The organism is Paenibacillus sp. SRL342, assembly GCF_984798905.1.
The window spans coordinates 4,958,061-5,015,731 of the sequence record NZ_OZ481790.1 but is presented as its reverse complement, the minus strand read 5'-3'; the positions used below and the strand labels follow the sequence as shown (position 1 = coordinate 5,015,731).

Annotated in this window: 50 protein-coding genes (1 of these 50 only partly in view); 45 read left to right on the top strand and 5 right to left on the bottom strand. The window is 47.7% G+C overall.

The genetic code is table 11. The annotated features are described in order from the left end of the window. Positions 1-225: 225 nt before the first annotated feature. Positions 226-1,242: a DNA polymerase III subunit delta gene (gene holA / locus AC4E8D_RS22110; protein ID WP_221821959.1), complete on the top strand. Its 1,017-nt coding sequence runs from the start codon at positions 226-228 to the stop codon at positions 1,240-1,242. Between the two features lie 189 nt (positions 1,243-1,431). Here holA and rpsT read toward each other — a convergent pair whose 3' ends face one another. Then, positions 1,432-1,704 carry a 30S ribosomal protein S20 gene (gene rpsT, locus AC4E8D_RS22105; RefSeq protein WP_024628504.1) on the bottom strand — a complete coding sequence of 91 codons (273 nt, stop codon included), beginning with the start codon at positions 1,702-1,704 and terminating at the stop codon, positions 1,432-1,434. 175 nt (positions 1,705-1,879) lie between these two features. On the opposite strand from rpsT, the gene gpr reads away from it, so the two are divergent. From gpr to AC4E8D_RS22015, 18 genes are all read left to right on the top strand, one after another. Beyond that, positions 1,880-2,881 carry a GPR endopeptidase gene (gene gpr / locus AC4E8D_RS22100; protein WP_221821961.1) on the top strand — a complete coding sequence of 334 codons (1,002 nt, stop codon included), beginning with the start codon at positions 1,880-1,882 and terminating at the stop codon, positions 2,879-2,881. 145 nt (positions 2,882-3,026) lie between these two features. Beyond that, positions 3,027-4,322, top strand: coding sequence for a stage II sporulation protein P (locus AC4E8D_RS22095; RefSeq protein ID WP_076211676.1), 1,296 nt, complete (start codon positions 3,027-3,029; stop codon positions 4,320-4,322). Between the two features lie 53 nt (positions 4,323-4,375). Continuing rightward, on the top strand, positions 4,376-4,735 hold the full coding sequence (locus AC4E8D_RS22090; RefSeq protein WP_076211674.1) for a hypothetical protein: 360 nt from the start codon (positions 4,376-4,378) through the stop codon (positions 4,733-4,735). Positions 4,736-4,880: 145 nt separating this feature from the next. Next, positions 4,881-6,695: a translation elongation factor 4 gene (lepA, locus tag AC4E8D_RS22085; RefSeq protein WP_036615097.1), complete on the top strand. Its 1,815-nt coding sequence runs from the start codon at positions 4,881-4,883 to the stop codon at positions 6,693-6,695. Between the two features lie 206 nt (positions 6,696-6,901). Continuing rightward, entirely contained in the window at positions 6,902-8,086 is a 1,185-nt protein-coding gene (gene hemW / locus AC4E8D_RS22080; protein ID WP_036668565.1) for a radical SAM family heme chaperone HemW, read from the top strand. A 118-nt stretch (positions 8,087-8,204) separates the two neighbouring features. Next, positions 8,205-8,675, top strand: coding sequence for an N-acetyltransferase (locus AC4E8D_RS22075; RefSeq protein WP_017687214.1), 471 nt, complete (start codon positions 8,205-8,207; stop codon positions 8,673-8,675). A 255-nt stretch (positions 8,676-8,930) separates the two neighbouring features. Continuing rightward, positions 8,931-9,962: a heat-inducible transcriptional repressor HrcA gene (gene hrcA / locus AC4E8D_RS22070; RefSeq protein WP_076211670.1), complete on the top strand. Its 1,032-nt coding sequence runs from the start codon at positions 8,931-8,933 to the stop codon at positions 9,960-9,962. A 44-nt stretch (positions 9,963-10,006) separates the two neighbouring features. Further along, a complete protein-coding gene (gene grpE, locus AC4E8D_RS22065) occupies positions 10,007-10,570 on the top strand; it encodes a nucleotide exchange factor GrpE (RefSeq protein ID WP_221821963.1) in 564 nt (187 codons plus the stop codon). Between the two features lie 160 nt (positions 10,571-10,730). Then, entirely contained in the window at positions 10,731-12,575 is a 1,845-nt protein-coding gene (dnaK, locus tag AC4E8D_RS22060) for a molecular chaperone DnaK (protein ID WP_221821964.1), read from the top strand. A 129-nt stretch (positions 12,576-12,704) separates the two neighbouring features. Then, positions 12,705-13,829, top strand: coding sequence for a molecular chaperone DnaJ (gene dnaJ, locus AC4E8D_RS22055; protein WP_062835521.1), 1,125 nt, complete (start codon positions 12,705-12,707; stop codon positions 13,827-13,829). A 239-nt stretch (positions 13,830-14,068) separates the two neighbouring features. Then, positions 14,069-14,437 (top strand): hypothetical protein, encoded by a 369-nt coding sequence (locus tag AC4E8D_RS22050; protein ID WP_017687219.1) that lies wholly within the window; start codon positions 14,069-14,071, stop codon positions 14,435-14,437. A 222-nt stretch (positions 14,438-14,659) separates the two neighbouring features. Beyond that, positions 14,660-14,839 (top strand): YfhD family protein, encoded by a 180-nt coding sequence (locus tag AC4E8D_RS22045; protein ID WP_339178079.1) that lies wholly within the window; start codon positions 14,660-14,662, stop codon positions 14,837-14,839. Then, positions 14,832-15,224, top strand: coding sequence for a hypothetical protein (locus AC4E8D_RS22040; protein ID WP_221821967.1), 393 nt, complete (start codon positions 14,832-14,834; stop codon positions 15,222-15,224). Before AC4E8D_RS22045 ends, AC4E8D_RS22040 begins: the two co-directional genes overlap by 8 nt. A gap of 190 nt (positions 15,225-15,414) precedes the next feature. Continuing rightward, the gene (prmA, locus tag AC4E8D_RS22035; protein WP_221821968.1) at positions 15,415-16,380 is read left to right on the top strand and encodes a 50S ribosomal protein L11 methyltransferase; all 966 of its coding nucleotides are present in this window, start codon (positions 15,415-15,417) and stop codon (positions 16,378-16,380) included. Between the two features lie 3 nt (positions 16,381-16,383). Further along, entirely contained in the window at positions 16,384-17,064 is a 681-nt protein-coding gene (locus AC4E8D_RS22030) for a site-2 protease family protein (RefSeq protein WP_074095894.1), read from the top strand. 138 nt (positions 17,065-17,202) lie between these two features. Further along, positions 17,203-17,967: a 16S rRNA (uracil(1498)-N(3))-methyltransferase gene (locus AC4E8D_RS22025; protein ID WP_221821969.1), complete on the top strand. Its 765-nt coding sequence runs from the start codon at positions 17,203-17,205 to the stop codon at positions 17,965-17,967. 2 nt (positions 17,968-17,969) lie between these two features. Beyond that, positions 17,970-19,316 (top strand): tRNA (N(6)-L-threonylcarbamoyladenosine(37)-C(2))-methylthiotransferase MtaB, encoded by a 1,347-nt coding sequence (mtaB, locus tag AC4E8D_RS22020; protein WP_221821971.1) that lies wholly within the window; start codon positions 17,970-17,972, stop codon positions 19,314-19,316. 113 nt (positions 19,317-19,429) lie between these two features. Continuing rightward, complete coding sequence (locus tag AC4E8D_RS22015; RefSeq protein WP_221821973.1) at positions 19,430-19,864, top strand: NUDIX hydrolase; 435 nt, start codon at positions 19,430-19,432, stop codon at positions 19,862-19,864. Positions 19,865-19,927: 63 nt separating this feature from the next. Here the strand turns inward: AC4E8D_RS22015 and AC4E8D_RS22010 are convergent, their stop codons facing one another. Further along, positions 19,928-20,929 (bottom strand): Na/Pi cotransporter family protein, encoded by a 1,002-nt coding sequence (locus AC4E8D_RS22010; RefSeq protein WP_017687227.1) that lies wholly within the window; start codon positions 20,927-20,929, stop codon positions 19,928-19,930. A 336-nt stretch (positions 20,930-21,265) separates the two neighbouring features. On the opposite strand from AC4E8D_RS22010, the gene AC4E8D_RS22005 reads away from it, so the two are divergent. The 6 genes from AC4E8D_RS22005 to AC4E8D_RS21980 all read left to right on the top strand — a co-directional run bounded on the left by AC4E8D_RS22005 (position 21,266) and on the right by AC4E8D_RS21980 (position 36,287). Next, positions 21,266-22,642: a class I SAM-dependent rRNA methyltransferase gene (locus AC4E8D_RS22005; RefSeq protein ID WP_490205215.1), complete on the top strand. Its 1,377-nt coding sequence runs from the start codon at positions 21,266-21,268 to the stop codon at positions 22,640-22,642. A 232-nt stretch (positions 22,643-22,874) separates the two neighbouring features. Further along, positions 22,875-26,378 carry a helicase-exonuclease AddAB subunit AddB gene (gene addB / locus AC4E8D_RS22000; RefSeq protein WP_490205214.1) on the top strand — a complete coding sequence of 1,168 codons (3,504 nt, stop codon included), beginning with the start codon at positions 22,875-22,877 and terminating at the stop codon, positions 26,376-26,378. Continuing rightward, entirely contained in the window at positions 26,375-30,802 is a 4,428-nt protein-coding gene (addA, locus tag AC4E8D_RS21995) for a helicase-exonuclease AddAB subunit AddA (protein WP_490205213.1), read from the top strand. Before addB ends, addA begins: the two co-directional genes overlap by 4 nt. Before the next feature lie 59 nt (positions 30,803-30,861). Beyond that, complete coding sequence (locus AC4E8D_RS21990) at positions 30,862-32,046, top strand: exonuclease SbcCD subunit D (RefSeq protein ID WP_307416704.1); 1,185 nt, start codon at positions 30,862-30,864, stop codon at positions 32,044-32,046. Further along, a complete protein-coding gene (locus tag AC4E8D_RS21985) occupies positions 32,043-35,462 on the top strand; it encodes an AAA family ATPase (RefSeq protein WP_490205212.1) in 3,420 nt (1,139 codons plus the stop codon). The genes AC4E8D_RS21990 and AC4E8D_RS21985 overlap by 4 nt, the downstream gene beginning before the upstream one ends. Positions 35,463-35,942: 480 nt before the next feature. Next, on the top strand, positions 35,943-36,287 hold the full coding sequence (locus tag AC4E8D_RS21980; RefSeq protein WP_036674796.1) for a hypothetical protein: 345 nt from the start codon (positions 35,943-35,945) through the stop codon (positions 36,285-36,287). 340 nt (positions 36,288-36,627) lie between these two features. On the opposite strand, the gene AC4E8D_RS21975 is transcribed toward AC4E8D_RS21980, so the two are convergent. From AC4E8D_RS21975 to AC4E8D_RS21965, 3 genes are all read right to left on the bottom strand, one after another. After that, the gene (locus tag AC4E8D_RS21975) at positions 36,628-36,837 is read right to left on the bottom strand and encodes a hypothetical protein (RefSeq protein ID WP_490205211.1); all 210 of its coding nucleotides are present in this window, start codon (positions 36,835-36,837) and stop codon (positions 36,628-36,630) included. 228 nt (positions 36,838-37,065) lie between these two features. After that, positions 37,066-38,199, bottom strand: a complete 1,134-nt coding sequence (locus AC4E8D_RS21970) for a bifunctional cystathionine gamma-lyase/homocysteine desulfhydrase (protein WP_221821979.1) — start codon at positions 38,197-38,199, stop codon at positions 37,066-37,068. Position 38,200: 1 nt separating this feature from the next. Then, positions 38,201-39,151, bottom strand: a complete 951-nt coding sequence (locus tag AC4E8D_RS21965) for a PLP-dependent cysteine synthase family protein (RefSeq protein WP_490205210.1) — start codon at positions 39,149-39,151, stop codon at positions 38,201-38,203. 220 nt (positions 39,152-39,371) lie between these two features. Here AC4E8D_RS21965 and AC4E8D_RS21960 point away from each other — a divergent pair, with 220 nt between their 5' ends. The 20 genes from AC4E8D_RS21960 to dnaG all read left to right on the top strand — a co-directional run. Further along, positions 39,372-39,731: a histidine triad nucleotide-binding protein gene (locus AC4E8D_RS21960; RefSeq protein ID WP_024628477.1), complete on the top strand. Its 360-nt coding sequence runs from the start codon at positions 39,372-39,374 to the stop codon at positions 39,729-39,731. Positions 39,732-39,963: 232 nt separating this feature from the next. Next, positions 39,964-40,137 (top strand): 30S ribosomal protein S21, encoded by a 174-nt coding sequence (gene rpsU, locus AC4E8D_RS21955; protein ID WP_005547957.1) that lies wholly within the window; start codon positions 39,964-39,966, stop codon positions 40,135-40,137. A 15-nt stretch (positions 40,138-40,152) separates the two neighbouring features. Beyond that, entirely contained in the window at positions 40,153-40,596 is a 444-nt protein-coding gene (locus AC4E8D_RS21950) for a GatB/YqeY domain-containing protein (protein WP_017687237.1), read from the top strand. A gap of 282 nt (positions 40,597-40,878) precedes the next feature. Further along, positions 40,879-42,201: an NfeD family protein gene (locus tag AC4E8D_RS21945; protein ID WP_221822063.1), complete on the top strand. Its 1,323-nt coding sequence runs from the start codon at positions 40,879-40,881 to the stop codon at positions 42,199-42,201. A gap of 160 nt (positions 42,202-42,361) precedes the next feature. After that, the gene (gene floA, locus AC4E8D_RS21940) at positions 42,362-43,372 is read left to right on the top strand and encodes a flotillin-like protein FloA (RefSeq protein ID WP_221821983.1); all 1,011 of its coding nucleotides are present in this window, start codon (positions 42,362-42,364) and stop codon (positions 43,370-43,372) included. Between the two features lie 13 nt (positions 43,373-43,385). After that, a complete protein-coding gene (locus AC4E8D_RS21935; protein ID WP_221821985.1) occupies positions 43,386-43,985 on the top strand; it encodes a YqfB family membrane protein in 600 nt (199 codons plus the stop codon). 181 nt (positions 43,986-44,166) lie between these two features. Then, the gene (yqfC, locus tag AC4E8D_RS21930) at positions 44,167-44,460 is read left to right on the top strand and encodes a sporulation protein YqfC (RefSeq protein ID WP_017687241.1); all 294 of its coding nucleotides are present in this window, start codon (positions 44,167-44,169) and stop codon (positions 44,458-44,460) included. After that, entirely contained in the window at positions 44,457-45,650 is a 1,194-nt protein-coding gene (yqfD, locus tag AC4E8D_RS21925) for a sporulation protein YqfD (RefSeq protein WP_221821987.1), read from the top strand. Before yqfC ends, yqfD begins: the two co-directional genes overlap by 4 nt. Before the next feature lie 6 nt (positions 45,651-45,656). After that, a complete protein-coding gene (locus AC4E8D_RS21920; RefSeq protein WP_017687243.1) occupies positions 45,657-46,628 on the top strand; it encodes a PhoH family protein in 972 nt (323 codons plus the stop codon). Positions 46,629-46,644: 16 nt separating this feature from the next. Further along, positions 46,645-48,894 carry an HD family phosphohydrolase gene (locus AC4E8D_RS21915; protein WP_036674803.1) on the top strand — a complete coding sequence of 750 codons (2,250 nt, stop codon included), beginning with the start codon at positions 46,645-46,647 and terminating at the stop codon, positions 48,892-48,894. Positions 48,895-49,008: 114 nt separating this feature from the next. Continuing rightward, positions 49,009-49,506, top strand: coding sequence for an rRNA maturation RNase YbeY (ybeY, locus tag AC4E8D_RS21910; protein ID WP_036674804.1), 498 nt, complete (start codon positions 49,009-49,011; stop codon positions 49,504-49,506). Further along, positions 49,506-49,877, top strand: coding sequence for a diacylglycerol kinase family protein (locus AC4E8D_RS21905; RefSeq protein WP_017687246.1), 372 nt, complete (start codon positions 49,506-49,508; stop codon positions 49,875-49,877). The genes ybeY and AC4E8D_RS21905 overlap by 1 nt, the downstream gene beginning before the upstream one ends. 294 nt (positions 49,878-50,171) lie before the next feature. After that, on the top strand, positions 50,172-50,585 hold the full coding sequence (locus AC4E8D_RS21900; protein WP_017687247.1) for a cytidine deaminase: 414 nt from the start codon (positions 50,172-50,174) through the stop codon (positions 50,583-50,585). A gap of 37 nt (positions 50,586-50,622) precedes the next feature. Then, the gene (gene era, locus AC4E8D_RS21895; RefSeq protein ID WP_047843779.1) at positions 50,623-51,522 is read left to right on the top strand and encodes a GTPase Era; all 900 of its coding nucleotides are present in this window, start codon (positions 50,623-50,625) and stop codon (positions 51,520-51,522) included. A 104-nt stretch (positions 51,523-51,626) separates the two neighbouring features. Beyond that, the gene (locus AC4E8D_RS21890) at positions 51,627-51,767 is read left to right on the top strand and encodes a YqzL family protein (RefSeq protein WP_091013993.1); all 141 of its coding nucleotides are present in this window, start codon (positions 51,627-51,629) and stop codon (positions 51,765-51,767) included. A gap of 33 nt (positions 51,768-51,800) precedes the next feature. Then, positions 51,801-52,553, top strand: coding sequence for a DNA repair protein RecO (gene recO, locus AC4E8D_RS21885; protein ID WP_047843778.1), 753 nt, complete (start codon positions 51,801-51,803; stop codon positions 52,551-52,553). A gap of 410 nt (positions 52,554-52,963) precedes the next feature. Then, a complete protein-coding gene (gene glyQ / locus AC4E8D_RS21880) occupies positions 52,964-53,851 on the top strand; it encodes a glycine--tRNA ligase subunit alpha (protein ID WP_145323243.1) in 888 nt (295 codons plus the stop codon). Further along, positions 53,844-55,919: a glycine--tRNA ligase subunit beta gene (gene glyS / locus AC4E8D_RS21875; protein ID WP_221821989.1), complete on the top strand. Its 2,076-nt coding sequence runs from the start codon at positions 53,844-53,846 to the stop codon at positions 55,917-55,919. The genes glyQ and glyS overlap by 8 nt, the downstream gene beginning before the upstream one ends. A 229-nt stretch (positions 55,920-56,148) precedes the next feature. After that, positions 56,149-56,616 carry a YaiI/YqxD family protein gene (locus AC4E8D_RS21870; RefSeq protein ID WP_017687254.1) on the top strand — a complete coding sequence of 156 codons (468 nt, stop codon included), beginning with the start codon at positions 56,149-56,151 and terminating at the stop codon, positions 56,614-56,616. Positions 56,617-56,663: 47 nt separating this feature from the next. Then, positions 56,664-57,671, top strand: the 5' portion of a protein-coding gene (gene dnaG, locus AC4E8D_RS21865) for a DNA primase (RefSeq protein WP_221821991.1). The gene runs 813 nt beyond the window's last position; 1,008 of the gene's 1,821 nt are visible here — the first part of the coding sequence; its start codon is at positions 56,664-56,666; its stop codon lies beyond the right edge, outside the window.

The window sequence follows — 57,671 nt, the reverse complement described above, 5'->3', positions numbered from 1 at the left end:
AAGAACAATTTCAGCATGACAAGCATATAGTGGAAGTAACAAAACGTCCTATATCAGTTCAAACAACTGACGTCGTATGACCGCGCACCGGCTTTTTCTAGAACTGCTGGTGTCAGCGTTTATATAGATGTAGGACAGGGGACCTTCATCCATAACTGGATGTAAGGTCCCTTTGTTGTCTTGCGTTTTTTCTGGTAGGATAAGAGGGATAAGGAGGCGCCGTGAATGGATGTAAAAAGTGCAACAAAGGCAATACGTAATGGAGAAACGGCACCGATATATGTGCTGTACGGAACGGAGAAGTACCAGATACAGCAATTTACGGATATGTTAAAAGAACAGGTTATCGAAGAAGAACATCGTGATTTTGCGATTATTCCATATGATTTGTCTGAAACGGCTGTGGAGGTCGTCATTGAAGAAGCAGAGACTGTACCTTTTCTGGTTCCGCGCAAATTGATTATTGTAAGGGACGCGAGCCTGTTCACTGCAGGTAAAGAATCCAAGATTGAACATCAGGTTGATCGTCTGCTTACATATATGGAGAATCCGGCAGATTACAGTACGATTGTTTTTCTGGCCCAAGGGGATAAGCTGGATGAGCGTAAGAAACTGGTGAAAGCTGTCAAGAAACAGGCAGTAGTTCTTGCTTTTGCTCCACTCAGTGGAGAAGAGTTATTGAATTGGATAGTGAAACTTGCGAAGCAGCGGGATGTTTCCCTGGAGGCGGGAGCGGCGGAAACGTTGATCAGCTATGCAGGAACAGGTCTTCAGACCCTGTCTGCTGAAGTAGACAAATTATGTTTGTTTGCGGGTAATGGGGGGACAATCAAGCGTGCTGACATCGAGTCACTGGTTGCCCGTAGTACGGAGCAAAATGTATTTTCGCTGGTAGAAGAACTCGCTAATTTGCGACTGGAGAAAGCGTTGGCTCTTTTCTATGAGTTGCTGAAGCAGCGGGAAGAACCGATTAAAATTGCGGCTTTAATCGCACGCCAGTTTCGGATCATGATCCAGGTGAAAGAGTTGGGGCAACAAAGTTACTCCCAGCAGCAGATTGCCAGTCAGCTTGGGCTGCATCCTTATGCTGTTAAGATTGCGGGTGAGCAAGCCCGTAAATTTCAGCCGGAACGTCTGAGAATGATTCTGAGTCACCTCAGCGAATTGGATTACCAGATGAAAACAGGAGCGGTGGATAAAGTGCTTGGTCTGGAGCTGTTCTTATTGAGACTTGGTGCGTGAATGAATACGTAAACGTAATAGATTACTAGTGTGAATAACAAACAAAGCGACCTTTGCTCCATGATGGTTAAATCATCGGAATAAAGGTCGCTTTTGTTTGTGTCTTATACTTATCGAATCAGATACTAAAAAATCCTGAAAGCCTATGCTATTCAGGATTTTTCCATTGGATCGTATAAGTAACGCTTCTTACGCTTGTGCGGAAAGAGCGTTCAGTTTTTTCGCCAAGCGAGACTTTTTGCGTGCTGCAGCATTTTTATGAACCAGACCTTTAGTTACAGCCTTGTCCAGCTTTTTGGAAGCAGCTTGAATCGCAGCTTTTGCAGTATCAACTTCGTTACTTACCAGAGCAGCATCAGCAGCTTTAACAGCTGTACGGAGTGCAGACTTCTGGGAAGCGTTGAGTGCGCGGCGCTTGTCGCTCGTTTTTACGCGTTTAACAGCGGATTTGATGTTTGGCATTACATTCACCTCCTGTAAGGCATTTGCATGAATACAAACGTTTCACAACTTAAAATATTCTATCACGCTAGCATGTAAAATGCAACAGATATTCCTACGATGTTCGACATGCTGTATAAAGAAACTCTTTTTCCCACACAATATGCTCAAATGCGGTAAGGGAGGCAGGGACAGAATGACACTGGATTTGCAAAACTATACAGTTCGTACCGATTTGGCAATCGACTCCAAGGAAATGGCGCAAGGTGGACAGAAACAGACGATTCCCGGACTACGGGAAGATGTAGAGAAAAAAGAGGGTATTACGATTACACGTATTGATGTCCTGAATGAAGAAGCAGCCAAAGCGATTGGACGGGTGAAAGGTCACTATGTCACCTTGGAAGTACCTTCACTACGGAATGGTGATACCGAGTTACAGGAGCGAGTTGCTGCCGAGTTCACCCGTGAAATGGAAGATTTTATGGTTAAGGCCGGAATCAACAAAACATCCAAGGTCTTGATTGTTGGCCTGGGTAACTTAAATGTCACCCCGGATTCACTCGGACCACTTGTTGTGGAAAATCTGATGGTAACCCGTCAGTATTTCGAATTGGTGCCAGATCAAGTTGCGCCAGGGTATCGGGAAGTCAGCGCGATTGCTCCCGGTGTATTAGGTACAACAGGCATTGAATCCAGTGACATCGTACAGGGGATTGTAGACCGGACCAAGCCGGATGCCATTATTGCGATTGATGCGCTGGCCTCCCGTTCCTTGGAACGTGTAAATACAACGATTCAGGTCGCGGACATTGGTATTCACCCGGGTTCCGGTATTGGAAACAAACGGCGTGGCCTGACTCGTGAGATATTAGGTGTGCCTTGCATCGCCATCGGAGTACCAACCGTATGTTATGCGTCCACCATCGTGAATAATGTGATTGAGATGATGAGCTCACACTTTCGCCAGGAAACGGATCAGACCAAACAGATCATGGGCATGCTGGACGACATCGGTGAACAAGATCGCTTGAGTCTGGTGAAAGAGGTACTGGAGCCACTAGGTCATGACCTCATTGTGACCCCAAAGGAAATCGATGAGTTTATTGAGGGAATTGCCAATGTTATCGCTTCAGGACTTAACGCCGCGCTCCATGATGCCGTGAATCCAGATAACGTAGCCGCTTATACACATTAAAACTTAAAACTGCTGAGAAGAAGGTCCGAATCTATCGGACTTTCTTTTTTTGTTTCTGGAATCTTTCATTTTCCTGTTCTATCAAATTGGACCGGCTCATAGAGTTGAAGTATAAGAGTTGTCCAGCAGGGAAGGAGACAGCAGAATGAACAAGATATTGGCCTGGAATATTGGGAAATGGAAAAAAAGATGTCTGCACGTGCTGGCCATGGGCCGTACGTTGTTGTTGCTTATGATCATATCTGCCTTGTTTTTTGTCGTACTGGGTCTGGGGGGCATGGCAGAGAAACGCTTGAATAATTCACCCGTTTCTTCCATGAAAGGATTTGCAAGTGCCGTATCAAGCCGCTTTTTCGTCGATATGCTCGGTATGGAGATGCCTCATCTCACCCAGAAGGAACAGACCTCTGCCATATCTGGTGAGAATCTCACCTCTTTTGTTTTCCAATTACTAACAAATGTAAATCCACAAGATCCGAAGAGCCTGATTGCGAGAGAAATGCCGGGCATGGGTTCCAACCAACCTGTTCTGCTCCGTCCTGGATCTGGTAACGAAAAAGCCGAGGCTCCCGAAGATTATCAGCCCGGTCCCGGTCTTACTGATACAGCTTCCGCAGGTGGAGGGAAACCTGGGAGTGAGCTGCATGTTCCACCAGGCCAGGACAATACGGATCCACCTGAGTCGACTGAGCCTGGAGATGGAGAAGGTAAAGAAGATCCCCCAGCGAAGAATGGCGAGAAAGACAATTCAGGCTCACCGACAACAGGCAAAAAGTCAATTCTTATCTATCATTCCCATCCACGGGAAGGCTATAATCCACTGCTTGGTACGAAAAGTGATAATCCATCATCGGGCAAATCAACAGGTAATGTGTTTCAAGTGGGAACCTACCTCTCAGACAGTCTGGAGAAGCTGGGAATCGGCGTAGAACACGCCAAGGATGATTACCCCACCAAAGTAAAGGACTATAACTGGAACTATTCCTATAAATACTCCCGTCAAACGGTAAAAGCGGCACTCGCCCAAAATGATGATCTGACGTATCTCATAGACATTCATCGCGATTCACAGCGTCATGGCAAAACAACAACAACTATTAATGACTTGGGCTACGCCAAAGTATATTTCATTATTGGACATGAAAATCCAAATTGGCGGCAGAATGAAGCCTTTGCAGCGAAAATTCATAAGAAACTGGAAGCCAAGTATCCTGGGGTATCCCGTGGTGTGTGGGGCAAGGATGGCGGAGGAGCCAACAATGGAGAGTATAACCAAACCCTCTCACCTAACAGCATTTTGATTGAGATTGGTGGTATCGACAATACAGGAGCTGAGCTCCAACGGACATCAAAGATTCTCGCAGACATGATTTCTCAAGTGTATTGGGAAGATCAGAAGGTGGACAAAGCCAGTGTGGAAACCTCGTCGCAGGGTGGGTAGAAACCATATATGTTAGAAGGAAAAATAGTAGAGAGTGACAGGAGGCAATGCACATGTCCAGATTCGGTAAAAGACTGTTATCCATCGCTGTATTAATGTTGCTGGGTGTTCTGTTTGGAATGCAGCTGGCTGGCAGCAACTTTCATATGGGCAATCCCTCAGGAGGCACGTCAACCGTTGTGACAACTGAGCCAACTTCATCGGTGACCGAATCTGTTCCGACTGCTCCTGTCCAAAAGGAAATTAAAGAACCACCATTTGTACCTGTTCAGTCACCAAGCCAAGTGCTTGGGGCAGATCAAAATAAGGCTCCGGTTGATGTGTTGGCAGACAAAACGGCTGGACTATTGCAAAATCTCTCACACAGTGGAATCAAGTGGGTGGTCTCTCTTTTTAGCGGCGTCGCTGAATAAAATACCATAATTTTAAGGTACAATATAACCTCCGGGAGTGCATGATGACACTTTATTATAAAGTTGAGACATCACGGGATTGATGCACTGTGCTTCAACTGTTATAATGAAGTGATTGACACTAGGCTGTTTCTGGGGGTAAGGAATGACTGACATTCGGGCAAGACAACGTAAAATTCGTAACTTTTCTATTATTGCACATATAGATCACGGCAAATCAACACTTGCGGACCGGATCTTGGAGCACACAGGTGCGCTCACTTCACGTGAAATGCAGGAACAAGTTCTGGATAAGATGGACCTTGAACGTGAACGTGGAATAACGATCAAGCTACAAGCAGTAGCCTTGACTTACAAAGCGGATGATGGTGAAGAGTATTTATTGAATCTGATTGATACACCGGGACACGTAGACTTCACGTATGAAGTATCACGCAGTCTTGCTGCATGTGAAGGTGCTCTGCTGGTTGTGGATGCGGCTCAGGGAATTGAAGCCCAAACACTTGCCAACGTGTATCTGGCATTGGATAACAATCTTGAAATTTTACCGGTTATCAACAAAATTGACCTTCCGAGCGCTGATCCTGAACGGGTGAAGCAGGAAGTGGAAGATGTTATTGGTTTGGACACAAGTAATGCGGTTTTGGCTTCGGCCAAATCAGGAATCGGAATCAAAGAAATTTTGGAGCAAGTGGTGAAAAGTGTTCCGGCACCAACTGGTGATCCTGACCAGCCTTTGAAAGCGCTGATTTTTGACTCGCACTACGACCCGTACAAAGGTGTAATCGTATATGTGCGTGTTGTTGACGGCAAAATCAAATCCGGTTCCAAAATCAAAATGATGGCAACAGGTAAATCATTTGAAGTCATTGAAGTTGGAGCGTTCAAACCTCGCATGACCATCGTGGACGAGCTGAACGTCGGGGATGTTGGATTTATCGTTGCAGGTATCCGGCATGTTGGCGATACACAAGTCGGGGATACGGTAACGGATGCCAAAAATCCAACACCGGAACCTTTGCCGGGTTATCGTAAAATTAACCCAATGGTGTATTGTGGTCTCTATCCGATCGAAACATCGGACTATGTTGATCTGCGTGAAGCGTTGGAGAAATTGCAGTTGAACGATGCGTCTCTGAGCTTTGAACCGGAGACATCCAGTGCACTCGGTTTTGGATTCCGTTGCGGATTCCTTGGACTGCTTCACATGGACGTTATCCAGGAGCGGATCGAGCGGGAGTTTAACATTCCGTTGATCACAACGGCACCAAGTGTAATCTATCACGTCACCTTAACCAATGGTGAAGTGATGAAAATCGACAACCCATCCAACTATCCTGAGGTGGGCCGGATTGATTACGTCGAGGAACCATACGTCAAGGCAGATATTATCGTACCGAATGATTATGTAGGTACCATTATGGAGCTGTGTCAGACAAAACGCGGTGAATATGTAAATATGGAATATCTGGACACAACCCGGGTTACCATTACCTATGAGATTCCGCTGTCCGAGATTGTATATGACTTCTTCGACCAGTTGAAATCCGGTACCAAAGGATATGCATCCCTGGATTATGAGTTGTCCGGTTACCGTCAGTCCAATCTGGCGAAAATGGATATTGTACTCAATGGCGAACAGGTGGATGCTCTGTCCTTCATCGTTCACCGTGACCGTGCCTATAACCGCGGACGCATTGTCTGTGAGAAACTGCGCGAGCTGATTCCACGGCAAATGTTCGAGGTGCCAATCCAGGCATCTGTAGGTACCAAAGTCGTTGCTCGTGAAACGGTAAAAGCAATGCGTAAAAACGTACTTGCCAAGTGTTATGGTGGTGACATCTCGCGGAAACGGAAACTGCTTGAGAAGCAGAAGGAAGGTAAGAAGCGGATGAAGCAGGTTGGTAACGTTGAGGTGCCACAAGAGGCATTCATGGCGGTACTGAAAATTGATGATTAAACAATCTATTTTGAGGTACAACACAGATGTGTGTATTCAAATTAGATTAAGGAGAATTCAATTTCGGGTACATCACATAATGTGTGTATCGAAATTGAATTGTAGGACGTTTGCTTGCAAACGTGGGTACAACACAGAATATTAAATAACTAAGCTGAAAGGGAAGCCGGATGGCTTTCCTTTTTTCAAATAGAGGGGGACTTGCCATGACATTGGCAGCACACAGCCGGAAGACAGGTGCGCCCCAAGCGGTGTATCTTCACATTCCCTTTTGTACGAATAAATGTTTTTATTGCGACTTTAACTCCTACGTTCTGAAAGATCAGCCCGTGATGCAATATCTAGAAGCGCTGGAACGGGAGATGGAACATACAGTTAAGGCCAATCCACCGGGTGAGATCAAGACCATATTTGTAGGTGGGGGTACGCCAACAGCTCTGAAACCGGATGAGATGGCGGTATTTCTTCGTTCCGTGAAGACGTATTTCCCAAATTGGGCGGACGATATTGAATTCTCGATGGAAGCCAACCCGGGAACAACGGATGCGGAGAAACTCGCTGCGATGAAAGAAGGCGGCGTCAACCGTGTCAGCTTTGGCGTGCAGGCGTTTCAGAATGATCTGCTGACTGGTATTGGCCGTATTCATAATACGGATGATGTATATCGCAGTTTGGAGAATGCTCGTAAAGCAGGCTTGAATAACCTGTCCATTGACCTGATGTTTGGGTTGCCGAACCAGACCGTAGAGATGTTGAATGAGAGTATCGACAAAGCGCTGGAACTGGATCTGCCGCATTACTCCATCTACAGCCTGAAAGTGGAAGAGAATACACTTTTCCATACACTGTATCAAAAGAACCAGTTACCACTTCCTCATGAAGATGATGAGTTGGAGATGTATCTTCTATTAATGAGACGTATGAAAGAAGCAGGTTATGGACAATACGAGATCAGTAACTTTGCCAAGCCGGGCTTTGAGAGTCGTCACAATATTACCTACTGGCGTAATGAGGACTACTATGGTCTGGGTGCAGGTGCACATGGATATGTGGGCCGCGAACGGCATATGAATATTAAAGGTATAAATCCTTATGTTGAAGCTTCACGAGCAGGGCTGCCTCGTCTGGATCATTTTGAGATTGCTCGCCCGGAAGCCATGGAAGATTATCTGATGGTTGGACTGCGAATGTTGGAGGGAGCTTCGGCCTCACGCTTTAGCGAACAGTTCGGAGAGTCCATGGAAGAAGTGTTTGCGAAGCCTTTGGGCAAAATGTTGAACGCAGGGTTGCTTGAGCGGACGGCAGACGGCTTCCGACTGAGCGAGCAGGGTATCCTGTTCGGAAATGACGTTTTTGCGGAGTTTATCGGGTCCATATCGCTGAATTCATAGCTTGAAATTCTATACGCTCTGTTGTATATTTATTCATATTGATTTTACAGAGCGTGTTAATTTAACAACTACGAAGTCAGCTTTCCTCTGGAAAGCTTGGTAATAGGAGGAGAGCAGGATGTCGGTAATATGCAGAAAAGCCGTGCCGGAAGATGTTGAACCACTGTATGAAATGATTAAGGGCTATGCAGAGCGTGGGATCATGCTTCCGCGATCACGGGAAATACTGCACCGACAGCTGGAGCACTTTGTTGTAGCCGAAGTTGATGGTGAAGTGGTGGGTTGCGGATCGCTTTGTCGTCTGGGGAACGATTTGGTGGAAGTCAGATCACTCGGTATCTCGGAAGGGCACAAAGGGCTCGGTATTGGCTCCCGATTGCTGGACCGACTGGTAGAAGAAGCGGAGAAACAACAGATTCCTAAGGTTATGGCGTTGACATATGAAGTATCCTTCTTCCTCAAAAATGGCTTTGCCGTAGTGGAAAAAGAGATTTTCCCTGAGAAAGTATGGACCGACTGTGTTCATTGCAGCAAGCAGGATTGTTGTGATGAGATCGCTGTATTAAAAGAGCTTAACGTTTCAGCCTAACAACTAAATGGACTGCATGGATCGAGCCGAGTCAGCCTCTGCCCTACATGCAGTCCTTTTTTACTTCAAAGTATGTTCAATAAAGTTGTTAGGACTTGTCGACATTGGTCTATACTATAAATAGATGAGCCCACTCATCAAACTCACTTGACAATGTTCACGTCAGTTTGGTATTTTTGTATTACCGCTTAGCACTCATCTAACTGGAGTGCTAACGACATGGGACAGTACAGTCAGAAGGAGGGAATACTCACCATGTTAACTGAGCGTCAACGAATGATTCTGAACGCTATAGTGGATGACTATATCCGTTCAGCTGAGCCCGTAGGGTCCCGGAGCATTTCCAAAAGGGGAGATGTTGGATATAGTCCGGCGACGATCCGTAATGAAATGGCGGACCTTGAAGATATGGGTTTCCTGGAACAGCCGCATACATCGGCAGGACGCATTCCTTCTCATAAAGGCTATCGATATTACGTCGATCATTTGGTTCCCTGGAATCAGGTGGAGCCTCAGGAATTGGACGATCTGAAGTCGTTCTTCGCCGAAAAGCTCAATGTCATGGAACAAGTTATTCAACATGCATCCAATATTTTGTCACATATGACGAATTATACTTCGATCCTGCTTGGACCGGAAGTATTCCATACGTCCCTTCGTCACTTCCAATTGCTTCCGCTGAACGAAAGTGAAGCTGTGGCAATCATTGTGACCAATACCGGTCAGGTGGAGAACAAGACGGTCCAGATTCCTCCAGAAATCTCGGTAGCCGAGATGGAGAAAGTGGTTCGACTGTTGAACACCAAGCTGGTTGGTGTGCCAATTTACAAATTGAAATCCCGTCTCTATACTGAACTTGGGCAAGAGATGGAACGGCATATTACACGTTACGAGGAAGTTATGCAGGTGCTGAACAGTGCCTTTGACAACGAACATGATAATCGTCTGTTCCTCAGTGGTGCCACCAATATGTTGACTCAACCGGAGTTTAAAGATATCGAAAAGGTAAAAGATATTCTTGACCTGCTGGAAGAGACACCAACACTCATGAAATTGATGATGCCCGTGCCGGGTGGATCTGGTATTCAAGTGCGAATCGGCACTGAGAATGATCATGAAGCCTTTGCCAACTGCAGCCTGATTACAGCCTCCTATTCCTTGGACGGTGAGGCTTTGGGTTCGATCGGTATTCTAGGACCCACGCGGATGGATTATGCACGTGTCATTCATATTCTAAATACACTATCCCGTGACTTGACGGCGATGCTAACACATCGTTTCAAATAAGATTCGGGAATGAACCATTTCATTCGTATAAGGAGGTGAACATCTTGAAAGAGGAGCAATCATTTACAGAAGAACAAGAGGTAACAGCAACTGAGCAGGAGCCTATTAATGAAGCTGGCGCTGCAGAAGCACAAGCTGAAGAGATGGCTGATCAGGAGCAGGATGAGCTTGCACGTCTGAAGGCAGAAGCTGAGGAGCAACAGCAGCGTTATGTCCGTGCACAGGCTGATTTTGATAACTTCCGTCGTCGTACTCAGAAGGAAAAAGAAGAATTGGCTAAATACGCTTCGATGAAGCTGGTCACCGAACTGGTACCGGTTATTGATAACTTCGAGCGCGCCATGGCTACTGTACCGGAAGGAGCAGAGGTCGAATCTTTCTCCAAGGGCATCCAAATGATTTTCCGTCAATTGGAAACCGTAATGAATAACGAAGGCCTGACGGCAATGGAATCGGTAGGACAACCGTTCAATCCTGAATTCCACCAAGCAATTATGCAAGTGGAGAGCGACGAGTACGAAGAAGGTATCGTTGTTGAGGAAGTCCAAAAAGGCTACATGCTGAAAGATAAAGTGCTTCGTCCAGCTATGGTTAAAGTCAGCTCATAATTCCTTATAGGAAGGAATGAGTCGGCTCCATAGTTGAACAATGTGGGCGAAGTTTAATATAAAGGTTTGTACACATAGAGCACGATTAGCAACATGAACATCTAAATAAGGGTCAGATCAGACCCATTCATTTTAATTTGTTGAGGGAGGAAATTTTCGGATGAGCAAAGTAATTGGTATTGACTTAGGAACAACAAACTCATGCGTAGCAGTAATGGAAGGCGGCGAGGCTGTCGTAATTCCAAATCCGGAGGGCGCACGTACAACTCCATCCGTAGTTGGTTTCAAAAAAGATGGAGAGCGCGTTGTTGGTGAAACTGCAAAACGTCAAGCGATCACCAATCCGGATCGTACCATCATGTCGATCAAACGTCACATGGGTACTTCCCACAAGGAAACAATTGATGGCAAAGACTACTCTGCACAAGAGATCTCTGCAATCATCCTGCAAAAATTGAAAACTGATGCTGAAGCTTATCTGGGTCAAACGGTAACTCAAGCTGTTATCACTGTACCAGCTTACTTCAATGACAGTCAGCGTCAAGCGACTAAAGATGCGGGTAAAATTGCAGGTTTGGAAGTTCTGCGTATCGTCAACGAGCCTACAGCAGCAGCTTTGGCATACGGTATGGAGAAATCCGAAGACCAAACGATTCTCGTATATGACCTGGGTGGCGGTACGTTCGACGTATCCATTCTTGAACTGGGTGACGGCTTCTTCGAAGTTAAAGCAACTAGCGGGGACAATAAATTGGGCGGGGATGACTTCGACCAAGTAATCATTGATTATCTCGTAAGTGAATTCAAAAAAGATCAAGGCATTGACTTGAGTAAAGATAAAGCAGCTGTTCAACGTTTGAAAGATGCAGCGGAAAAAGCGAAAAAAGAACTTTCCGGTGTATTGACTACAACAATCTCCTTGCCGTTCATCACGGTTGCTGATGGCGTTCCACAGCATTTGGAGTTGAACCTGAGCCGTGCGAAATTTGAAGAAATCTCTGCAGGTCTGGTTGAGCGTACGCTTGAACCAACTCGTCGTGCATTGAGTGATGCGGGTATGACAGCTAACGATATCGACAAGATCGTATTGGTTGGTGGTTCCACACGTATTCCTGCAGTACAAGAAGCAATCAAAAAACTGACGGGTAAAGATCCACACAAAGGCGTTAACCCCGATGAAGTTGTAGCTTTGGGTGCTGCTGTACAAGCGGGCGTACTGACAGGTGATGTGAAAGACGTTGTATTGCTTGACGTAACTCCATTGTCCCTGGGTATCGAAACTGCGGGTGGCGTATTCACAAAAATGATCGAGCGTAACACAACGATCCCTACAAGCAAATCTCAAGTATTCTCCACATATGCAGACAATCAACCAAGCGTTGAGATTCATGTTCTGCAAGGTGAGCGTGAGATGGCAGCAGGTAACAAATCGCTTGGACGTTTCATGTTGGGTGATATTCCACCAGCTCCACGTGGCGTTCCACAGATCGAAGTTAGCTTCGATATTGATGCCAACGGTATCGTTAACGTATCTGCAACAGATAAAGGTACTAACAAAACTCAAAAAATCACAATCACTTCTTCCAGCGGTTTGAGCGATGCTGAAGTTGAGCAAATGATGAAAGATGCTGAGTTGCACGCTGAAGAAGATAAAAAACGTAGAGAACTCGTTGAAGCGAAAAACAGTGCAGATCAATTGATCTACTCTGTTGACAAAACGATCAAAGATCTTGGCGAAAAAGCAGATGCTGGCGAAGTTGAAAAAGCAAATGCTGCCAAAGAAAAATTGCAAGGCGTTCTGGCTTCCGACAACCTGGAAGACATTAAAGCAGCTACAGAAGAGCTGACAGAGATCGTTCAACAACTGTCCGTGAAACTGTATGAGCAAGCTCAGGCGCAAGAGCAAGAAGCACAAGGTGCTGAAGAGCAACAAGGTTCCGCTAAACGTGATAACGTCGTAGACGCTGATTACGAAGTTGTGGATGAAGATAAAAAACAAAACTAATTCGTAGTTCTACGCGAATTAAACATCGGTGACGTTCGAATTAGAGGGAAAGTCATAGCCGGGGCTCCCGCGCTTTGGCTTTCCTTTTGTCACGATGTGCGATAAGGTGAATGATATGGGGGTGGAAGAGTGGCTGAAAAGCGTGATTATTATGAGGTGCTTGGCGTTAGTAAAACGGCTAACGACGATGAGATTAAAAAGGCTTACCGTAAGCTTGCCCGTCAGTATCACCCTGACGTAAACAAGGCTGCTGATGCGGAAGCTAAATTTAAAGAAGTTAAAGAAGCTTACGACGTAGTGAGTGACGGTCAGAAGCGTGCACAATATGATCAATATGGTCATGTCGATCCGAATCAAGGTGGATTCGGTGGTGGCGGTGATTTTGGCGGCGGCGGATTTGGCGACATCTTCGACATGTTCTTTGGCGGCGGTGGCGGTGGACGACGTGATCCAAATGCTCCGCAACGGGGGAATGATCTGCAGTACACGATGACGATTGAGTTCAAGGAAGCTGTATTCGGTAAAGAAACGGATATTACGATTCCGCGTACCGAAGGCTGTGATACCTGTCATGGCTCAGGTGCCAAACCTGGAACGAAACCGGAAACCTGCTCGGTCTGCCAAGGTAGCGGTCAGCAGGAAGTCGTGCAAAATACACCGTTTGGTCGTATGGTTAATCGTCGTGCATGTTCGAACTGTAGCGGTTCGGGCCAAATTATCAAAGAAAAATGTACAACGTGTAGTGGTAGCGGTAAAGTCCGCAAGCAACGCAAAATCCATGTCCGCATTCCAGCGGGTGTAGATGATGGTGCGCAACTGCGTATGACAGGTGAGGGCGAGGGCGGCCTGCGTGGCGGACCAGCGGGGGATCTGTATATTGTCATTCGCGTGAAATCACATGATTTCTTCGAGCGTGAAGGTGACGATATTTATTGCGAAATTCCACTTACCTTTGCTCAGGCAGCTCTGGGAGATGAAGTTGAAATCCCGACGCTGACCGAGAAAGTGAAATTGAAAGTACCAGCTGGTACACAAACGGGAACGTATTTCCGACTCAAAGGCAAAGGCGTACCACGCCTGCGCGGTATGGGGCAAGGAGATCAACATGTGAAAGTGGTTGTGGTTACACCTAGTAAGCTGAATGACGAGCAGAAAGATCTGCTTCGCCAAATTGCTGCGCTGGATGGAGAGCAAACACATGAGCATGAACAATCTTTCTTTGACAGAGTGAAACGCGCCTTCCGCGGCGACTGAGAATAAATAAAGCAAGCCCAAAAGGACACCACAGCGGTTTTTACCGTAGGGTGTCCTTTTTTTGTACGCCTTTTTTGTGTTTCAGTGATTTTGGCAAAATTCATGGATCTATGCTACAAAGAACGACAGTAATTTGTGGGAGCATTTCGGTATATTCTGAGCGAACTTGCGGAAAGATAGCATGGCGAGAATGATATGCATAGCTGATATGCGAGAAATTAGGGAAGCAGGTGAAGCGGATGACCGAGAAAAATATTTTGGCGTACTTTCACAGCCCGGAGCAGGCTCAAGGGGCAGCCAAAAAACTGGAGGCATTGCGAGTGGAGGACCTGTCAATTAATCGATTCAGCCGTTATGCGGGTGTAGGACCAAGTGGGGCTTCCTACAAGCCGGGCGTTTCCGGTAGTTTTTCATCATGGGTGCCCGATTCGATGCAAACAAATGCCAGTGCTGGAATCATGGCGGCGGCGGACCCTTCTGCAAGCGGCATGAGTGATGGTGGACAGGGTGGCCCTACAGGAAGAGATGTATTACTAACGGTCATCGTAGATGAATCGGTACATCACCGCGCTATGTCTATTATCGAACAAGCCGGTGGAATGATCTAGTTTTAAGAAATATATATAAGATGGACAGATAATTACACTTTAACGGAGAGTGTAGAACCAATCTGAAGAAGCGAAGCGTGCGCCTTTATCCCCGGATTTCTCCCTTTAAGGAGGGAGTTTAAGAAATCTGGGGATAACAGCGATCGGAGGATGGGACTACAATCGGAGTCTTACAGGTGTAACAAATATTAGTTCATTTTAATTTGAAGGAGGAGCATTACAATGGCAGAACATGAACGTCCAGGCAAGATTTTAACGAAAACGGAAAAGATGAAACGTATGCAATCCGCAAAAAATGAGGACGTGGAATTCAGCGCTGAAGCTGCGGATCATGAAGATGTTGAAGCACTACGCCGCAGTGAAGCGGCTGATCGACGACAGGGACGGGAGCTTAATGACTGAAGATCGCTCGGCAGTGACCCTCGAAGCTGTTTTTACAAGCTGGACTGAGGCCGAGTCTGCACGCAGAGCCCTCGAATTGTTGCACCCGAACCAATTGAGTATTGAGAGCCTTGGCAATGAAGCGTCTGCATTGGACTCAAACGATGTTAAGAGCTTCGATAATTCTCCTACGGCCGTTGTCGGAGGGTTTAGTGGCGAACTGAATGTACTTGCCCTGATTAGTGATGAAACGGAAATGTTGTCCAATGGTCAGGTGTATGATTCACCCAAAGAGGACTCGGCAAACAGGCTGAAACAAGAAATTTTGCTGACCGTGTCCGTATCCAACGATTCGCTCCCGCAAGCTGCAGAGATGATCACACAGAATGGTGGGCGTTTTTGCTAAGTGAGATTCGAATTATACAAAATGCTGAAGTAAATGAAACAGATATGTATGAATAGATGACAGGATATTCGAGCAGTCAGGCTGCGGATATCCTGTTTTGTTTTTCTTTTACTGGTGCGGCTTTGTGCTCCGGCTAGCTTGTGTAGTACAATAGTTGGGATGTTTGAAAAATGAGGAGGAAAAACCAAGTATGTTATGGCATGAACTAACAATACATACCACAGAAGAAGCTGTGGAGATGATTTCGAATTTTTTACATGAAGCGGGTGCTGGAGGGGTTTCGATTGAAGAGTCCGGTACTTTAAATAAAAAACGGGACACAACATATGGGGAGTTATACGACGTTCCTTTGAATGATATTCCGGAAGGCTTTGCGGTCATCAAAGGGTACTTCTCCGAAGGTACCGATATGGTTGCATTGCAGTCCGAAGTTAATCCGAGAATTGAGGAACTCCCCGAATTCGGAATTGATACAGGTGAAGTTCGTTATGAGACGCGTACAGTGGATGAAAATGACTGGGCAACAGCCTGGAAGCAATATTTCAAGCCGGTACGTGTATCGGAACGTCTGACGATTAAACCAACGTGGGAAGAGTATACACCAGAAAGTCCGGATGAGAAAATTATTGAGCTTGATCCAGGCATGGCCTTTGGTACAGGAACACATCCAACGACCTCCCTCTGCTTGCGCACACTGGAAACGGTTATTCAGGGCGGCGAGGAAGTCATTGACGTAGGTACAGGTTCTGGTATTTTGGCTATAGGAGCAATAAAACTTGGAGCAAAACATGTACTGGCGCTCGATCTTGATCCAGTTGCGGTAATCAGTGCCAGAGAGAATGTGGAACTGAATGGGCTGGAGCAACAAATTACGGTTAAAGAGAGTGATCTGTTGTCCGTCCTCGGGAGTCAGGACCCTGCGCTAGGTGTGCAACTGCCAGTTAAGGTTGTCGTGGCGAACATTCTGGCTGAGATCATTTTGTTGTTCGTAGACGATGTCTATCATGCGCTTGAGTCTGGTGGTACCTATATTGTATCCGGCATTTGGAAGAACAAAGAGCAGGTTGTACATGATGCGCTGGTATCCTCCGGGTTTGAAGTGAGTGCGATCCACCGTGATGAGGATTGGCTGGCGTTTGTAGCCAGAAAGGGGTAACGTATGGACTTTTGGAATTCGTTCTTTCGTTATCCGATCGATCAGCTTCCGTTTTTCCTGCTGACCATCCTGATCGCATTTACGGTGCATGAATTCTCGCATGCGTATTTTGCCAACAAATTCGGTGATCCGACAGCCAAGCTGTTGGGTCGGGTCACGCTGAATCCGGTTGTACACTTTGACTTGTTTGGTGTGCTGCTGCTCATTATTGCCGGCTTTGGTTGGGCACGTCCAGTTCCGGTTAATCGGGCTAACTTCGACAAACCTAGATTGATGGGCATCATCGTATCCGCAGCAGGGCCTCTGAGCAATCTGTTGCTGGCGATCATCGGTACAATCATCTATGCTTCACTGGTTGGTTCGGGAGCGCTCGGCGGCATCGATAATGAGCGGTTGCTGACAGCCATCACAACGTTCTTTGCTATCTTTAACTTAACCAACTTTTTCCTGTTCCTGTTTAACTTGATTCCGTTGCCCCCGCTGGATGGTTATCGAATTCTGGAAGATGTAGTGCCACCTTCAATCAGCCGCAAGCTGCAAGGTGTGGAGCAATGGTCCATTTTTATCTTCCTGTTGATTCTTGTTATACCTCCGTTGCAAAATGTGACGATTCAACCTTTGTATGAGTTTGCGCAAACGATGTATGTGGATCTGGCAAAGCTGGTTATTGAATTATATCGCTAAAAGCACTTCGTGTTTTGGGCTGATATACTGGTCAGAAACACGTAAAAGTTGTATGATCATCTGTGGCGATTGGATTCACGCTTGTCATTAGGCGGGGTGAATTCCAGTCATAACAGGACAGAATGGGTGGATTGACTAATGCAGCGATATTTTGTATCTGCAGAACAGTTTAATGAACACGCTGTGATCATCACAGGTGATGATGCACGCCATATCGGCAAGGTTATGCGTGGTAAACCTGGAGATAAACTGATTGTCAGTGACGGAAACTCCAGAGAAGCACTCGTGGAAATTGAGACCATTGAAGTTGGCCAAGTTACTGCAAATATTGTAGAGTCTTTGGCTATGGACCGTGAAGCACGGATTCGTGTAACCGTGGCACAGAGTTTGCCCAAGGGCGACAAGATGGAAACAGTCATCCAGAGGTGTACTGAGATTGGGGCGGTATCATTTGTACCCTTCCTATCAGAGCGTACGATTGTGCAATATGATGCCAAGAAAGAAGGCAAACGGTTGGAGCGGTGGCGGAAAATTGCCAAGGAAGCTGCAGAACAGAGTCACCGGAATCGTATTCCATCCGTTGAGCAGCCGCTTTCCTGGAAAGGGCTGTTATCTTCTTTTGAGGGCTATAGCCTGGTATGTTATTGTTATGAGAAAGAAAATGGTAAACAGCTGAGAGATGCACTGAAGCCGTTTATAGAGAAGCTTGCACCTGATGCAAGTGCAGAAGTTTTGATCGTGGTTGGACCGGAAGGTGGATTTTCTGAGAAGGAGACGGCAGAGGCTGATCAGGCAGGTGCTGTATCTGTTGGACTGGGCAAACGCATTTTGCGTGCTGAGACAGCTGGAATGGCAGCACTAACTTGCGTGCTATATGAATCCGGAGAAATGGGAGGAATGTAATTATGCCATCCGTGGCGTTTTACACCTTAGGCTGCAAAGTTAATTTCTATGATACAGAGGCGATTTGGCAATTGTTCAAAAATGAAGGTTACGATCAAGTGGACTTTGATGAACAGACAGCGGATGTATACTTGATTAATACTTGTACAGTAACCAATACCGGCGACAAAAAGAGCCGTCAAATTATTCGTCGTGCCATTCGGCGCAACCCGGAGGCGATTGTGGCCGTTACAGGCTGCTACGCGCAGACTTCTCCGGCAGAGATTCTGGACATCCCAGGGGTGGATCTGGTTATCGGTACACAGGACCGTGACAAGATTTTGCCATATGTTAATGAAATTCAGGAGTCCCGTCAACCGGTTAATGCGGTGCGTAATATTATGAAAACCCGTGTGTTTGAAGAGATGGATGTACCTGATTTTGCTGATCGTACCCGAGCGTTCCTGAAAATTCAGGATGGATGCAATAACTTTTGCACATTCTGCATCATTCCGTGGTCTCGTGGTCTCTCACGTAGCCGTGAGGCGAATAGCATTATTCAACAGGCGCATCAGCTCGTACACGCCGGATACAAGGAGATTGTTCTGACCGGTATTCATACAGGTGGGTATGGTGATGACATGGAGAATTATGATCTCACCGATCTGCTGTGGGACCTGGACAAGGTAGAGGGGCTGGAGCGTATTCGAATCAGCTCGATTGAAGCCAGTCAGATTGACGACCGTATGCTCGACGTGATCAAACGTTCGGACAAACTTGTTCGTCACTTCCATATTCCGCTGCAAGCGGGTGATGATACGGTATTGAAACGCATGCGCCGCAAATATACGACAGAAGAGTTTTACAACAAGATGCTTCGCATTCGGGAAGCAATGCCGGATGTAGCGATTACAACAGACATTATTGTTGGATTTCCAGGTGAGACGGTTGAGATGTACCGTAATGGCTATGAGTTGATGCGGAAGATCGGTTTTTCCGAAATGCACGTATTCCCTTATTCCAAGCGTACGGGGACGCCAGCAGCACGAATGGAAGATCAGGTGGACGAAGAAGTCAAAAATGCACGTGTGCATGAACTGATTGACTTGTCTGAGCAGATGCAGCTGGAGTACGCTGAGCAGTTTGTCGGACAGGTACTGGATGTTATTCCCGAAGGTGAAGCCAAAGGCCGCGAGGGAAGTGGCAAGCTGCACGGTTATAGCGACAACTACATTCAACTGGTCTTTGACGGAACGATGGATATGGTCGGTAAAGTGTGCCAAGTCAAAGTGGTTGAAGCCGGCGTCAACGAGAGTCAGGCTACGCTGGTACGTGTGTTGGAAGAGAATCTTAAGTCCGCCGCGATGTAATCGAGGCGTCAGAAACAAGGATTTCATTTCCTTGGGGAGCTTACCCGGGGAGATGAGGTCCTTCTTTTGCAAAAAATAAGATAAAGATATCGAAGTTGATGGGGGAGAGCACGATGAACAAAAAAGAAATTTCAGCAGGCGGAGTTGTTTATAGAACAGGGGAAGACGGACGTCTTCAAATTCAGCTTATCGTAGATCGTTATGGTAAAACAACTCTCGCCAAGGGCAAGATGGAAGATGGAGAAACAATCGAACAGACGGCACTGCGCGAGATTTTGGAAGAGACAGGTATGGTGGGTCGCATTGTAGAGCCGGTCGATATCATTGCTTACACGTACCAACATGCAGATTTTGGCCCGGTGGACAAGGAAGTTCATTATTATCTCGTTGAAGCCGAGAGTGGTGATCTACAGCCTCAGATTGAAGAAATCAAGGGTGTGGATTGGTATGCTCCGGAAGAAGCATGGTCCTTACAGCAGCAGAGCGGATATGATAATAACGATGATATCTTGCGTGTAGCCCTGAACAAGTTAGGCTTTAACGTATAACGAGGTATAGTTCTAGTTCGAGTCAGTTAGCCGCGCGTTCTGTGGGACTGCATAGGCAGACCATCAAGCCACGGGTGACTTCGCCGCGGGGGCGTGAACCGGTGGTTTTTTGTGCCAGATTGGCAAGTAACAGAATGGCAAAGCAAGCAGTGAACTGGTGATGTTAAAAAGGGTCTGGGCATGCGCAATCTGTGCCCCGTTATCCGCTGACAGCCAGGCCGAAGCTGCATGCAGCTGGCCGATCAGCGGCATAAACAGCAGCGCTCCCGCAATGTTTAATACAACATGGGAGGCTGCGACAAATTTGCCTGCGGATGCTCCGCCCGCGGCAGCAATCACAGCGGTGATGCAGGTCCCCACATTGGACCCGATCACAATGGCGATGCCGATCTCCACAGGCAATACCCCTGTGGCTGCGAGCGTAATCGCCATGCTAATGACAGCTGCGCTGCTGTGAATGAGCGCTGTCAGACAGGCACCTGCCAGGAAGCCCCACCACAAGCTGTCGGCCGAGCGGTCGAGAAACCATTGAAATACGCCCATGCTCCGCAAGGGTAAGGCAATGGATTGCATCACCTGAATGCCTGTCATAACAAGTGCAAATCCCGCAGCTGCGAGGAAGCTGTACTGGATGTTAAACAGAGTCTGGCGCGTGCGTTCAGGAGCGGCCAGATTGCGTTCACCAAGAACAACAAACATGGCCCAGCCCGTTAGCGACAGGACGAGTAGCGGCAGGGAAGCGCGTCCGATCTGCAGTCCCACCAACTCCGTCGTCAGGCATGTCCCGATGTTGGTGCCGAGGATGATGCCGAGTGTGCGTCCATAGGTAATTAATCTGGCATTAGCCAGTCCAATGGTGAGTACGGTGACCGCAGTACTGCTCTGTAACAGGGCTGTTGCGCCCGCACTGAAGGCCATGCCTTTCCAAGGAGCAGAGGTGGCACGATTGAGCCAACCTGCCAACATGGGCCCTGCCATGCGCTGTAAGGCCGTCTCCATCAGCTTCATGCCACCAAAAAAGATAATAAGCCCATAGAGTAGGGGCAATATCACATCTCTAAACATAGAAACATCATTCCTTCCGTCCGGGTTCCTTAACTCATCCTATGAGTAAGAAAAGACAACCATGACAAGCCTAAAGGAATTCAGAGGGAAGCGACCTAAATTACCCCACCCCAATTCGAAAGATACGGTGATTCGTGCAAACGTGGTGGAGGGGACGAAATCGAATCTGAAGAAGCGAAGCGTGCGCCTTTGTCTCCGGATTTTCCCTTTAAAAAAGGGAATCAAAAAAATCTGGAGACAACAGCGATCGGAAGATCGATTCGTAACCGAAACGCCACCTACGCGCCGCACCAAACCTATCTTTTGAACTATTAAATTAAAGGAAGTGAATCTACCTTGCCATCAGTTACACTTGAACGCAGTCGCAAAAAGCGGCTTGAACATGCACATCCATGGATATTTAACAATGAAATTGCCTCTGTTGACGGAAACCCGGAGCCGGGAGATCTGGTCAATGTATTGAATCATCAAGGTCGCTATCTGGCGACAGGATATTACAATCCCGCATCTCAAATCACAGTAAGAGTTGTAGCGTATCAACCACTGGAGTCCGAACAGATGGACACCGCGTTTTTTGCAGCGCGTTTCCGCGATTGCTTGCGTCACCGTGAACGTTTTATCCAGGATGGAGAGGCATACCGTCTCGTTTACGGCGAAGCAGATTTTCTACCAGGCTTGATCGTTGACCGGTTCGGCAGCATCCTCGTTGTACAGTTACTTACACTTGGCATGGATCGTTGCCGTGAAGCCATCGTACAGGCACTCATTGAAGTAATGCAGCCGGAAGGCATATATGAGCGCAGTGATGTCTCGATTCGTGAACTCGAAGGTTTGGAGCAGACCAAAGGTCCGCTGTACGGAGAGTGCCCACGGCATGTCACCGTTACAGAAAATGGACTACTCATTAAAGTGGATATCGTGGAAGGGCAGAAGACAGGTTACTTCTTCGACCAACGCGAGAATCGTGCAGCCATCGAACCGCTCATGAAGGGTTGGGGCTATAAGAGTGGAATCACACTACAAACGACCGAGCAGGATGGCACACAGCAGATGTTGCCTGTGAATAAAAGCGGTAAAGTAGTTACATTCCCTTATTGGGATGGTGCCACTGTGCTGGAGTGCTTCTCACACACAGGCAGTTTCACGTTGAATGCTTGCAAGTATGGAGCCAAAAAAGTGACTTGTCTTGATATTTCGGAGCATGCCATTGAGAGTGCACGAACAAATGTAGAGCTGAACGGTTTCACCGACCGGGTCGAATTCGTAGTTGCTGATGCATTTCAGTACTTGCGTGAACAAGTGAAGGGGCTGGATGAACGTACCGCACGTGCACGTGCAGGCGAACAGAAAGTGGATACATCCAAAGCGCTGGCAGCTGGCGGTAAAACATTTGATGTCGTCATCCTCGATCCTCCTGCATTTGCCAAAACGAAATCAGCAGTTAAAGGTGCAAGTCGCGGTTATAAAGATATCAACCTGCAAGGAATGAAACTGGTCAATGAGGGCGGATATTTGGTAACAGCCAGCTGTTCGTATCACATGCGTCCTGACCTTTTCCTGGATACGATTGCCGATGCAGCCGAAGATGCAGGCAAAGTGCTGCGTCTAATCGACTGGAAGGCAGCAGGTAAGGACCACCCGCAAATTTTGGGCGTGGATGAAGGACATTACCTGAAATTTGCTATTTTCGAAGTGCGCAGTAAAAAGAATTAGAAGAGTCTCGTTTCACTTTTTTTAATCTCTTGTGAGATAAAGTGAAGTTTAAATAAATGATACTTTTGGCAAAAAGTCCACAGTGTGATAGCTGCGGGCTTTTTGCTGTTTGGCTGTGTTAACGGAGATGATCTCCGTTTTTACCGGATAGTGGCAAACGTATGTTCCGAACCAAGTCAGATATGTTATACTGGGAATTAAAATCTTGTACGTGTAGTTTGGAGGATTAGACATGTCCGTTCGTTTTGTTATTGGCCGGGCAGGCAGCGGCAAAAGCTCGCTGATTACCCGGGAAATTACAACCCTGCTTCAACAAGAACCGCAAGGTAAACCTTTGATTTTACTCGTTCCCGAACAGAGTTCCTTTCGAACAGAGCAAGCGTTGGTGTCTTCTGGAGCAATTAAAGGTACGATGCGTGCAGAAGTGCTGGGCTTTCGCCGTTTAGCCTATCGTGTAATGCAGGAAGCAGGTGGTTCTGCTCGTATTCCGATCGGAGCCGAAGGCAAAAAGATGCTGCTCTACAAAGTAATCCAGCGCCGTAAGGAAGAATTGAAGCTGTTTGGTGCATCCGGCAGCCAGCTGGGTTTTATAGGCGAATTAAATGACTTATATAGTGAATTTAAACGTTATGAAGTTGATCCATCATTGCTGGAAGACGGGCTGTCTGGAGGAAATACCTCATCGACTTCGCCGATTCTGGAGGACAAGTTGCATGACTTGAATCTGATATATCGTGACTATGAACAGGAACTGACCCATTTATATATTGATGATGAAGACACGTTGACCGAGCTGACAGATCGTTTGTCGGAAAGTGCTTTGCTGCAGGATGCCCAGATCTGGATTGATGGCTTTCAGGGATTCACGCCACAGGAGATGAGTGTGATCGGTCGGCTGATGTTGCAGTCCTCTTCCGTGACGATTGCACTGACATTGGATCGTCCTTATGATCACGGCGCACTGCCTGGAGAACTTGAACTGTTCTATCCCACAGCGAGTGCCTATGCGCGCCTGAAAGGGATGGCTGAAGAACTGGGTGTACCGAGCGATATAACCGTGCTAGATTCGGAGATTCCACCGAGATACAAGGATCGTCCAGGACTTGCTCATCTGGAGGCTGGTTTCGATCGCCGAATTCGTTGGAAAAGTGATGGCTTTGATTCCGGAATCCGACTGGTTGCAGCCGAGAACCGACGAGCTGAGATGGAGGGAGCACTGCGTGAGATGCGGCGTTTGGCGCAAAACGAAGGTGCGCGTTATCGGGATATGGCGGTACTTGTTCGTCAGTTGGATACCTACGCCGATATAGCTGAACCTCTATTCAGGGATTATGACGTACCCGTCTTTCTGGACCGCAGAAGAAATGAACTTCATCATCCATTATCCGAGTTTATCCGTTCCGCATTGGATATTGTTCGTCGCCACTGGCGTTACGAGGATGTATTTCGCTGTGTCAAAACGGATCTGCTGCTTCCGCGTGATGGTTCCATCACTCGTGAAGATATGGACCAGCTTGAGAATTATGTACTGGCTTGTGGTATTCACGGGTATCGCTGGACTGATGGCAAACCATGGAAGTATGTACCAAGCCTGTCGCTGGAAGACAACGGTCAGGATGGCCGTAGTCGAGGACGGGACCAGATGCTTTCTTTAATGGAGAGCTGCCGAACGGTCATTACAGATTCCTTGGGTGTTTTTGAGAAACGAATGAAAAAGGCAAAGACAGCCAAAGCCCAGTGCGAAGCACTATACAGACTGCTGGAAGATGCTGAGATTGCATGGAAGCTGGAGAACATGTCTGCTGAAGCTAAGGCACAAGGTGACCCCGAACGGTCGAGAGAACATCGGCAGATGTGGGGAGCTGTGCTGGATTTATTGGATCAGATGGTTGATATGATGGGGAATGAACGGCTGGATATCACGCTGTTTGCCGGGATGATCGAGACCGGATTGACGGAACTGAAGCTGGGTCTGGTACCACCAGCACTTGATCAGGTACTGGTTGGTTCCATGGACCGTACACGTCTTCAGGACATCAAATACGTATTTATCCTTGGCGCAGTTGATGGTGAATTACCCGCCGTACCTCAGGATAATGGCGTATTAACGGAACTGGAGAGAGCGTTACTGACGGAACGTGGCATGGCGCTTGGACCAGGTGCAACAAGGCAGATGCTGGATGAACGTTTCCTGATCTATACGGCACTTACAGCCGCAAGCAGCCAGTTGTGGCTGAGTTATCCGGTTGCTGATGATGAGGGGAAAGCACTGCTTCCTTCCGAGATTGTCCGCCATGTACGGAAGATGTTTGGTTTACAAGAACAGCCATTGCTCGCTCAACCACCGATTGCGAACTCGGAAGAAGCGCATTGGTCCTATGTCACCCATCCAGGTCAGAGTCTGTCTGCGCTCATTGGACAATTGCGCAAATGGCGCCGCGGAGAAGACATCCCTGAAATGTGGTGGGCGGTCTACAATTGGCATGTATCTCGGGAGACAAGCAGACCTCAGCTGGAACGGTTGATGGGATCGATCTTTTATCGTAATAGAGCATTACCACTACGTACAGCTACCAGTCGCAGATTGTATGGCACAGAGGTGAGGACGAGTGTTTCGCGAATGGAGCGTTTCGTCGCTTGTCCGTTCTCCCATTTTGCTTCGCACGGGTTGCGTCTCAAAGAACGGCAATTGTACCGCCTTCAGGCCCCTGATATCGGACAACTGTTTCATGCTGCACTTAGCCAACTGGCTATGCGGTTGCGTGAAGAAAATCGTAGTTGGGGCAGCTTGACTCCAGACCAATGTCGTCAGGAAGCCGAGCAAACCGTGGAGCAGATTGCACCACAGCTGCAAGGGGAGATTTTGCTAAGCACCAAGCGATACGGTTATATTTTCCGCAAATTGAAGGACATCGTGAGCCGGGCATCCGTTATTCTCGGTGAACAGTCCAGACGCGGAAGTTTTGAACCGATTGGATTGGAGCTTGATTTTGGACCGGATAAAACGTTGCCGCCACTACGTTTTGAACTGGAAAACGGCTGTGTGATGGAGATCGTGGGTCGGATTGACCGTGTGGATGTCGCAGAAGGAGAGAATGGTCTGCTCCTGCGTGTCATTGACTATAAATCAAGCCAAACGGACCTCAAGCTTCATGAAGTGTATTATGGTCTGTCATTGCAGATGCTCACCTATCTGGAGGTGCTGCTTAGTGCTGCCGAGGAATGGCTTGGAGAAACGGCGATGCCGGGAGGAACGTTGTATTTCCATGTGCATAACCCGCTGTTGCAATCTGCAAATGGCATGACATCGGAGCAGGCCGGACAAGAACTGCTGAAACGGTTCAAAATGAAAGGTTTGCTGCTCGCGGACCGGGATGCAATCGCACAAATGGACAACACCCTGGATAAGGGGTATTCAGCGATTATTCCAGTTGCTCTTAAGGCGGACGGAAGCTTTTATAGCAGCGCCGCTGTAGCTACGCCAGAGCAATGGGATACGCTGCTTGCTTCGGTTCGCAGTAATATCCGCGAGATTGGTACCCGGATTACGGATGGGGATGTGGCCATTGAGCCTTATCGTATTCAGCAGGAAGTGGCGTGCACGTTCTGTCCGTATAAACCTGTTTGTCAGTTTGATGAGAATATAGAAGGAAATGAGTATAACCTGTTGTCCAAACCGGGCAAACAGCAAATCTGGGATATGTTATCTCACACCAAGGGAGGGGAAACATCATGACGAATATGCCAAAACCGGAAGGAAGCTTCTGGAGTGACGACCAGTGGAGTGCCATCTCGGAAAGTGGAGAAGACATTCTGGTTGCCGCTGCGGCGGGATCAGGCAAGACAGCCGTACTGGTTGAACGAATTATTCGCAAGATCGCAGATCCCTCCCAAGGATTCAGTGTGGATCGTTTACTTGTAGCTACGTTTACCAAAGCGGCCGCCGCCGAGATGAAACAACGGATTCGGGAAGCGTTGGAACGTGCGCTGGAAGAACAGCCTGGAGAAGAGCATCTGCGTAAGCAGCTGTCGCTGCTTGGACGGGCATCTATTACAACGCTGCATTCATTCTGTATGGAAGTCATCCGCCGTTACTATCAGCAAATTCCGTTGAACCCGGCTTTTCGTATCCTGAATGAAAATGAAGCGGAAATCATGCGCCAGGAACTACTCGAAGAACTATTTGAGGAAAAGTATGGCGAGGAAGATGAAGGTAGTACATTCCGCGAATTGGTCGACTGGTTCAGTGGAGAACGAAATGATGATGCGATGCATCGACTGGTGCAACGATTGTATGATTTCTCCCGCAGTCATTCCTGGCCGGATCATTGGCTCTCAGAGATGGCATCTGCTTTTCAGGTGGAAAGTGTGGAGGCACTTGGACATTCAGCATGGGTTCAGAGTATTTTGCGTGATGCGGCTCTTGCTTTGAGTGGTGCAGCAGGACTACTCCGTCAAGGCATTCATATTTCCATGCAGCCTGAAGGTCCGGCACCTTATGCAGATACGTTAAAAGAAGATCTGGTGATGGTGGAAGAGCTGCTGTCTGCGGTTGAGATTATGCCATGGGAGAGGTTGCCTGAAGTGTTTCAACCCGCTGCATTTGGCAAACTGAAACCCTGCAAAAAGGATCAAACGGACCCGGCTTTACAGGATCAGGTGAAAGAACTCCGTGAGGCTGCGAAAAAGGCAGTTACCGACCTGAAAGGTTCATTGTTTGGAAGAAGTGCTTTTTCGTTCTGGCAGGAGCTGGAGCAAGCGGCACCACTCATGCAGGAACTGTCGAGGCTGGTTAGTACATTTGGAGAACGTTATCGACAGGCCAAACAGGAACGGGGGCAAGTTGACTTCAGTGATCTGGAGCACTATTGCCTTCACATTTTGCGACATGAGGATTCAACGCCTGAACTGTCGATGCCTTCCGATGCGGCTATGGAGTACCGTTCGCGATTCGATGAAGTGTTGCTTGATGAATATCAGGACACCAATACGGTTCAGGAAGATATCGTGAAGCTCATCTCCAGAGAAAACCCGGGTAACCGATTCATGGTCGGTGATGTCAAGCAGAGTATCTATCGTTTCCGGTTGGCTGAGCCGGGTCTATTTATGAACAAGTATCGCCAATATGGAGCGAGCACACGTGAAGATGGAATGGTGGAAGATCGTCTGAATCGTACAGGTCAACGTATTGATCTTGCGCGGAATTTCCGCAGCCGTGCTGAAGTCGTGCATTCGGTCAATATGATATTCCGGCAACTCATGAACGAAGGTGTGGCAGAGATTGCTTACGATGAACGAGCGCAACTGGCATATGGGGCTACGTTCCCGTCAGAAACGCTTGGTGATAAGGCGTATACACCTGAACTTATGTTGATTGATCGTCAGGGCGGTGGTCCTGATCTGACAGAGAGTACGGATGAGAATGGGGATGCATCGGTCTCCGCAGAACTGGAGAGTGCCGAACTTGAAACAGCCCAGTTGGAAGCGCGGGCGATTGCAAGGCGTATTCGTGAGATGGTTGGGGATACGGACAAACCTGCCCTCCATGTATATGACAAAGCCCTGCAAACGATGCGCCCGGCACGTTACGGTGACATGGTCATCTTGTTGCGTTCAACCTTGATGTGGGCTCCGCTCATGATTGAGGAATTCAGACAGCAGGGAATTCCTGCTGGAGGAGAACAGAGCAAGGGCTACTTCCAGGCTACAGAAGTGGAAATCATGATGTCTCTGCTTCAGCTTGTTGATAATCCAAGGCAGGATATTCCGCTTGCTTCCGTGCTTCGTTCTCCGATTGTCGGACTGGATGAAGAGGAACTGGCACAGATTCGGCTTGGTGACAAAAGACAGTCATTCTATGATGCGGTTGTATCTGCTGCTGGTGAATGGAACAATTCCTCCACTAATACCGTACAACAATCCCGTCAGGATAACGATCCTGATTCCAATATCGTCCAGTTACAGTGGCCGGAAGCCTGGTCAGAGATGGAACAGGGACAGAAGGAGACAGCAGCTTCAGTCGAGGCAGAGATCCTGGATAATGGCTATGAATTCGATGATGTGCATACAGTGCATACAGATGGAATGCAGGATGCTGGTGTTACTGGACATGTAAGTGAGGATCTGGGCATAACGGAGATCTCAGGCTCGGAGTTACAGCAAAAATTAATTCGCTTTATGCGTCAATTGGAGCAGTGGAGACTTGAGGCAAGACAAGGCAGTCTAAGTGAACTGATCTGGCGTATGTATCGGGAAACCGGTTATTTGGACTGGGTTGGTGGTCTTCCAGGAGGACTGCAACGTCAAAGTAATCTTAAGGCATTGTACGATCGCGCACGACAATATGAGGAATCAACTGCGAATCGCGGCTTGTTCCGTTTCCTGACCTATGTTTCCAGACTGCGGGAAAACGGGGGAGACCTCGGGACTGTAACAAGTAGTTCTGGGGAGCAGGACAACGCCGTACGTATCATGACGATTCACCGGAGTAAGGGTTTGGAGTTTCCAATTGTCTTTGTCGGTGGCATATCCAAGATGTTTAATCAGCAGGATCTAAACGCACCGTTTCTGATGCATAAGGAACTGGGATTTGGTCCGAGGTTTGTGGATCGTGAAAACAGGGTTGCCTATCCTACATTAGCCAATCTGGCGATTCGTCGTCGTGCGCAATTTGAACTGCTTGCGGAAGAGATGCGTGTGCTGTATGTTGCGTTGACCCGTCCCAAAGAGAAAATGATTTTGCTGGGTACTGTAAAAGATGCCGCGAAAAAAGCGCTCGCGTGGTCTCAGGTCAAGGACAGCCTTGAACTGGCATTGCCAGACTATCTGCTTGCTGCTGGACGGAGTTACCTGGACTGGATTGGACCATCCCTGATGAGACATCCAGATGCGGCTGTGCTGCGTGAACTTGCTGGAAGCAATGATTCGTTCTCGGCCTGTCTTGCAGATGATCAATCACGATGGGCGATCTCTATTATTTCCGCCGATCAGGTATCCCGTGATCATGTGGTGGATCAGACACTCGGAGAAGAAGACGGGATGACTGAGGTGCGGAAAGAAAGAATTGCTGCGCTAAAAGCCGTTCAGCCTGTGAAGTTGGTTACATCCTCAACTGTAGAAGATCTGACGAAGATTGCACAAGATACGGCTAACCAAAACATTGAAGATGAAGGTGCCGATACAGTAGCTCTTCAACAAGAGGAGACACGGCTGATCAACGAGGTTGATCAACGGCTTTCATGGACGTACCCCTATGAAGCAGCAACTCAAGTAGCAGCCAGTACATCTGTCACGGAGTTGAAAACGTTACTTGCGATGCAGGACATCCAGTCCGTAGAGGTGATGGAGGAACTTGGAGAACAGTCCGAGAAATTATTGGCCGACAACCCAGCTATCAATAACATCAAGGATGAAACAAGTCGTGCTCTCCATGGTGCATCCAGTGAATCTATCAAGCATGAGCCTGGGTTAGAGTCAGATTCAAACCGTACGGTGAACCTTTCGGATGCGGGATCTGCGGGTACGTCTTTCAAACTGCATCTGCGTCGTCCGAAATTCATGGAGGCAACGCAGCTGACAGGGGCAGAACGGGGGAATGTGTATCATACGTTGATGCAGCATCTTCCTATAGATGGATCATCCGTTGATTCACAGCTTATTGAACAGACGATTGAGCGGTTGATTAACCTTCAGATTTTGCTGCCCCATCATGCTGCGGCTATCGAACCTGAAGAACTGGCCGGATTTTTCAATACAGAACCAGGGAATGAATTATTGCGTGCAGCGTGGGTGAAACGGGAAATTCCGTTTGTGTATGGACTTCCGGCACACCAGTCTCCTGTGGAATGGCTACACCAACAGGCGGCGAACTCAGATATACAGATGCTAAATGAAGATAGCAAAATGCAGGCAACGATTGAAAATGAAACCGTGCTTGTACAGGGGATTATCGATTGTCTGTATGAGGTGGACGGCGAGCTTGTCTTGCTTGATTACAAGACGGATCGAGTTTTGGAGCATCGTGGTGGTTTGGATGAACTTACCAAAAATTATCGCTTCCAGCTAGATCTGTATGGACGGGCTATTGAAGATATATTAGGTCGGAAAGTTGACCGGAAATGGCTGTACTTTTTTGATGGTGGACATGCAGTGGAATTGTAAAGGAACTGGATCGGAATTGTAAACCATGGATTTCATATGGGAGAGGGGTGGAACGGACGATGCGTATTCTGCATACAGGGGACTGGCATTTGGGAAAAACGCTGGAAGGACGAAGCCGACTGCGTGAACAGGAAGATTTCGTTGATGAACTCGTCAGGGTCGCTGATGAGCAGCAGGCAGATGCCATATTGATGGCCGGAGATGTGTATGATTCGGTGAATCCTCCCGCAGCGGCGGAACAGCTTTTTTATGAAGCGGCAGCACGTCTGACGGAGCATGGAAGACCTCTTGTGGTGATTGCTGGAAATCATGATCAGCCAGAACGTGTAGCTTCTGTAACTCCACTTGTGAACAGACAGGGCATTACACTCGTAGGGATGCCTACTTCAGAAGCGGTAACCATCCATGCAAAGCGAACCGGAGAAATTGCACAGATTGCCGCATTACCTTATCCTTCTGAAGCCAGATTGAATGAACTGCTGACAACAGATGGTGACGAAAATGTGCTTCGTCAGGCATACAGTCACCGTGTGGGCATGTTAATGCAGCGTCTGGCAGCTTCTTTTCGCCCGGATACCGTGAACTTGGCCATGAGCCATATCTATGTGCTCGGCGGACTTGAGAGTGATTCGGAACGTCCGATTCAGATCGGTGGGGCCTACACGGTCGACCCTTCATCTTTAGCGACTGGTGCGCAATACACGGCGCTTGGGCATCTTCATCGTGCACAGGCTGTCAAAGGAGACGGTGTGATTCGATACAGCGGTTCTCCTCTCGCCTACAGCTTCTCGGAAGCAGGGCAGAGCAAGTCTGTTACGATGGTTGATCTGGCACCGGGCGGAGCTGCACAGGTGGAGGAAGTTTTGTTAACGTCCGGGCGTCCGCTTGTGCGTTGGCAGGCGCGTGGTGGTTTGGCAGAAGTATATCGCTGGCTGGACGAGGGACGTGATCCACAGGCTTTTATCGACATGGAAGTGTGGCTGGACGAGGCGATGTCCCTGAAGGAGATTCAGCAGCTGCGAAAATCACATGAAGGTATCATCCATATTCGCCCGGTGTATCCCGAGATGGCTGCAGCAGGCCTTTTGGAGCAACGATCCGAGCTGCCTGTACATGAACTGTTCCGCAAATTCTATCAGCGTCAGACCGGTGGTGCACAGCCGGAAGACAGCCTGGTACAGCTTTTCCTGGAACTTGTGGATGAAGACGAGCCGGGTGTGCGTGAGGAGGTCGAGGAAAGATGAAGCCGATTTTATTAAAAGTTGCCGGACTGCAAAGTTATCGGGAGATGCAGGAGATTGATTTTACCGTGCTGACGGAGACGGGACTATTCGGTATTTTTGGTCCAACGGGCAGTGGTAAATCTTCCTTGCTCGATGCCATCACACTCGCCATGTACGGAAAAGTGGAACGTGCGGTGAACGGGACACAAGGCATTATGAATCATGCAGAGGATTCGTTGTCGGTTGCTTTTACATTTGAACTGATGTCGGCGGAAGGCACTCGAAGGTTCCGGGTAGAGCGACGTTTCAAACGAAATAATGAAGTGTCGGTGAGTAACACGATCAGCAAATTCATAGAGACGGTCAATGGCGAAGAACAGGTACTTGCCGACAAATTGGCAGATGTGAATCGCTGTGTTGAAGATGTGATCGGTTTGAAGATGGATGATTTTACACGGGCAGTGGTGCTTCCGCAAGGGAAGTTTGCCGAGTTTTTGTCACTCAAAGGCAGTGAACGCCGCCAGATGCTGCAACGCTTATTCCATCTGGAGAAGTATGGGGATCAGCTGGCCATCAAATTAAGCCGTCGGGTCAAGGATAATGATATGGTTCACCAATCTCTCGCTGCGGAGCAACAGGGACTTGGCAATGCCAGTAAGGAGACGCTTGAAGAAACGAAACGTCTTCTTCAAACCGCTGTTCAGCAGTCTGAATTATCCCGCAAAGCGCTGGATGAAGCTGCGAAGGAAGCTGAACAACTGGGTAAAATTCGTGAGTTAAGTAACGAACGGCAGGCCCGTACGGATGAACAGCAGAAGCTTAAAGCGCTGGAACCGCAGGTCGAGGCAGGCGAACAACGGCTGAAACAATCCGTTGCGGCAGATGTAATACTGCCTGCATTGCAGACGGTTCGAGATGCCATGGCTGCACAAAAGCAGCGGCAGGATACTGCTGAGACAGCTCATCAGCAAGCAGTGGAACATGAGCGTCTGGCTGTTCAGGAAGCGGAGAAGGCCGAGACGGCACGTAAGCAAATGACTGAGGAAGAACCGAAACTTCTGCTGCGCCTGGAGCAACTCGAACAAGCAAAAGAGCTGCAACGGGAACGGGACGGGCTTCAGGCCGATTGCTCGCGCCTCGCGCAGCTGCTGGAACAGGGGCAGGGCGAACAAACTGCGCTGGGACAGCAGCTTGAGAAAGAAAAGGAATTGCAACAGCGTGGACGCAAACGGCGTGAGGAACTACAGGAGAGCCTCAAGCCAAATGAAGTGAAGTCAGAGGAACGCAGACAGCTGCAGGCTGCGCTTGAACTGAAACATCGTGTGGATACTGCCGCGGAGCAGTTGCAGCAAAATAAGGCTGACATGCAAGCCTATAAGCAATCGGCAGAACAGGGAGCCGACAAGCTGAAGGCGGCGGCTGAGGAAGAAAAACGCCTGAGTGATCAGCGTCAGCATCTGGTAGAACAGGCGTCAGCAGGTCTTGAGGCCTTGCTTGCCTCTGAGCAGGATATTAGCCGCGAACAAAGCCTGCTGGCCCTTGCGGAGGAACAGCTGCGTGGCACAATGCGTGAGCAGGAGCTGCACCGGCTGTCCTCCGCCTTGCGCGCCGAACTGCACGACGGCGAGCCATGCCCGGTGTGCGGCTCGCCGCACCACCCGCTCCCGGCTGCGCCGCCGGGAGAAGGTCCGCACGCAGGCGATGCGGACCTGGAACTGCTGCGCAGCCTGCACGCGGAGCTGCAGGAGCTGCGCTTTGGGCTGCGCCAGCAGCTGCACGAACGTCGCAGCCTGCTGACGCAGCTTGGCGCTGCGGCCGGCGAAGCTCCGGCCGCAGCCGAGGCCGCGCCTGCGGCAGCGGAACCCGAGCCCGCCGGGTCGCCCGAACACGGGCGCTCTCCGGCAGGCTGGGCGTCGCGTGCCGCGGCGCTGCGCGAAGCCGCGCAGGCGCTGGCTGCCGCAGCAGCGCCGCTCCAGGCCGAAGCCGCCGCGTTGCAGCAGGCGGCTGTGGGCGCGCAGCAGCGCCGCATGGAAGCGGCAGCTGCGCAAGAGGCCGGCCGTGCCGGGCTCGCCCAGGCGGAGCGCAAGCTGGCCGAGAGCGAGGCCGCAGCGGCTGCCTTGCAGGGCCGCTGGGCCACGGAACTGCCGGGCATCGCTCAGGAGGAGGCCAAGACCCTCTATCAGGCGATGCAGGAGCGCGATACGCGCGCCGAAGACATCAAGGAACGTCTGAACAAAAGTGTGACGTTCCTTGAGGAAAAAGACCAGATCATTCAATCTCTTCAGCAGAAGCTGGTCGAATTGGACAAACAACTGATCCAGTGGCAAACAGAGTGGCAGGGCAATAGCAAACAGCTGGCCGAGAAGGAAGAACGCTTGCGTCAGTGGGTTGGGGAGCAGCGGGTAGAGGATTTGATTACTGCAGCTCAGACTCGTCTGGATGGACTGCGGAAAACAGCTTCGGACTCGGCACAACGCTTCAAAGAAGCGGACACGCTGAAGCAGGAATCAGCCAAGAGAGACGTTATGGCTCAACAGGCAGCCGCCTCGGCAACAGAGCATCTGCAACAGGCACAGGAGCGGTGGAAGCAATTGCTGGAAAAATCCCCGTTTGACTCGGATGATGCTGTTGTATCCGCGGCAATTCCTTCACAGGAAGCAGAACGACTGGCAGGAGAGATCCAGCAGCACCGTGAACGTGAGCGTGAACTGGCATCCCAATTGCGTGAACTGGAACAAAAGCTGGGTGGTGCTGCCGTATCGGAGGAACAGTGGTTAGCGTGCACCGAACGATTGCAGCAGGTCCGGACTCAGGATGAGGCTGCCCTTCGTGCCAAAGCACGTGCAGAACGTGATCTGGAGGATGTGGAGCAACGACATGTTCGCTGGACTGAACTGGAGAACAAGCGGGTGGAGGTAAGCCGTCAAGGCGAACTGCTCAGCAAACTGCAATCCGCGTTCAGAGGCAATGCTTTTGTCGAATATATTGCCGAAGAACAACTGATGCAGGTTAGTCATGCGGCGTCTCAGCGTCTGCGCTTCCTGACCAAACAGCGTTATTCACTCGAGGTGGATTCCGGTGGTGGTTTTGTGATTTGTGATGATGCTAACGGGGGAGTCAAACGACCGGTATCAACGTTGTCAGGTGGCGAGACGTTTTTGACTTCGTTGTCACTGGCCTTGGCGCTGTCAGCCCAGATTCAGTTGCGAGGTCAGTACCCACTTCAATTCTTCTTCCTGGATGAAGGGTTTGGTACACTTGACCCTGAGCTGTTGGATACCGTCATTACGTCTCTGGAAAAATTGCATGACGACCGACTGGCTGTTGGTGTAATCAGTCACGTGCCTGAACTGCGTGCACGCTTACCGCGCAAACTTGTGGTGATTCCGGCAGGTGAGGCCGGAAACGGCTCACGGGTGGTCTTGGAGACCCTGTAGAGTGATATGTGTATGATGAATATCCGCTTACAATCCGGGTTTGGACCAGAATGCCGAAAATATAGTGGGGATGTATGTTTGTTTATCAGGAGAAGTGACCTGTTACCGATTTAACGGCAGGACGTGGAGAAAAGAGGGAGGCATTACGCTTCTCTCTGCCCAAGTAACTGATTATTTCCGAATGTTATTTATTGTAAAAATATTTCTTTTCTTGCTTTTACAACATAGCGGAGTGAGTTACATCACAGATACAGGTTCATCTCGCTGTTATACTACAGTTAAGCCGACAAACTTTATTTAAGTACCCCGGCGGACATCTGATCAGGACGTTTCCTGAATAGATGTCCGCGCTGCAGACTTCCAAGGAAGCCGCTCACGGGGTGCTTCTTTTTTTGTGTTTTTTCGTCAGTAGTGTCAATTCGCCCAATTCTGAATACCATGAAAAGGTGATCAAGAGCAGAATCAGGGAGGCGTTGGCAAGTGGAAAAAGTGGAAGCGAAGAAAATATGTAAGGAACACATGCACCGTTATGTATGTGTACAGATGAATGACGGTATGCACTACGATGGCATTATGGAAAATGTGGATGACGAAATGATCTACCTAGCTGTTCCCGTTGGACCGGAAGCCATGGTGAATCATGCGAACTGGGCTCCAAATGCAATGCCGGGAGCGAACTATCCGATAGGTCATACTCGCGGATTTTATCCAGGTTACGGCTACCCTACACCTTATCCGTATTATGGTTATGGCCGTAGACGTTTTAACCGACTGGTGCTCCCGTTATTTGCGCTTACAGCGTTAACCCTTTTACCGTACTATTGAAATTAAAAAACAGGCATAACTGCAAGTGACACATTCTTATGTACCCTATGGGCATCCTATGAAAATCCTCGAAAATAACTAGCTGAGGATGGATGTTTCATTCATGGTACCGTACAGCATGAATTAGAGAGGTCTTATCACATACGGAGTCTCAGCCTGATGTATCGCAACAGTCATTGCAATACAACTGGCAACATACCGAATATCCAAAAAGGTCATGTCTGTGCAGAAGCGAACTTCTGTAAGGCATGACCTTTTTTTGAATCTAATTAGTGTAAGGTCGATGATGAACGGATGGCAAATAGCGTCTATTTAAACCTGCTTAAATCAGAAGCGGGCCTTAACGTGTCCGTAGCAGCAAGCAGCTTACTGCATCCTGAATAAGCGAACGTGCCCATGTGCGAGCAACGATCAAGACACCGAAAAGCTTTAATTCTCTATTCCGATTAAAAGCTTCGCTTTGGGTGAAATCGATGTTGTTCTCTTGCCCAGGATTGGAGGAGCAAAGCATGATGTGTGAGTGCTGACGAATCTGAGGCATCTTATTCAAGGCTTTGAAGCGCCCTCAGAATTTTAAGGAATCTGATACACGTTATAACCGAACAAACAGCCGCTTTCAGTATTTTTTTGAGGTTATTTCGGGAAAAACGTGCCTGATGTTCCTTATAATTTCAAATGTGGCCTGAACATCAAATAAGACGTCCTGTGTTCCTTGGAAAATCGTCCATCGACCACTACTCCTTCTCCAAGATCAGCCAGCATGGACTTCAAAATGCCCTCAACTTAATGCAGATTTCAAATCCTCAAGTAAATCCTCAACATCCTCGATCCCAACGGAGATCCGAATCAAACCATCTGTGATCCCCAATTCTTGCCGACGTTCATAGGGAATGGAAGCATGTGTCATTCGGGCAGGGACAGAAATTAAACTTTCCACCGCGCCCAGACTTTCAGCCAATGTAAAATAACGGACTTTGCTTAACACGTCATCTACTTTTTCAGCACTGCCTACATCAAAGGAAACCATACCTCCATATCCTCTCGCTTGCGTGGAAGCAAGCTTATACTGTGGATGGTTGGGCAACCCGGGATAATAGACTTTGCTCACTGTTGGATGTTGATTCAAAAATGCCACAATCTGCTCTGTATTGTGTTCTTGCGCTTCCATCCGCAATCCCAATGTTTTCAGACCTCGCATTAACAGCCAGGAATCCATAGGTCCCAGGACTGCTCCAATTGCATTTTGAATAAAATGCAGATCTTCACCAAGTTGCTCGCTGTTGACAACCGCAAGTCCTGCCACGACATCACTATGACCACCGATATATTTTGTTGCAGAATGCAGTACAATATCTGCCCCCAGAGCCAGCGGGGTTTGCCAATAAGGCGTACTAAACGTGTTGTCTACAATGAACAGCAATTCATGTTGTTTCGACCATTTCGCTACAGCAGCAATATCGGTGACCTTGAGTAACGGATTGGTAGGTGTTTCTACATAAATGGCCTTTGTATTGGATTGTAAAGCCTGTTCCAGTGCTTGTAGTGAGGTGGTATCTACAAAGGTATATTCGATCCCCAGACGATTCAGCACCTTGGTGAAAATGCGATAGGTCCCGCCGTATACGTCATCCGTCAGAATGACGTGATCTCCAGTTTTTAACAGAGAAAGTACAGCGTGAATTGCAGCCATGCCCGAACTAAAAGCAAAACCTCGAACGCCATCCTCCAGCTCTTTAATGACTTCTTCCAACGCATGACGGGTAGGGTTGCCCGTACGTGAATACTCGTATCCTTTGTGTACGCCAACCGATTCTTGCTCATACGTGCTCACTTGATAGATCGGTACACTCACTGCTCCAGTGTGTGGATCACCAACAATACCTGCATGAATCAGCTTGGTTTTTGGTTTCATTTCATTGTCCTCCATTATAGATATTTTGGCTTAAATACCGTTCGCTGCTATCCGGGAAAATTACAACGATGTTACTTCCGGGAGCTGCGTGAACAGCTTCGTTTAATGCGGCTTGCATAGCTGCACCTGAGGAACTCCCTACCAGTAAGCCTTCCAACAAGGCCAGATCCTTGACCCGCTCAAAGGCATCTTCATCTGAGATCGTATGAATGGCATCAAAGTAACTCACATCCATAAAAGAAGATAACGTTTCGACCCCTATTCCTTCTGTACGATGTGGTCCCGATGGACCTCCTGCCAGAATCGAACCTTCGGGTTCTACGATACATGTTTTCATTAACGGGTTGTGCTCCTTCAAATAGCGAGATACTCCCATGAAAGTTCCGCCAGACCCGGCTCCGGCGACATATACATCCACCTGCCCGTTCAGATCACGCCAAATCTCAGGGCCCAGATGTTCATAATGTGCGAGTGGGTTATCCGCATTGGAGAACTGACCTGGAATATAGGAACCCGGTATTTCTTTCGCCAGCGATTCCGCCTTGCGTATAGCACCAGTGATTCCTTCGGATGTGGGTGTGTTAACGACCGTAGCACCAAGGGCTTTCATCAATTGCTGCTTCTCAACGCTGAACTTCTGAGGTACCGTGAAAATGACCTTTAAATTCAGGCCTACAGCCGCCATTGCAAGACCAATGCCTGTGTTGCCTGCGGTAGCTTCGATCACCGTTCCACCTGGCTTAACATCTCCTCGTGCCAAGGCCTTCTCCAATAAAAACTTGCCGATCCTGTCTTTCACACTTCCTCCAGGATTCATGAATTCCAGTTTGGCGAACAGGCGGATTCCTTCCGGTAATGGATAACGAGTTAATTCAAGCAGTGGCGTATTACCGATAAGTTCCTGTACATGTTGATAAACGGTCAAATTAACCAATCTCCTTTTGTGTGTCATTAACCATACATATTTGTTTAATTGGGAAAAGTGCGTGATAAAACCATATTTCGATAAAATGGCTTGGTGTACTTCCAATGTTGTAAAGTGTTTGGCTCGATGATAGATGGAGAGTTGACCTGGAATGCCTAGTTGTGTGTCTAGAGATTGGACGTGGGTTTTTACTTCTAGTATGATAGAAGGGAATACATACACTGGAATACAAAGGAGGGTATGAACTATGGATTGCTTATTTTGCAAAATTGTAGAGGGCAGCATTCCCTCCAATAAAGTACTGGAGAATGACCATGTTATCGTTTTTCATGACATCCAGCCCGCTGCACCGACACATGTTCTTGTCATTCCGAAGAAACATATTGCTTCCATGAATGAAGTTACTGCAGAAGATCTGCCATTGATCGGCGAGATTCATCTGGCTGCTCAAGAAGCGGCGAAGCGTCTTGGCGTGGAGGAAACGGGATATCGCTTAATCAATAATTGTGGTAAGGATGGAGAACAAACCGTTCATCATCTGCATTACCATTTGTTGGGTGGTACCAGACTTGGCGTGTTGACAAGTCTGTCCGATTCTCACAAATAAACGAGCTAATGGGTACTAATATTGAGGATTTAGTCATATGCATTAAATCCACGAATGTGTGACCAAATGCTTATATAATGAATTCATTTCATAATACCTTTGAGTTATAAAATGGATTCAAATAAGTGATCATTACATTGAGGTTGACACCTTTATTATCTTTCGCCTATAATGTAAGATGATGAACCGTGTTATTGCTCTTGGACGGTCTGGTCGGAGGGAGGGAAAACTGGTGTCTGAAACTAAAGTTCGCAAAAACGAGACTATTGATGCTGCACTTCGTCGTTTTAAACGCTCCATCGCTAAAGATGGCGTATTGGCTGAGGTGAAGAAACGTAAGCATTATGAGAAGCCAAGCGTAAAGCGCAAGAAAAAGTCCGAGGCTGCTCGTAAGAGAAAGTTTTAGGAGGATTTTAACTACATGAATCTTAGCGAACGATTGAACGAAGATATGAAGCAAGCGATGAAGAGTAAGGACAAGTTCAGACTCTCCAACATTCGGTTGATTCGTTCGACGATCAAGAATCTTGAAATAGATTTGAAAAGAGATTTGGATGACAACGAAGTGCTTGATATCCTGAGTCGTGAAATCAAACAGCGCAAAGATGCCCTCCAAGAATTTGACAAAGCGGGCCGTGAAGATCTCGCGGCAAATGCAAAAGCGGAAATTGAAGTACTCATCCAGTACCTTCCCACACAGCTTACCGAAGAAGAAATTAAAGTTATTGTACAGCAGACCATCCAGGAAACCGGTGCTTCTTCGAAAGCCGAGATGGGGAAAGTCATGGCGGCCCTTATGCCGAAAGTTAAAGGCAAAGCGGACGGCAAACTGGTAAATCAAGCAGTTCAACAATTTCTGCAATAAAGCAAATCAATAAACACCTTCTGACTTGTCAGGAGGTGTTTTTTCCATTTATCAGAAGGCATGATGTCTTTGGGATGACGAAATTTCTTTTTAATGGTTAATATATATTATTATGGATTATTATTCTTGCAATTGATTGAGTTTTCAAATATAATTTTAAGATTTTGAAACGAAATGTTGCATTGCACGTAATAAATACCATAAGCTGGACAGTATAACATTAATGGAAAAGGGGGGACTATTGTGAAGGGAAAGCGCCGGAAGAAGCTTACGGGGCCATTGATGCTCTTAATGCTGCTGACGCTGTTGCTTCCTGTCTGGATTGGATCACCGTCAGCGCATGCAGCTGAGAAGAGTGGCGCCGTATATATTATTCCGGTTGATAAACCAATCGAGCAGGGACTTGGCAAGTTCATGGAACGCGGGTTCAAGCAAGCGGAAGAGATGAATGCTGGTCTGATCGTTCTTGATATCAATACGCCGGGAGGCCGTGTCGACACTGCAGAAGCATTGGGTACCCTGATCAAGGACAGTCCGATTGAGACTGTTGCATTTGTTCGTGGAGATGCTGCTTCAGCCGGGAGTTTTCTGGCTCTGAATGCAGATAAGATCGTAATGTCACCAGGCAGTATGATTGGTGCGGCAGCAATGGTGGACAGTACGGGTAAACATGTTGATGATCCAAAGCTTGTTGCATTCTGGAAAAGCAAAATGCAGGGAGCAGCTGAGATCAGTGGTCGTGATGGCAAGATTGCAGCTGGAATGACGGATGTTAACATGGTTGTGGAAATGCCAGAGATTAATAAAACCAAGCAAAAAGGTGAGATTATTGCTCTCTCTGCTGAAGAAGCGCTGAAAGTTGGTTATGCTGATCACATCAGCAACACACCGGAAGAAGCGGCAACGTGGCTCGGTTACAGCCAGGATGATGTATTTAAGGTAGAACGGACGACAGCAGAGAACATCTCATCCTTTCTTACCAATCCGGTTGTCATGACCATATTGTTGTTCCTCGGAATCGCAGGTGTGGCCATTGAATTGATCGTTCCTGGGTTCGGAGTACCTGGTATTGTCGGTATCGTATGTTTTGTCCTGTATTTCTCAGGAAATTACGTTGCCGGTTTTGCAGGAGCAGAGACGTGGGTATTGTTCACTGTTGGACTCATCTTGATGATTCTGGAGATGTTCATACCAAGCATGGGTATTTTGGGTATTCTGGGATCAATTGCGCTTGTTGCAGGTGTTGTGAGGGCTGCTTATGATACGAGTGATGCATTCGTTTCCCTGGGTATCGCTTTCGGAGCAGCATTGGTAGTGATTGCGATTATCGCAGTACTGTTTAAAGATCGAGGGATATGGAATCGATTCATACTGAGTGACAGTCTGTCAGCTGAGCGTGGATACTCATCCGCTACCGAGCGTAAAGAGTTGATTGGACTGCAAGGCATCAGTCTCACACCGCTTCGGCCTTCTGGAACAGCGATGTTTGAAGGAGAACGAATTGATGTTGTGACAGATGGTGATTTCATTCCGGTTGACACCCCGATTATTGTGATTAAAGCGGAAGGTACCCGGATTGTGGTTCAGCAAGCTTTGCCGGTGTAACTTGCTCTCTTGTCGAAGCGGATTAACGCTTCGGCAATGTACATAACCACGTGCTGATGCTGCCAGCGAGGTGGTGCATTCTTTAATTTAGCAGCGGACTCATGAGTGTCTTCTCAAACATTTTTATCAAATTCAAATTGCAAATGGAGGAAATTAAACAATGGACACATCTATGATTACGATTTTGCTCATTGCGGTAGTAGGTATTATCGTACTGAGCGTATTTTTCAGCTTTTTCCCGGTCATGCTCTGGATCTCAGCTATTGCATCCGGTGTCCGTGTTAGTATTATTACACTGGTAGCCATGAGACTTAGACGTGTAACACCTAGCAGGATCGTAAATCCACTGATTAAAGCAAGAAAAGCGGGCCTTGATTTAACCATGAACCAACTGGAGAGTCACTTTCTGGCGGGTGGTAATGTTGACCGTGTTGTAAACGCTCTGATTGCTGCTCAGCGTGCAAACATTCCACTTGAATTCGAACGTGCTGCTGCGATTGACCTTGCTGGTCGTGACGTATTACAGGCGGTCCAAATGAGTGTTAACCCGCGTGTTATCGAAACGCCTGTTGTATCTGCGGTGGCAAAAGATGGTATTGAAGTTAAAGTTCGAGCAAGAATTACAGTTCGTGCGAATATTGACCGACTCGTTGGTGGTGCCGGTGAAGAGACGATCATTGCCCGTGTCGGTGAAGGGATCGTAAGTACCAACGGTTCAGCAGAAACGCATAAAGTGGTGTTGGAAAATCCGGATCTGATCTCTCGTACAGTCCTGTCCAAAGGACTGGATTCTGGAACTGCCTTTGAGATCCTGTCCATTGATATTGCGGACGTGGATATTGGTAAAAATATTGGTGCATTCCTGCAAACCGAGCAGGCAGAAGCTGACAAGCGAATTGCTCAGGCGAAAGCAGAAGAGCGTCGTGCAATGGCTGTAGCCCAAGAACAAGAGATGAAAGCGCGCGTTGTGGAAATGAGAGCGCGTGTTGTTGAGTCTGAATCCGCAGTACCTCTCGCCATGGCTGAGGCACTTCGTAACGGTAAAATCGGTGTGATGGATTACATGAATCTCAAAAATATTGAAGCGGATACTCAAATGCGCAACACATTAGGAAAACCTGGTGAAGGTTCGAATTCCAACGATCAGGGTGATTCCAAAAACGGAAGATAGGCGGTGAGTGCATATGGGCCTATTTGAATGGATTTTTGATAATCTGTATATTGTGGCCGTCATCGGTTTTGCACTCTTCTCCTTCTTGGGGAAAGCTGCGAAATCGGCTGATCCGAACAAAAAGCGTCCTGCCAACGGGATGCCTACATTTGGAGGCAGTGGTGATTCAGGCCGGGATGAACGTTCAAGAGACAATTCATCTCCGCAGCAGTCTTCCGGACCTGCAGACCCCCGCTATGATGAACAGTATGACGATCGGTATGATGACGTGCAATATGAGAATCAGTATGATGAGCCGTATTCAGAGCCTGCTGCATCTTCTCGCCCCGCAACTGACTACAGAAGTGAGGGCACGATGAGTGCCATGGAAAATTCACTTGAGGCACAGATGAGAGGTATGGAAGAACAGCAGCGTTTGATTCAAGAGAGATTAAATCGCTTCTCTTCTGCAAATAAACCTGTTGTGTCTGATTCCAGTTGGGATATACCCAACACCGATGAATCGGGAGCATCTCCGCTTCGCCCTGCTGATATTCGTACAGGTGTGCTGTGGGCAGAAGTATTGGGTCCTCCTCGTTCCAAACAGCCGTTTGGTACAAGAGGGAAACTGTAAACAAGTCTTCATTATGAACAGAAAATAGAGCCGTCTCTGGTGCGCAGAAAGCCGCCGGAGACGGCTTTTTCTGTGTTCCTTACTTTTTTCTCAACATTCGTCCCTAACACGCTCCGGAATTTTCATAAATTCATGAATCTGCGCATAAGTTGAACTGTAGAGGAAGGGGGAAGACCTTCGAATGACCCGGATCAGCCGCAAGCTGCGCAGATGGACCAGTGAAGTGTTGGATCTGCCGCAGGATGTGCTTTATGATATGCCACGGTTAACCCTGATTGGCAGTAAGCAACTGTATATAGAGAATCATCGCGGTGTCATCCATTTCACCCCGGATCGTATCGTGTTGGCTCTTTCCCAAGGCCAGTTGGAGATCAAAGGAACTGCCTTGGTGATACGTAACATTTTGCCGGATGAAGTAGCTGTTGAAGGAACGATTCTGGATATTCATATGAATGGAGTGGAGGGGAACGGATGAAGCAGCCCAGTCTGTATAAACTGCGGGGAGCAGTCCGAATCACGGTCACTGGGGGAGACATTGAAACATTAATCAACACGGTGGCAGAGCAGGGGCTGGAAGTTTGGAACCTGCGTGCTCACGATGGACGCGTGGCAGAGATGAACATTCTGCTGCCGCATTTTTTCAGGTTGCGTCCTGTGTTGAAACGGACAGGCTGCAGGGTGAAAGTAACCCATCGCAGTGGTTTCCCTTTTTTTGCGGCCCGATTATTGCGGAGGAAGTTCTTTCTTGGGGGGATGCTGTTTTTTGTGGCAGCTTTGTTTGCGTTGTCGTCCATGGTATGGGATGTGGAGGTCAAGGGTAACGTCACCATTCCTACCGACGAGGTGCTCGCAGCAGCGAAGAAAGAGGGCATATATCCTTTCCAATGGGGGTTCCGCTTGCAAAGCCAAGACAAGCTCTCCAGGCAGCTTGCACTCGCTCTGCCGGATGTAACCTGGATTGGCGTGAGCAAAGAGGGGACAACCATCACCATTCAGGTCGTGGAATCGGCACAACCAAAGCGCGAACCATTACTGAATCCCAGACATCTGATCAGTAAGTCAGATGCTGTTGTCACTCAAATCTATGCGGAGCAGGGACGCCCTGTTGTTCAGAAGGACATGCGTGTCAAAAAGGGTCAGGTATTGATCTCGGGGATTCTCGGGGATGAGGAGAACACCAAAACCATTGTTGCCAAAGGTGAAGTTCGTGGTCTGGTATGGCGTGAGTATCAGGTAGAGGTTCCGCTGGTGCAAAAACATAATACAATGACAGGTGAGAGCAAAGAACGTTTTTACATGGTGCTGGGGAAATGGGCAATCCAACTGTGGGGGTACGGAAGTACACCGTTCAGTTCATTTGATACCGAGAGTAATCATAAACCATTGACGTGGCGATCCTTTACACTTCCCATGGGTTGGCTGACAGAGAAAGATCTGGAGACACGAGAGCATGAGCAACAACAGACGGTAGAATGGGCCAGAACGAAAGGATTGGAAGGAGCAAGGAATGATATTATGGCCAAAAACGGCAAAGGAACAAAAATTATAAGTGAAAAAATTTTGCATGAGAAGAAAGAGAATGGTAAAGTTTATATGAAAGTCTTATTTGAAGTAGAAGAAAGCATTGCGGAAGAACTTCCGCTAGTCCATAGTCAAGGAGAATGAGGATATTTGTCAGAGCAAACACGCAGCATACAAATCTCCCTCCAGAGTGCGGGAGAGGGCCAATCCCTTTTTGGACCCCAAGATACTTTTCTTAAACTGATTGAATCCGAGATTCCTGCCCAGATTGCATCCCGTGAAGCGGAGATTGTGATTTTTGGCAACGCACAGCAGGTGGAATCGCTTGAACAATTATTTGATGTGTTACTGCAATTGATACGCAATGGATATGTGTTAACCGAGAGAGATGTGAAGTATGCGATTGAACTTGCCAAGGATATGCGGGCAGACCAACTCTTGGACCTGTTCAAAGGCGAGATTACTACGACATACCGAGGTAAACCAATCCGTGTTAAAACCATTGGACAGAAGCACTATGTAACTACAATTAAAAAACGTGATATTGTATTTGGCATTGGTCCTGCCGGTACGGGTAAAACCTACCTTGCTGTTGTACTGGCTGTTGCCGCAATTAAAGAAGGCAGCGTCAAACGCATTGTACTCACACGGCCTGCTGTTGAAGCAGGAGAGAGTCTTGGGTTTTTGCCAGGTGATCTTCAGGAGAAGGTAGACCCTTATCTGAGACCGCTGTACGATGCCTTATATGACGTTATGGGGCAGGAACAGACCGCGAAGGCACTGGAGCGGGGGTTAATCGAAATCGCACCACTCGCCTACATGCGGGGGCGTACGCTGGATGACTCCTTCATCATTCTCGATGAAGCACAGAACACAACGCCTGAACAGATGAAGATGTTTCTGACCCGGCTTGGTTTTGGCTCCAAAATGGTCATCACCGGAGACGTTACACAGATTGATTTACCGCGTGGTAAGAAATCCGGGCTTGTGGAAGCGAATACGATCTTGAACGAAGTTAACGAGATTGGATTTGTCTATTTTGCCGAGCAAGATGTTGTACGGCATTCCCTTGTCCAGAAAATTATCGTGGCTTACAACCACGCCGCAGAAAATCAAGCATAGAAAGGGATTGTCTAAAGTGACCTCGAAGGAACCGTCAAAAGGCAAATCTTTTCAGAATAAGGCTACAGGATGGAAGTATAGCGTGTGGGCACGCTATCTTCTGTTTTTGTTTCTGGTGATTCTTTTCTACGTGAGTCTGGCTTCGAAGCTGCTCCCTGAGCGCTATGATATTCAGGAAGGGACACGGAGTGAAGTGGACATTGCTGCGCCCATGCAGATTCCGAATAACAAGGCCACACTCAAAGCACAGGAAGAAGCTGCTGAACGGGTACAGCCGATATTTCAGATTGTCCAGTTGCGAAACGAAAATTTGATGACTACCCTGCTAGACCGTGTAGATCGATTAAATCAGGATGATCAGATTTCAAGTCAGGACAAGATTGATATTTATCGGGATGAAATTCCGCAGCGCCAGAAGGACTTTGTGACCAACTATATCAATAATAATCGGAAAGCCGGTACATACTCCGAGACTCTTTTGGAAGAGATCAGAAATGTGGTACAGGAGCAAAGCTACCGTATTCCCGAAGAAACCTACATCAAAATCTCACGGCTGACATCGGATGATATCCAGGAGATGAAACCGGTTGCGAGGGATATTGTTGCCCGGTTAATGACGGATCAGATCAGCGATGCAACCACTGCCCGTGCCAAAGTAGCTGAGATGGTGAGTGTCAGCTCTCTTGGTAAGCGTACGCAACGTGAGGTCGTGCAAGAGCTTGCTCGCCTCGTGGTGACCGCTAACCGCTTCTACGATGAAGAGGGAACCAAGGAAGCGAAAGTTCAGGCGCGTGAGAACACGCAAACTGTCTTTATCAAGCAAGGGGACACACTAGTTGCCAAGGGTGAGATGATCACCCCGGAGATGTATACTTTGCTGGATGAGAATGATTTGCTGAAAAATGAAGTGAACTACTGGCCACAGCTTGGTCTTCTTATGTTTTCCTGCCTGTTGTCAGCAGCAATTCTGATGTATATTCAGCAAGGCAGCGGAACGCACTTTAAATATAATAATGCGCAGCTGTTGATGCTTGTTCTCATTTTTATTATTACGATTGTGGTTATGCATGTGACAGCGATTATCCAAACCAATGAGCGGTCTTATGTGGGCTTCCTTGCACCTGTTGCGGTAGGGGCGATGTTAATTGCCTTATTGCTGGATACGTCGCTTGCCTTTGTATGTTCGATATTGATCGGTATGTTATCCAGCATTATTTTGAATACGCATCAGGGTCAACTTTTTGACTTCGAACTGGGTTTCTTCGCTGTGTTGGTTTCATTTGTTGCGATCTTCGCAACACATAAGGCTAGCCAGCGATCCACGATCCTGAAAGGGGCGATTATGGTCTGCTTGTTCGGGTCCATAGCCGTCTTCACCTTGGCTTTGATTGACTCGGGCGATTGGAATCGAACCACGACGCTGTATGGCGTTGGGTTTGCATTTGCTGGTGGCGTGCTGACTGCCATACTGGTCATTGGGTTGATGCCATTTTTTGAAACTTCATTTGGCATTCTGTCAGCGCTCAAACTGGTAGAACTGTCCAATCCGAACCATCCGCTTCTGCGCAAGTTGCTGACGGAGACACCGGGTACCTATCATCACAGTGTTATGGTAGGCAATCTGTCCGAAGCAGCAGCAGAAGCCATAGGAGCTAACGGATTGCTCTGCCGAGTGGGTTCGTATTATCATGATATTGGCAAGACGAAGCGGCCCATCTATTTTATTGAGAATCAGAACAATATGGAGAATCCGCATGATTCAATTGATCCGAAACTGAGCAAATCCATTATCGTTGCCCATGCGCGCGATGGGGTGGAAATGCAGAAGGATTACAAGCTGCCCAGACCTATTCGGGATATTGCGGAACAGCATCACGGCACGACATTTCTTCACTATTTCTATCACAAAGCACTGCGCCAGGCGGAAGAAGCAGGCGTTGAGCCTGATTTCACGGAAGAAGATTTCCGTTACCCTGGGCCGAAGGCTCAGTCCAAGGAATCGGCTATTGTTGGCATTGCCGATAGTGTGGAGGCTGCTGTGAGATCTTTGCGCAAACCGACAGTGGAGCAAGTGGAGTCCATGATTGAGAAGATTATTAAAGGACGATTGGACGATCATCAATTCAATGATTGTGACCTTACGATGCGTGAACTGGATATCGTCGCCAGAACATTGAAGGAAACGGTGATGGGTATCTTCCACTCCAGGATAGAATATCCGGAGGAGATTAAGAAACCAAAGCCGACTTCACCCGAAGCAGGCTAATTTAATAATAGTTCGTGTTCAAAAAGGTCGGTTTTCAGTACCGAGAAGATGGGATGAAGCTAGAAATGCTTTTTTGAACAACCTCTAATATGAGCAGACAGGAGTTATGAAAGAATGAGTCTTAATCTGGCATGGAATAATGAACAACAGGATAAAGAAATTACAGAACCAATGATTGCAATGCTGGAACAGTTGCTGAATCTCGCCGGAGAAGCGGAAGGTGTTGCAGACGGGGAAGTGGCTCTGACTTTTGTGAACGATGAGCAGATCCATGAGTTGAACCGTGATTATCGCGGTATTGACCGTCCTACGGATGTACTGTCTTTTGCGATGAACGAGACGGTGGATGAAGAGCTCGATATTATCTATGAGCTGGACGAAGATGAAGAAATGGAAGAAATGCCGGATGTTCTTGGAGACATCATCATTTCCGTACCACGGACCATCCTGCAAAGTGAAGAGTATGGACACTCATTTGAACGTGAACTTGGTTTTCTGTTTGTCCATGGTTTCTTGCACCTGCTCGGATACGACCACCAGGATGAAGCAAGTGAGGCTGAAATGATGGGCAAACAAGAAGCGGTATTGGCCCAGGCCGGGTTGACACGATAATGAAAAGGCGCTCCTGGGGTCTGGTATTCCGCAATGCTGCGGAAGGAATCGCATATGGGTTGCGGACTCAGCGTAATGTGAGAGTTCACACGGGAGTGGCTATTTTGATGTGTGTAGCCGGCTTTTTTTTCAGAATCTCAAGAACGGATTGGATGTTTGTGCTGACCGCAGTCTTTTTGGTCCTGGTGACTGAATTGATGAACACGGCTGTAGAGGCAGCGGTTGACTTGGCACACCCCCATATCCATCCGCTGGCAAAAGCGGCAAAGGATACCGCGGCTGGTGCAGTTCTGCTGGCTGCGGTATTCGCCGTCATTATCGGTTGTATCGTTTTCATTAAGCCGGTGATGAGCTGGCTGGGTTTGTACTGATTTTGTTTTAACCTTGTTTTGATTTTAATACTACACAAATTTGTGAAGTTAGACCTTTTTTAAGTTGAACTTGTAGACATCACACGATAACGAAGAGGACAGAAATAAACCTGTAGAAGCGAAGCGTTCGCCTTTATCCCCGGATTTTCACATTGAAAAGTGAATCAAAAAATCTGGGGATAACAGCGATCGAAGGGTTATTCTGGACTCGGAGTGACTAGTGTAAATTTGGCTTTGGTTGAACTTAATTCGTAGGTAGTAACTTTATATTGCACCCTAAGGGAGAGAATAATGATGGATAACGGTTTGTTAATGCAAGAAGCAATTAAGGCACGTACGAAGGCGTATACGCCGTACTCCCATTTTGGTGTAGGCGCGGCTTTGCTTGACAGTGAAGGTCATGTGCATCATGGTTGTAATATTGAGAATGCTGCGTATACACCAGGTAACTGTGCTGAGCGTACAGCGATGTTCAGTGCCATTGCAGGTGGGCAGAAGCCTCGCAGCTTCAAAGCGATCGCCATTGTGGGCGACACGGATGGTCCGATTGCTCCATGTGGCGTATGTCGTCAGGTGATGTACGAACTGTGTGAACCCGATATGAAAGTCATCTTGGGGAACTTGAAAGGTGATCTGCAAGAGACCACCGTTGCTGAACTGTTACCTTGGGCTTTTGGGCCTTCTGATCTGAATTCTGCCAAAAAATAAACCAATATTCCAGGCCTAGGCGCCTGAGGAGGAACATATGAAAAAACAAGCATTCAAATCCGGTTTTGTAGCTATTATTGGACGTCCAAACGTAGGTAAATCCACACTGATGAACCAGGTGATCGGACAGAAAATTGCGATCATGTCGGACAAGCCACAAACCACACGTAATAAAATTCATGGCGTGTATACATCCGAACATCAACAAATCGTATTCCTGGACACACCGGGTATTCACAAACGTCAATCCAAACTTGGCGATTACATGAACCAGACTGCTCTGAATACGCTCGGAGAAGTAGAAGCAGCACTGTTTCTGATTGACGCTTCGGAAGGCTTGGGTGGCGGTGACCGTTATATTGCGGAACAGTTGAAAAATATCCGTACACCTGTCATTCTCGTCATGAATAAAATTGACAAAATTGAGCCGGAAGCACTGCTTCCACTCATTGAGACGTATCGCAAGCTTCACGATTTCGCTGAAATCGTTCCTGTCTCTGCCATGCTTGGCAGCAACGTCAGCACGTTGTTGGAACAGCTCGGCAAGTATTTGCCTGAAGGTCCACAGTACTATCCTGATGACCAGGTTACTGACCATCCGGAGCAGTTTGTATGTGCCGAGTTGATTCGTGAGAAAATTCTGCAAATGACTCGTGAAGAAGTGCCTCACTCCATTGCAGTAACGATCGAAGATATGAAAGTGCAGGATAATGGTGTCGTTTATATCTCAGCCGTCATTTTTGTGGAACGGGATTCGCAAAAAGGCATCATTATCGGCAAGCAAGGTGCCCTTCTGAAAGAAGTGGGTAAACGAGCTCGACATGACATTCAGAATTTGCTTGGCTCCAAAATTTTCATGGACCTGTGGGTTAAAGTGAAAAAAGACTGGAGAAATCAGGATAGAGTTCTGCGTGACCTTGGCTTTGGCCGCGACTAATCGTCGGAATTGTATCCAGTAATTGCAACACATAGTTTACCTTGCAAGACTCCATCCTATTTGGTAGATGCAGACGTCATTTCCGAAGAGAGGATGAAATTCCGATGCGAGATTTTTCGTGGAAGGTTTTTGCGATGACGGGGGATGTGGAGTCCTATTTGTTATATACCGAGGCGTGTAACTCGTTAGGACAGGAGTCGGATCATGCAAGGGAAGTGATTGAAGATGAAGAAGCCGAAGGATAATTGGCTGATTCGGGAATGGTTAGGTGACGAGGCATGCTATACAGGGTGGAAGGGATTGTCATCCGCAGCATGGACTACGGCGAAGGGAACAAAATCATTACGCTTTGCACCGAAAGCGGCGGGAAAGTAGGGGTACTCGTCCGCGGTGCCAAAAAGCCCAAGAGCCGACATGCTGCACTGGTGCAGCCGTTTACGTATGGTCAATATGTATATTTTCGCAATACAGGTCTAGGCACACTGAACGCTGGAGAAATTGTTGAATCCTATCATGAGTTGCGTGAAGATCTGGTCAAGGCCTCTTATGCTTCTTATGCGTGTGAACTATTGGATCGGGTGCTTCAGGATGAAGAGACAGGTACATTTTGGTTCAAACAGTTGAAGGCGTGTTTGCAGGCGTTGAAGGAAGAGAAAGATCCGGTTGTTATTACAAGTCTGTACGAAATGAAAATATTACAGGCATCCGGATATGGCCCACAGTTCGATGAGTGCATCTCCTGCAATCAGGAGCGACCAGATGAGCAGTTGTTTATAAGTCCCAGACTTGGTGGCGTCTTGTGTCGAGCATGCAAACATTTCGATCCTCCAGCGATGTCAGTTAGTCCAAAGGCTCTGAAGTTGTTGCGTTTGTTCGCACAGTTGGATCTGCAACGCTTGGGGAATATATCAGTGAGTGAGTCTACCCGTGATGAGATCAAAAAGTTGATGCGTGCTTTTATGGATCATCAGCTCGGTCTGAATCTTAAATCCCGTTCTTTCCTCGATCAGATGGAGAAGTACGGGATTTGAGGCGTTTTGGTGGAAGTGAAACTATATCTTGACTTCATACTAGATTTTATATATTATGAAATATAATTTCTCTTTATGAGACATGCATTGAACGAGAAAGTAAAGGACTGGATTTATTGCATTTATGGAGACAAGTCGTTGTATAACACTTGAGAATCATGAATGAGCGAGCCGGGGATGGTGGGAGCCTGGCTGAATCGGTCTTTGAAACGGCACTCGGGAGCATGAATGGACACGGAAAAGTGGGCTGGAACGAACAGGATCATCCTGTTTGATCTAAGCCAAGTAGGGTGGAACCGCGGGAATAGCTCTCGTCCCTACGTCTGTACAACAGGCGTAGGACGGGGGCTATTTATTGTTGTCTTCACCGTCCTAAGCTTGCTAACAAACCATTGAAAAGGAGCATGATTATGAATTTTCAGCAGATGATTCTAACGCTGCAACAATTCTGGGCCGAGCATAACTGTATTATTGTCCAGCCATACGATACGGAAAAAGGGGCAGGTACGATGAACCCGATGACCTTTTTGCGTTCGCTTGGACCCGAACCTTGGAAAGTAGCTTATGTGGAGCCTTCCCGTCGTCCTTCGGACGGACGTTATGGTGAGAACCCTAACCGGCTGTACCAGCATCATCAGTTCCAAGTAATCATCAAGCCTTCACCGGACAATATTCAGGAAATTTACCTGGAAAGTCTGAAACGTCTGGGCATTGATCCGCTCAAACATGATATTCGGTTTGTTGAAGATAACTGGGAGAATCCTTCCCTTGGTTGTGCAGGTCTTGGTTGGGAAGTATGGTTGGACGGAATGGAAATTACACAATTTACGTATTTCCAACAGGTTGGTGGAATCGAGACAAATCCGGTAGCTGTTGAAATTACGTATGGTATGGAGCGTTTGGCTTCTTACATTCAGGAAAAAGAGAATGTGTTTGATCTGGAATGGGTGGAAGGTATCACTTATGGTGATGTATTCCGTCAGCCAGAATTCGAACACTCCAAATATACGTTTGAAGTATCTGATGTCAAAATGCTGTTTACACTCTTCAACATGCATGAAGAAGAAGCAAACAAGGCCATGGCGCAGCATCTGGTATTCCCTGCATACGACTATGTGCTGAAATGTTCCCACACGTTCAACCTGTTGGATGCACGTGGGGCCATCAGTGTAACGGAACGTACGGGTTACATCACACGTGTCCGTAATCTGGCTCGCCAAGTCGCTGCAACATATATGGAAGAGCGTGAGAAGCTAGGCTTCCCGCTGATCAAGAAAGGGGGAGCCGAGCATGTCTAAGGATCTGTTGTTTGAAATCGGGTTGGAAGAAGTACCTGCACGCTTTATGCGCGCAGCAATCGCACAGCTGCAAGAACGTGTCTTGAAATGGCTTGACGCATCCCGCATTGCTTATGGTGAAGTGAACGCGTATGCCACACCGCGCCGTCTGGCTGTTTTGATTCAAAATGTGGCTGAGAAGCAGGAAGATATTGAGGAAGAAGTGAAAGGTCCTTCACGCAAAATTGCACTGGACGACAGTGGCAATTGGAGTAAGGCTGCACTCGGATTCGCCCGCAGTCAAGGTGTTGAACCCGACCAGTTCACGTTCAAGGAACTGAACGGTGTCGAATATATCTATGCAACAAAGAGCAGCAAAGGTGTAGAGACGGCTTCTGTGGTTGGCGAAGGATTACTTTCTGTATTACATGCCATGACGTTCCCGAAATTCATGCGTTGGGCTTCCTATGATTTCAAATTTGTACGTCCAATCCGCTGGATTGTGGCTATGCTCGGCAGTGAAGTTATCGATCTGGAAGTGACAGGTGTTAAGTCGGGTAATGTAACTCGCGGACATCGTTTCCTCGGTAAGGAGGCCGTGATCTCCAATCCGTCTTCATACGTGGAAGTGTTGCGTGCAGAACATGTCATTGTTGATATCGAGGAACGTGAACAGATGATTGTATCCCAGATTCAGGCACTGGCTGCTGAGAAAAAATGGGATATCGCGATTAAGGAAGACTTGCTGGAGGAAGTTCTGTTCCTGGTGGAAACACCTACCGTATTGTTCGGAACATTTGACTCCTCATTCTTGAATATTCCACAAGAAGTATTGATTACTTCCATGCGTGAGCATCAGCGTTATTTCCCTGTACTGGACAATGAAGGACAATTGTTGCCATTCTTCGTGACGGTACGTAACGGTGGAAGTGATTCACTGGACGTTATTGCTAAGGGAAATGAAAAAGTTCTGCGTGCACGTCTGTCTGATGCCAAGTTCTTCTATGAGGAAGATCAGAAGCTACAGATTAAGGATGCATTATCGAAGCTGGAAAGTATCGTCTTCCAGGAAGAATTGGGAACGGTTGGAGATAAAGTGCGCCGTATTCGCAAGATTGCCGATGGGCTTGCTGCCAAACTGCAAGTATCCGGTGATGTTGCTGAATCCGTTAGCCGCTCAGCAGATATTTGCAAATTCGATCTGGTGACACTGATGGTGGGAGAATTCCCGGAACTGCAAGGTGTGATGGGTGAGGATTACGCTCGTAAAGCTGGCGAAAAAGAAGAAGTGGCCAAAGCGGTATTCGAACACTATCAGCCACGTTTCGCTGGAGATCAATCCCCTGCTTCTCTTGTTGGTGCCATTGTGAGTGCTGCGGACAAAATGGATACAATCGTGGGTTGTTTCTCAATCAACATTATTCCAACCGGTTCCCAGGATCCGTACGCACTGCGCCGTCAGGCTGCAGGTATTGTACAGATTTTGCTGGATCACAAGCTTCCGCTGACATTGTCAGACGTGTTCGGAGTAGCACTTCAAGTACATGCCCAGATGAACCTGTTGAAACGTGCAGATGAAGAGGTTCGTAAAGATCTGCAAGACTTCTTTGGTCTTCGTGTGAAAAAATTGTTGTCCGAAACCGTTCGCTACGACGTAGTGGATGCCGTAATTTCTTCCGGATTCGATGATATCAGCGCTGTGGTACCAAAAGGTGAAGCGTTGATGGCGGCTGTTCTGACAGGAGACACATTCAAAACAACGGTTGAATCGTTCAACCGTGTGGGTAATCTGGCTGCCAAAGCATCCAATGCTTCCGTACATCCAGAACTGTTCACGGAAGATGGAGAACGTCAGCTCCATGAGGCATGGAGCAAAACGAATGCAGAATATCGTCAGGCGTTGACTCAGCATGATGCTGCTGAAGCACTGGCTATTGCATCTGCCTGGAAGGATGGTATTACCTCATTCTTCGATTCGGTCATGGTTATGGCCGAAGATGAAGCTGTTCGGGCGAATCGACTTGCCCTGCTCGCGGCTATTGATCGTGACTTAAAAGGATTTGCTGATTTTTCCAAGTTGGTTTGGTAATTGGGCGTATTTCATGAGTCCTTTTCCACAGACTTGGCGCAAAGCTAAAATTCAGTATTAAAGAAGGATATATGAGGGTATAAATATACGGAACGGGTTGTGAAATGTATTTTTTACAACCGCTCCGTATTTTAGCCTTTGATTTCCCTTGTTGTGCCAGAAGGATTTTGCCTGGCCGGGGTCGTATATAACAATATGCAGCTATTTTATGAAACCGGGTGGTCTGGGTTTGAGTGAGTTAAATATACGTCACATTGTTGTGGATGGTGATGCTTGCCCGGTCAAAACCGAGATTGCGCAAACCGCTCGCCTTTTCAACATCCCCGTACTGTTAGTCTCTTCATTTGATCATTTGCTTCAAGGAGGAGAAGGGGTACGAACCGTGCAAGTGGATCGCAGTGATCAGAGCGCAGACCTGTATATTGCTAATCATATTAAGCCATATGATGTGGTTATCACTCAGGACTATGGACTTGCGGCACTTGCGCTCGGCAAACGTTGTTATGTTTTGTCCTTTCGTGGTCGTGAATTCAACGATCGTGACATTGATTTCATGTTGGATTCTCGTCATACTGCGGCAAAAGCACGAAAAAGAGGCCATTACGGGAAAGGCCCAAAGCCTTTCACAGAGCAGGATCGAGAAATGTTTCAACATAAACTGACAAAACTTTTAAAAGATTTGCAGGAGAATGTGTAAGTTTATCGAATTATATTTACGTGTTGAAGAGATGAAGGTGGCCAGAGATGAGTACCGGACAAGGCGGTATACCCGAAAGTATTATTGAATCGGTGTTACAGCAGAATGATATTGTCGATACGGTGAGCCGATTTGTGCATCTGACCAAACAGGGGAAGTATATGAAGGGCCTCTGTCCTTTTCATTCCGAGAAGACGCCTTCGTTCACCGTTACACCTGAGAAACAAATTTTCTACTGCTACGGTTGCGGCACGGGTGGAAATGCCATCAAATTCAGGATGGAAATCGAAGGGTTATCCTTTCCCGAGGCTGTCAAAACGATGGCGGAAGAAAGTCACATCTCCATGGGGGACTGGCAAGGGCGTGAATCTGCTCATGTTAATCCGGAGACTGAACGTCTGTTGGAGGCTTATGAGCTTACCGCGAAGCTGTATCATTTTTTGTTGAAAAATACAGAGCACGGCAAGTCAGCTATGGAGTATTTACGCTCAAGAGGTTTTGGCGACAAATTGATCGACCAGTTCCAGATTGGTTTCGCACCAAATCGTTGGGACACACTGGTACAATTTCTCGAGAAACGTAACTATCCGCTCGAAGAGATGGAAAAGGGTGGACTTCTGTCACCGCGAAATGAAGGTCAGGGATATGTGGACCGATTCCGAGACCGGATTATGTTCCCGATTAATGGCAGGAGCGGTAAGCCAATTGCATTTGCAGGACGCATATTGGGAGATGGGCAACCGAAGTATCTAAATTCACCGGAAACCCGGTTATTTAACAAAAGCCGTGTTCTCTATAATCTGCATCATGCCAAAAATGCAATTCGCAAACAAAGACAAGCCATTTTGTTCGAGGGATATGGTGATGTCATCTCCGCATGGGATCAGGATATCCAGAATGGTGTAGCGGCAATGGGTACTGCGTTAACCGAGAATCAGGCACTGATGCTTAAAGGCATGTGCGACGAAGTCATCATATGTTATGACGGCGACAGAGCAGGACAGGCTGCTGCACTCAAAAATTTCCCTATTCTTGAGGAAGCTGGATTGCAGGTC

What these genes read in the sequence shown, in the direction of transcription:
- holA (WP_221821959.1), top strand. Translation starts at nt 226, where the DNA reads ATGGATGTAAAAAGTGCAACAAAGGCAATACGTAATGGAGAAACGGCA.
- rpsT (WP_024628504.1), bottom strand. Translation starts at nt 1,704, where the DNA reads ATGCCAAACATCAAATCCGCTGTTAAACGCGTAAAAACGAGCGACAAG.
- gpr (WP_221821961.1), top strand. Translation starts at nt 1,880, where the DNA reads ATGACACTGGATTTGCAAAACTATACAGTTCGTACCGATTTGGCAATC.
- AC4E8D_RS22095 (WP_076211676.1), top strand. Translation starts at nt 3,027, where the DNA reads ATGAACAAGATATTGGCCTGGAATATTGGGAAATGGAAAAAAAGATGT.
- AC4E8D_RS22090 (WP_076211674.1), top strand. Translation starts at nt 4,376, where the DNA reads ATGTCCAGATTCGGTAAAAGACTGTTATCCATCGCTGTATTAATGTTG.
- lepA (WP_036615097.1), top strand. Translation starts at nt 4,881, where the DNA reads ATGACTGACATTCGGGCAAGACAACGTAAAATTCGTAACTTTTCTATT.
- hemW (WP_036668565.1), top strand. Translation starts at nt 6,902, where the DNA reads ATGACATTGGCAGCACACAGCCGGAAGACAGGTGCGCCCCAAGCGGTG.
- AC4E8D_RS22075 (WP_017687214.1), top strand. Translation starts at nt 8,205, where the DNA reads ATGTCGGTAATATGCAGAAAAGCCGTGCCGGAAGATGTTGAACCACTG.
- hrcA (WP_076211670.1), top strand. Translation starts at nt 8,931, where the DNA reads ATGTTAACTGAGCGTCAACGAATGATTCTGAACGCTATAGTGGATGAC.
- dnaK (WP_221821964.1), top strand. Translation starts at nt 10,731, where the DNA reads ATGAGCAAAGTAATTGGTATTGACTTAGGAACAACAAACTCATGCGTA.
- AC4E8D_RS22050 (WP_017687219.1), top strand. Translation starts at nt 14,069, where the DNA reads ATGACCGAGAAAAATATTTTGGCGTACTTTCACAGCCCGGAGCAGGCT.
- AC4E8D_RS22045 (WP_339178079.1), top strand. Translation starts at nt 14,660, where the DNA reads ATGGCAGAACATGAACGTCCAGGCAAGATTTTAACGAAAACGGAAAAG.
- AC4E8D_RS22040 (WP_221821967.1), top strand. Translation starts at nt 14,832, where the DNA reads ATGACTGAAGATCGCTCGGCAGTGACCCTCGAAGCTGTTTTTACAAGC.
- prmA (WP_221821968.1), top strand. Translation starts at nt 15,415, where the DNA reads ATGTTATGGCATGAACTAACAATACATACCACAGAAGAAGCTGTGGAG.
- AC4E8D_RS22030 (WP_074095894.1), top strand. Translation starts at nt 16,384, where the DNA reads ATGGACTTTTGGAATTCGTTCTTTCGTTATCCGATCGATCAGCTTCCG.
- AC4E8D_RS22025 (WP_221821969.1), top strand. Translation starts at nt 17,203, where the DNA reads ATGCAGCGATATTTTGTATCTGCAGAACAGTTTAATGAACACGCTGTG.
- mtaB (WP_221821971.1), top strand. Translation starts at nt 17,970, where the DNA reads ATGCCATCCGTGGCGTTTTACACCTTAGGCTGCAAAGTTAATTTCTAT.
- AC4E8D_RS22015 (WP_221821973.1), top strand. Translation starts at nt 19,430, where the DNA reads ATGAACAAAAAAGAAATTTCAGCAGGCGGAGTTGTTTATAGAACAGGG.
- AC4E8D_RS22010 (WP_017687227.1), bottom strand. Translation starts at nt 20,929, where the DNA reads ATGTTTAGAGATGTGATATTGCCCCTACTCTATGGGCTTATTATCTTT.
- addB (WP_490205214.1), top strand. Translation starts at nt 22,875, where the DNA reads ATGTCCGTTCGTTTTGTTATTGGCCGGGCAGGCAGCGGCAAAAGCTCG.
- addA (WP_490205213.1), top strand. Translation starts at nt 26,375, where the DNA reads ATGACGAATATGCCAAAACCGGAAGGAAGCTTCTGGAGTGACGACCAG.
- AC4E8D_RS21990 (WP_307416704.1), top strand. Translation starts at nt 30,862, where the DNA reads ATGCGTATTCTGCATACAGGGGACTGGCATTTGGGAAAAACGCTGGAA.
- AC4E8D_RS21985 (WP_490205212.1), top strand. Translation starts at nt 32,043, where the DNA reads ATGAAGCCGATTTTATTAAAAGTTGCCGGACTGCAAAGTTATCGGGAG.
- AC4E8D_RS21970 (WP_221821979.1), bottom strand. Translation starts at nt 38,199, where the DNA reads ATGAAACCAAAAACCAAGCTGATTCATGCAGGTATTGTTGGTGATCCA.
- AC4E8D_RS21965 (WP_490205210.1), bottom strand. Translation starts at nt 39,151, where the DNA reads ATGACACACAAAAGGAGATTGGTTAATTTGACCGTTTATCAACATGTA.
- AC4E8D_RS21960 (WP_024628477.1), top strand. Translation starts at nt 39,372, where the DNA reads ATGGATTGCTTATTTTGCAAAATTGTAGAGGGCAGCATTCCCTCCAAT.
- AC4E8D_RS21950 (WP_017687237.1), top strand. Translation starts at nt 40,153, where the DNA reads ATGAATCTTAGCGAACGATTGAACGAAGATATGAAGCAAGCGATGAAG.
- AC4E8D_RS21945 (WP_221822063.1), top strand. Translation starts at nt 40,879, where the DNA reads ATGCTCTTAATGCTGCTGACGCTGTTGCTTCCTGTCTGGATTGGATCA.
- floA (WP_221821983.1), top strand. Translation starts at nt 42,362, where the DNA reads ATGGACACATCTATGATTACGATTTTGCTCATTGCGGTAGTAGGTATT.
- AC4E8D_RS21935 (WP_221821985.1), top strand. Translation starts at nt 43,386, where the DNA reads ATGGGCCTATTTGAATGGATTTTTGATAATCTGTATATTGTGGCCGTC.
- yqfC (WP_017687241.1), top strand. Translation starts at nt 44,167, where the DNA reads ATGACCCGGATCAGCCGCAAGCTGCGCAGATGGACCAGTGAAGTGTTG.
- yqfD (WP_221821987.1), top strand. Translation starts at nt 44,457, where the DNA reads ATGAAGCAGCCCAGTCTGTATAAACTGCGGGGAGCAGTCCGAATCACG.
- ybeY (WP_036674804.1), top strand. Translation starts at nt 49,009, where the DNA reads ATGAGTCTTAATCTGGCATGGAATAATGAACAACAGGATAAAGAAATT.
- AC4E8D_RS21905 (WP_017687246.1), top strand. Translation starts at nt 49,506, where the DNA reads ATGAAAAGGCGCTCCTGGGGTCTGGTATTCCGCAATGCTGCGGAAGGA.
- AC4E8D_RS21900 (WP_017687247.1), top strand. Translation starts at nt 50,172, where the DNA reads ATGGATAACGGTTTGTTAATGCAAGAAGCAATTAAGGCACGTACGAAG.
- era (WP_047843779.1), top strand. Translation starts at nt 50,623, where the DNA reads ATGAAAAAACAAGCATTCAAATCCGGTTTTGTAGCTATTATTGGACGT.
- AC4E8D_RS21890 (WP_091013993.1), top strand. Translation starts at nt 51,627, where the DNA reads ATGCGAGATTTTTCGTGGAAGGTTTTTGCGATGACGGGGGATGTGGAG.
- recO (WP_047843778.1), top strand. Translation starts at nt 51,801, where the DNA reads ATGCTATACAGGGTGGAAGGGATTGTCATCCGCAGCATGGACTACGGC.
- glyQ (WP_145323243.1), top strand. Translation starts at nt 52,964, where the DNA reads ATGAATTTTCAGCAGATGATTCTAACGCTGCAACAATTCTGGGCCGAG.
- glyS (WP_221821989.1), top strand. Translation starts at nt 53,844, where the DNA reads ATGTCTAAGGATCTGTTGTTTGAAATCGGGTTGGAAGAAGTACCTGCA.